56 protein-coding genes and 2 pseudogenes (2 of these 58 running past the window's edge) are annotated in these 54,648 nt (G+C 72.7%); 22 read left to right on the top strand and 36 right to left on the bottom strand.

Annotated elements, in window-relative coordinates; translation table 11 throughout:
• From ACH54P_RS04950 to ACH54P_RS04940, 3 genes are all read right to left on the bottom strand, one after another.
• Nucleotides 1–862, bottom strand: the 5' end (the start) of a protein-coding gene (locus tag ACH54P_RS04950; RefSeq protein ID WP_489917119.1) for a DEAD/DEAH box helicase. Its footprint begins 1,625 nt before the window's first position; only the first 862 of its 2,487 coding nucleotides appear in the window; it begins with the start codon at nt 860–862; its stop codon lies beyond the left edge, outside the window.
• A 68-nt stretch (nt 863–930) separates the two neighbouring features.
• The gene (locus tag ACH54P_RS04945; protein ID WP_489911130.1) at nt 931–1,713 is read right to left on the bottom strand and encodes an ABC transporter permease; all 783 of its coding nucleotides are present in this window, start codon (nt 1,711–1,713) and stop codon (nt 931–933) included.
• Nucleotides 1,710–2,639, bottom strand: a complete 930-nt coding sequence (locus tag ACH54P_RS04940) for an ATP-binding cassette domain-containing protein (protein WP_489911129.1) — start codon at nt 2,637–2,639, stop codon at nt 1,710–1,712. Before ACH54P_RS04940 ends, ACH54P_RS04945 begins: the two co-directional genes overlap by 4 nt.
• 79 nt (nt 2,640–2,718) lie before the next feature.
• Here ACH54P_RS04940 and ACH54P_RS04935 point away from each other — a divergent pair, with 79 nt between their 5' ends.
• Complete coding sequence (locus tag ACH54P_RS04935; protein WP_489911128.1) at nt 2,719–3,495, top strand: TetR/AcrR family transcriptional regulator C-terminal domain-containing protein; 777 nt, start codon at nt 2,719–2,721, stop codon at nt 3,493–3,495.
• On the opposite strand, the gene ACH54P_RS04930 is transcribed toward ACH54P_RS04935, so the two are convergent.
• The gene (locus ACH54P_RS04930; protein WP_489911127.1) at nt 3,478–4,650 is read right to left on the bottom strand and encodes a cytochrome P450 family protein; all 1,173 of its coding nucleotides are present in this window, start codon (nt 4,648–4,650) and stop codon (nt 3,478–3,480) included. The two genes, ACH54P_RS04935 and ACH54P_RS04930, sit on opposite strands and share 18 nt — an antisense overlap.
• Nucleotides 4,651–4,736: 86 nt before the next feature.
• Here ACH54P_RS04930 and ACH54P_RS04925 point away from each other — a divergent pair, with 86 nt between their 5' ends.
• From ACH54P_RS04925 to ACH54P_RS04905, 5 genes are read left to right on the top strand one after another with little or no spacing between them, the layout of a single operon-like run.
• Nucleotides 4,737–5,807, top strand: coding sequence for a TetR/AcrR family transcriptional regulator (locus tag ACH54P_RS04925; protein ID WP_489911126.1), 1,071 nt, complete (start codon nt 4,737–4,739; stop codon nt 5,805–5,807).
• A 22-nt stretch (nt 5,808–5,829) separates the two neighbouring features.
• A complete protein-coding gene (locus tag ACH54P_RS04920) occupies nt 5,830–7,101 on the top strand; it encodes an RNA polymerase sigma factor (RefSeq protein WP_489917117.1) in 1,272 nt (423 codons plus the stop codon).
• Nucleotides 7,098–7,901: an alpha/beta fold hydrolase gene (locus ACH54P_RS04915; RefSeq protein ID WP_489911125.1), complete on the top strand. Its 804-nt coding sequence runs from the start codon at nt 7,098–7,100 to the stop codon at nt 7,899–7,901. Before ACH54P_RS04920 ends, ACH54P_RS04915 begins: the two co-directional genes overlap by 4 nt.
• On the top strand, nt 7,902–8,237 hold the full coding sequence (locus tag ACH54P_RS04910; protein WP_489911124.1) for a YciI family protein: 336 nt from the start codon (nt 7,902–7,904) through the stop codon (nt 8,235–8,237).
• Nucleotides 8,237–8,722, top strand: coding sequence for a GyrI-like domain-containing protein (locus tag ACH54P_RS04905; protein WP_489911123.1), 486 nt, complete (start codon nt 8,237–8,239; stop codon nt 8,720–8,722). Before ACH54P_RS04910 ends, ACH54P_RS04905 begins: the two co-directional genes overlap by 1 nt.
• A gap of 11 nt (nt 8,723–8,733) precedes the next feature.
• Here ACH54P_RS04905 and ACH54P_RS04900 read toward each other — a convergent pair whose 3' ends face one another.
• Together ACH54P_RS04900 and ACH54P_RS04895 are read right to left on the bottom strand one after the other, a co-directional pair.
• Nucleotides 8,734–9,195 carry an anthrone oxygenase family protein gene (locus ACH54P_RS04900; RefSeq protein WP_489911122.1) on the bottom strand — a complete coding sequence of 154 codons (462 nt, stop codon included), beginning with the start codon at nt 9,193–9,195 and terminating at the stop codon, nt 8,734–8,736.
• Nucleotides 9,196–9,206: 11 nt separating this feature from the next.
• Entirely contained in the window at nt 9,207–10,028 is an 822-nt protein-coding gene (locus ACH54P_RS04895) for a Rossmann-fold NAD(P)-binding domain-containing protein (protein WP_489911121.1), read from the bottom strand.
• 81 nt (nt 10,029–10,109) lie between these two features.
• Here ACH54P_RS04895 and ACH54P_RS04890 point away from each other — a divergent pair, with 81 nt between their 5' ends.
• Nucleotides 10,110–11,042: an AraC family transcriptional regulator gene (locus ACH54P_RS04890; protein ID WP_489911120.1), complete on the top strand. Its 933-nt coding sequence runs from the start codon at nt 10,110–10,112 to the stop codon at nt 11,040–11,042.
• Here ACH54P_RS04890 and ACH54P_RS04885 read toward each other — a convergent pair.
• The 6 genes from ACH54P_RS04885 to ACH54P_RS04860 all read right to left on the bottom strand — a co-directional run bounded on the left by ACH54P_RS04885 (nt 11,014) and on the right by ACH54P_RS04860 (nt 15,077).
• Nucleotides 11,014–11,451 carry a YybH family protein gene (locus ACH54P_RS04885; protein ID WP_489911119.1) on the bottom strand — a complete coding sequence of 146 codons (438 nt, stop codon included), beginning with the start codon at nt 11,449–11,451 and terminating at the stop codon, nt 11,014–11,016. The genes ACH54P_RS04890 and ACH54P_RS04885 overlap by 29 nt on opposite strands.
• The gene (locus ACH54P_RS04880) at nt 11,448–11,876 is read right to left on the bottom strand and encodes an SRPBCC domain-containing protein (RefSeq protein ID WP_489911118.1); all 429 of its coding nucleotides are present in this window, start codon (nt 11,874–11,876) and stop codon (nt 11,448–11,450) included. The genes ACH54P_RS04885 and ACH54P_RS04880 overlap by 4 nt, the downstream gene beginning before the upstream one ends.
• A complete protein-coding gene (locus tag ACH54P_RS04875; RefSeq protein WP_489911117.1) occupies nt 11,873–12,214 on the bottom strand; it encodes an ArsR/SmtB family transcription factor in 342 nt (113 codons plus the stop codon). Before ACH54P_RS04875 ends, ACH54P_RS04880 begins: the two co-directional genes overlap by 4 nt.
• A 40-nt stretch (nt 12,215–12,254) precedes the next feature.
• On the bottom strand, nt 12,255–13,361 hold the full coding sequence (locus ACH54P_RS04870) for a hypothetical protein (protein WP_489911116.1): 1,107 nt from the start codon (nt 13,359–13,361) through the stop codon (nt 12,255–12,257).
• Nucleotides 13,362–13,539: 178 nt separating this feature from the next.
• Nucleotides 13,540–14,736 (bottom strand): RNA polymerase sigma factor, encoded by a 1,197-nt coding sequence (locus tag ACH54P_RS04865; RefSeq protein WP_489911115.1) that lies wholly within the window; start codon nt 14,734–14,736, stop codon nt 13,540–13,542.
• Entirely contained in the window at nt 14,733–15,077 is a 345-nt protein-coding gene (locus tag ACH54P_RS04860) for a YciI family protein (protein ID WP_489911114.1), read from the bottom strand. Before ACH54P_RS04860 ends, ACH54P_RS04865 begins: the two co-directional genes overlap by 4 nt.
• 109 nt (nt 15,078–15,186) lie before the next feature.
• On the opposite strand from ACH54P_RS04860, the gene ACH54P_RS04855 reads away from it, so the two are divergent.
• Both ACH54P_RS04855 and ACH54P_RS04850 read left to right on the top strand, forming a co-directional pair.
• Complete coding sequence (locus ACH54P_RS04855) at nt 15,187–15,981, top strand: alpha/beta fold hydrolase (protein WP_489911113.1); 795 nt, start codon at nt 15,187–15,189, stop codon at nt 15,979–15,981.
• A 9-nt stretch (nt 15,982–15,990) separates the two neighbouring features.
• The gene (locus ACH54P_RS04850) at nt 15,991–17,037 is read left to right on the top strand and encodes a site-specific integrase (RefSeq protein ID WP_489911112.1); all 1,047 of its coding nucleotides are present in this window, start codon (nt 15,991–15,993) and stop codon (nt 17,035–17,037) included.
• Nucleotide 17,038: 1 nt separating this feature from the next.
• Here ACH54P_RS04850 and ACH54P_RS04845 read toward each other — a convergent pair whose 3' ends face one another.
• Nucleotides 17,039–17,209 carry a hypothetical protein gene (locus tag ACH54P_RS04845; protein WP_489911111.1) on the bottom strand — a complete coding sequence of 57 codons (171 nt, stop codon included), beginning with the start codon at nt 17,207–17,209 and terminating at the stop codon, nt 17,039–17,041.
• A 25-nt stretch (nt 17,210–17,234) separates the two neighbouring features.
• Between ACH54P_RS04845 and ACH54P_RS04840 the strand changes: the two genes are divergently transcribed.
• Nucleotides 17,235–17,744, top strand: coding sequence for a CGNR zinc finger domain-containing protein (locus ACH54P_RS04840; RefSeq protein WP_489911110.1), 510 nt, complete (start codon nt 17,235–17,237; stop codon nt 17,742–17,744).
• An 80-nt stretch (nt 17,745–17,824) separates the two neighbouring features.
• Here the strand turns inward: ACH54P_RS04840 and ACH54P_RS04835 are convergent.
• The 3 genes and pseudogenes from ACH54P_RS04835 to ACH54P_RS04825 form a co-directional block, all read right to left on the bottom strand.
• Nucleotides 17,825–17,929: pseudogene (locus ACH54P_RS04835) on the bottom strand (IS5/IS1182 family transposase); the annotation flags it as partial.
• A gap of 30 nt (nt 17,930–17,959) precedes the next feature.
• Nucleotides 17,960–18,703, bottom strand: a complete 744-nt coding sequence (locus ACH54P_RS04830) for an SRPBCC family protein (protein ID WP_489911109.1) — start codon at nt 18,701–18,703, stop codon at nt 17,960–17,962.
• Nucleotides 18,700–19,386, bottom strand: a complete 687-nt coding sequence (locus ACH54P_RS04825; protein WP_489911108.1) for a class I SAM-dependent DNA methyltransferase — start codon at nt 19,384–19,386, stop codon at nt 18,700–18,702. The genes ACH54P_RS04830 and ACH54P_RS04825 overlap by 4 nt, the downstream gene beginning before the upstream one ends.
• A gap of 134 nt (nt 19,387–19,520) precedes the next feature.
• Between ACH54P_RS04825 and ACH54P_RS04820 the strand changes: the two genes are divergently transcribed.
• Nucleotides 19,521–20,297: an SGNH/GDSL hydrolase family protein gene (locus tag ACH54P_RS04820; protein ID WP_489911107.1), complete on the top strand. Its 777-nt coding sequence runs from the start codon at nt 19,521–19,523 to the stop codon at nt 20,295–20,297.
• Here ACH54P_RS04820 and ACH54P_RS04815 read toward each other — a convergent pair.
• The 6 genes from ACH54P_RS04815 to ACH54P_RS04790 all read right to left on the bottom strand — a co-directional run bounded on the left by ACH54P_RS04815 (nt 20,277) and on the right by ACH54P_RS04790 (nt 24,430).
• On the bottom strand, nt 20,277–20,891 hold the full coding sequence (locus ACH54P_RS04815) for a TetR/AcrR family transcriptional regulator (protein WP_489911106.1): 615 nt from the start codon (nt 20,889–20,891) through the stop codon (nt 20,277–20,279). The genes ACH54P_RS04820 and ACH54P_RS04815 overlap by 21 nt on opposite strands.
• 93 nt (nt 20,892–20,984) lie before the next feature.
• Nucleotides 20,985–21,449: an SRPBCC family protein gene (locus tag ACH54P_RS04810; protein WP_489911105.1), complete on the bottom strand. Its 465-nt coding sequence runs from the start codon at nt 21,447–21,449 to the stop codon at nt 20,985–20,987.
• Nucleotides 21,446–21,766: a metalloregulator ArsR/SmtB family transcription factor gene (locus tag ACH54P_RS04805; protein ID WP_489911104.1), complete on the bottom strand. Its 321-nt coding sequence runs from the start codon at nt 21,764–21,766 to the stop codon at nt 21,446–21,448. The genes ACH54P_RS04810 and ACH54P_RS04805 overlap by 4 nt, the downstream gene beginning before the upstream one ends.
• The gene (locus tag ACH54P_RS04800) at nt 21,766–22,152 is read right to left on the bottom strand and encodes a VOC family protein (protein ID WP_489911103.1); all 387 of its coding nucleotides are present in this window, start codon (nt 22,150–22,152) and stop codon (nt 21,766–21,768) included. The genes ACH54P_RS04805 and ACH54P_RS04800 overlap by 1 nt, the downstream gene beginning before the upstream one ends.
• Nucleotides 22,153–22,178: 26 nt before the next feature.
• Complete coding sequence (locus ACH54P_RS04795; protein WP_489911102.1) at nt 22,179–23,711, bottom strand: FAD-dependent monooxygenase; 1,533 nt, start codon at nt 23,709–23,711, stop codon at nt 22,179–22,181.
• Between the two features lie 95 nt (nt 23,712–23,806).
• Nucleotides 23,807–24,430 (bottom strand): TetR/AcrR family transcriptional regulator, encoded by a 624-nt coding sequence (locus ACH54P_RS04790; RefSeq protein ID WP_489911101.1) that lies wholly within the window; start codon nt 24,428–24,430, stop codon nt 23,807–23,809.
• 160 nt (nt 24,431–24,590) lie between these two features.
• Here ACH54P_RS04790 and ACH54P_RS04785 point away from each other — a divergent pair.
• The 4 genes and pseudogenes from ACH54P_RS04785 to ACH54P_RS04770 all read left to right on the top strand — a co-directional run bounded on the left by ACH54P_RS04785 (nt 24,591) and on the right by ACH54P_RS04770 (nt 28,164).
• A pseudogene (locus ACH54P_RS04785) lies at nt 24,591–25,089 on the top strand (pyridoxamine 5'-phosphate oxidase family protein).
• Between the two features lie 68 nt (nt 25,090–25,157).
• The gene (locus ACH54P_RS04780) at nt 25,158–25,562 is read left to right on the top strand and encodes a YciI family protein (protein WP_489911100.1); all 405 of its coding nucleotides are present in this window, start codon (nt 25,158–25,160) and stop codon (nt 25,560–25,562) included.
• A gap of 5 nt (nt 25,563–25,567) precedes the next feature.
• A complete protein-coding gene (locus tag ACH54P_RS04775; protein ID WP_489917115.1) occupies nt 25,568–26,713 on the top strand; it encodes an RNA polymerase sigma factor in 1,146 nt (381 codons plus the stop codon).
• 92 nt (nt 26,714–26,805) lie between these two features.
• Nucleotides 26,806–28,164: an MFS transporter gene (locus ACH54P_RS04770; RefSeq protein WP_489911099.1), complete on the top strand. Its 1,359-nt coding sequence runs from the start codon at nt 26,806–26,808 to the stop codon at nt 28,162–28,164.
• Between the two features lie 55 nt (nt 28,165–28,219).
• On the opposite strand, the gene ACH54P_RS04765 is transcribed toward ACH54P_RS04770, so the two are convergent.
• From ACH54P_RS04765 to ACH54P_RS04735, 7 genes are all read right to left on the bottom strand, one after another.
• Nucleotides 28,220–29,563, bottom strand: coding sequence for an SPFH domain-containing protein (locus ACH54P_RS04765; RefSeq protein ID WP_489917113.1), 1,344 nt, complete (start codon nt 29,561–29,563; stop codon nt 28,220–28,222).
• 91 nt (nt 29,564–29,654) lie between these two features.
• On the bottom strand, nt 29,655–30,143 hold the full coding sequence (locus ACH54P_RS04760; RefSeq protein ID WP_489911098.1) for an SPFH domain-containing protein: 489 nt from the start codon (nt 30,141–30,143) through the stop codon (nt 29,655–29,657).
• The gene (locus tag ACH54P_RS04755; protein WP_489911097.1) at nt 30,140–30,574 is read right to left on the bottom strand and encodes an NfeD family protein; all 435 of its coding nucleotides are present in this window, start codon (nt 30,572–30,574) and stop codon (nt 30,140–30,142) included. The genes ACH54P_RS04760 and ACH54P_RS04755 overlap by 4 nt, the downstream gene beginning before the upstream one ends.
• An 84-nt stretch (nt 30,575–30,658) precedes the next feature.
• On the bottom strand, nt 30,659–31,471 hold the full coding sequence (locus ACH54P_RS04750; RefSeq protein ID WP_489911096.1) for a DUF3097 domain-containing protein: 813 nt from the start codon (nt 31,469–31,471) through the stop codon (nt 30,659–30,661).
• Between the two features lie 51 nt (nt 31,472–31,522).
• Nucleotides 31,523–32,407 carry an aminoglycoside phosphotransferase family protein gene (locus ACH54P_RS04745; RefSeq protein ID WP_489911095.1) on the bottom strand — a complete coding sequence of 295 codons (885 nt, stop codon included), beginning with the start codon at nt 32,405–32,407 and terminating at the stop codon, nt 31,523–31,525.
• A complete protein-coding gene (locus tag ACH54P_RS04740) occupies nt 32,392–33,207 on the bottom strand; it encodes an SCO1664 family protein (protein WP_489911094.1) in 816 nt (271 codons plus the stop codon). Before ACH54P_RS04740 ends, ACH54P_RS04745 begins: the two co-directional genes overlap by 16 nt.
• A 2-nt stretch (nt 33,208–33,209) precedes the next feature.
• Nucleotides 33,210–33,785 carry a DUF3090 domain-containing protein gene (locus ACH54P_RS04735; RefSeq protein ID WP_489911093.1) on the bottom strand — a complete coding sequence of 192 codons (576 nt, stop codon included), beginning with the start codon at nt 33,783–33,785 and terminating at the stop codon, nt 33,210–33,212.
• A 76-nt stretch (nt 33,786–33,861) separates the two neighbouring features.
• On the opposite strand from ACH54P_RS04735, the gene ACH54P_RS04730 reads away from it, so the two are divergent.
• Genes ACH54P_RS04730 through ACH54P_RS04720 form a run of 3 tightly spaced genes read left to right on the top strand, consistent with a single transcriptional unit; the run spans nt 33,862 to nt 37,078 of the window.
• Complete coding sequence (locus tag ACH54P_RS04730; protein WP_489911092.1) at nt 33,862–35,781, top strand: alpha/beta hydrolase family protein; 1,920 nt, start codon at nt 33,862–33,864, stop codon at nt 35,779–35,781.
• Nucleotides 35,778–36,677, top strand: coding sequence for a S66 peptidase family protein (locus ACH54P_RS04725; RefSeq protein ID WP_489911091.1), 900 nt, complete (start codon nt 35,778–35,780; stop codon nt 36,675–36,677). The genes ACH54P_RS04730 and ACH54P_RS04725 overlap by 4 nt, the downstream gene beginning before the upstream one ends.
• Entirely contained in the window at nt 36,674–37,078 is a 405-nt protein-coding gene (locus tag ACH54P_RS04720; RefSeq protein ID WP_489911090.1) for a TIGR03668 family PPOX class F420-dependent oxidoreductase, read from the top strand. The genes ACH54P_RS04725 and ACH54P_RS04720 overlap by 4 nt, the downstream gene beginning before the upstream one ends.
• A gap of 112 nt (nt 37,079–37,190) precedes the next feature.
• On the opposite strand, the gene mptB is transcribed toward ACH54P_RS04720, so the two are convergent.
• The 5 genes from mptB to ACH54P_RS04695 all read right to left on the bottom strand — a co-directional run bounded on the left by mptB (nt 37,191) and on the right by ACH54P_RS04695 (nt 44,210).
• Nucleotides 37,191–38,726, bottom strand: a complete 1,536-nt coding sequence (gene mptB, locus ACH54P_RS04715) for a polyprenol phosphomannose-dependent alpha 1,6 mannosyltransferase MptB (RefSeq protein ID WP_489911089.1) — start codon at nt 38,724–38,726, stop codon at nt 37,191–37,193.
• Between the two features lie 81 nt (nt 38,727–38,807).
• Nucleotides 38,808–40,460 (bottom strand): nickel ABC transporter ATP-binding protein NikE, encoded by a 1,653-nt coding sequence (gene nikE, locus ACH54P_RS04710; protein WP_489911088.1) that lies wholly within the window; start codon nt 40,458–40,460, stop codon nt 38,808–38,810.
• Complete coding sequence (locus ACH54P_RS04705; protein WP_489911087.1) at nt 40,457–41,353, bottom strand: ABC transporter permease; 897 nt, start codon at nt 41,351–41,353, stop codon at nt 40,457–40,459. The genes nikE and ACH54P_RS04705 overlap by 4 nt, the downstream gene beginning before the upstream one ends.
• A complete protein-coding gene (locus tag ACH54P_RS04700) occupies nt 41,350–42,375 on the bottom strand; it encodes an ABC transporter permease (RefSeq protein ID WP_489911086.1) in 1,026 nt (341 codons plus the stop codon). Before ACH54P_RS04700 ends, ACH54P_RS04705 begins: the two co-directional genes overlap by 4 nt.
• A gap of 2 nt (nt 42,376–42,377) precedes the next feature.
• A complete protein-coding gene (locus ACH54P_RS04695) occupies nt 42,378–44,210 on the bottom strand; it encodes an ABC transporter substrate-binding protein (protein WP_489911085.1) in 1,833 nt (610 codons plus the stop codon).
• A 167-nt stretch (nt 44,211–44,377) separates the two neighbouring features.
• On the opposite strand from ACH54P_RS04695, the gene ACH54P_RS04690 reads away from it, so the two are divergent.
• Both ACH54P_RS04690 and ACH54P_RS04685 read left to right on the top strand, forming a co-directional pair.
• Nucleotides 44,378–45,205, top strand: a complete 828-nt coding sequence (locus ACH54P_RS04690) for a M55 family metallopeptidase (protein ID WP_489911084.1) — start codon at nt 44,378–44,380, stop codon at nt 45,203–45,205.
• Nucleotides 45,198–46,496, top strand: a complete 1,299-nt coding sequence (locus ACH54P_RS04685) for a M20/M25/M40 family metallo-hydrolase (RefSeq protein ID WP_489911083.1) — start codon at nt 45,198–45,200, stop codon at nt 46,494–46,496. The genes ACH54P_RS04690 and ACH54P_RS04685 overlap by 8 nt, the downstream gene beginning before the upstream one ends.
• A 40-nt stretch (nt 46,497–46,536) precedes the next feature.
• Here ACH54P_RS04685 and ACH54P_RS04680 read toward each other — a convergent pair whose 3' ends face one another.
• Both ACH54P_RS04680 and ACH54P_RS04675 read right to left on the bottom strand, forming a co-directional pair.
• Nucleotides 46,537–47,169, bottom strand: a complete 633-nt coding sequence (locus ACH54P_RS04680) for a class I SAM-dependent methyltransferase (protein ID WP_489911082.1) — start codon at nt 47,167–47,169, stop codon at nt 46,537–46,539.
• 42 nt (nt 47,170–47,211) lie between these two features.
• Nucleotides 47,212–48,843, bottom strand: a complete 1,632-nt coding sequence (locus ACH54P_RS04675; protein ID WP_489911081.1) for a tannase/feruloyl esterase family alpha/beta hydrolase — start codon at nt 48,841–48,843, stop codon at nt 47,212–47,214.
• Between the two features lie 146 nt (nt 48,844–48,989).
• Here ACH54P_RS04675 and ACH54P_RS04670 point away from each other — a divergent pair, with 146 nt between their 5' ends.
• Nucleotides 48,990–53,321 (top strand): GH92 family glycosyl hydrolase, encoded by a 4,332-nt coding sequence (locus ACH54P_RS04670; protein ID WP_489911080.1) that lies wholly within the window; start codon nt 48,990–48,992, stop codon nt 53,319–53,321.
• A 172-nt stretch (nt 53,322–53,493) separates the two neighbouring features.
• Nucleotides 53,494–54,648, top strand: partial view of a GH92 family glycosyl hydrolase gene (locus ACH54P_RS04665; RefSeq protein WP_489911079.1) — the start only. It continues 1,971 nt past the right edge of the window; 1,155 of the gene's 3,126 nt are visible here — the first part of the coding sequence; it begins with the start codon at nt 53,494–53,496; its stop codon lies off the right edge, out of view.

Genomic DNA, 54,648 nt, shown 5'->3' with positions numbered 1-54,648 from the left:
CGTCCAGCTCCGCCTCGGTCAGCACTTCGCCGCCCAGGGCGAGCTGCCAGTCGAACGCCAGTGCCCGCCCGCCGCCGAAGAACGACGGCAGGTCGCCGGGGGTGTCCCCGGCGCGCACGACGGCCCGCGCGCTCAGCGACCCCGCCAGCTCGGCCGGCCAGTGCACGTCGATCCCGGCCGCCGCCAGCCGCGGAGCCGCGGCCGCGACCAGCTCGGTGACGTCGTCCTCGCCCAGTACCAGCTCGTCCGGCACCGCCGAGGTGAGCAGCGGCCCCAGCGCCGGCCACACCTGCGCGCCCCGCCGCAGGGCCAGGACGACGTCGATGCGGGCCCGCGGCCCGAACCGGCCGGTGGCCCACAGGTCCGCCGCGTCGGCGACCTGCCCCGGGTCGGCGAGGCTGTGCACCTGCACCACGGCGTGGAAGCGGCCGGCGTCGAACCCGTCCGGCGCCTCCACGCGCAGCGACACCCGGATCCCGGAGTCCAGGCCCGCGGCCAGCTCGTCGGCCCAGTCGCGCAGGGACTCCGCGCGCTGCGGCGCGACCGCGGCGAACAACCGCGTCCCGGCCGCCTTCGCCGCGGCTGGGGTCCGCGGCATGGTGTCGGCGACGGCGTCGAGGAACGCCCGCAGCAGGGGACCCGGCGCGCGTTCGTCCACCGGCATCGCCGCCGCGAGGTCCCGCAGCCAGGCGGCCTCGCCCGGCTCGAGGGGCCCGACGCGCCAGGCGTCGTGCCCGGCCTCGGTGACGCCGGGCAGCAGCCGTCCCGCCGCGACCAGCCGCAGCGCGGCCTTCGCCGCGGTCGCCCAGAACGCCGCGGCGGGATCGGTGGTGGCGAGCAGTTCGGCGAGCCCGTCCGCCATGGACAGTGCCCGGCCGTCCACGACCAGGCGTCCCGCCCGTGGTGGTTCGCCCGGTTCGAAGTCGACGTTCAGTTCCCCAGCCTCCCGTATCGGCGCACGGACAACGGCACGAACACCGCGAGCAGCACCAGCGGCCAGACGACCGCCATCACCACCGGGTGCGCGCTCACCCAGGACCCCCCGGCCGCTCCCGGATTGCCGAACAGCACCCGCGCCGCCGTCACCGTGGAGGACAACGGGTTCCACTCCGCCACGGTTCCCAGCCACGCCGGCATCGTCGACGTCGCCACGAACGCGCTCGAGAGGAACCCGAACGGGAACTCCAGCGTCTGCGCCAGCGTCACCATCGACGGATCGCTGGTCAGCAGGCCCAGGTAGATCCCGGCCCACACCAGCGCCGTCCGCAGCAGGAGCAGCAGCCCGAACGCCGCGAGGGTCCCGGCGAGGCTGCCGTGCGGCCGCCAGCCGACGGCGAAGCCGCAGCCCAGCAGCACCACCAGCGCGAGCACCGCGTTCACCAGGTCCGCGGCCACCCGCCCGGTGAGCACCGCCGACGGCGCCATCGGCAGCGACCGGAACCGGTCGGTGACGCCCTTCGCCGCGTCGTCGAGCACCGCGATCATCGTCCCGGACAGCCCGAACGCCATCGTCATCGCGAACATCCCCGGCATCAGGAACTCGCGGTAGGAACCGCCGCCCGGCACGGTCATCCCGCCGCCGAGCAGGTAGGCGAAGATCAGCACCATCAGGATCGGGAAGGCCACCACCGTGGCCAGCCGGGCCGGGCGCCGCGCCAGCTGCGCCAGGTAGCGCCGGGTCAGCGTCCAGCCGTCTTCGAGGGCCCACCTCATCGCGCCACCTTTCCCGTCAGCTCGAGGAACACTTCGTCCAGCGTCGGGTGCCGCAGCGCGACGTCGGCCACCGTCAGGTCCGCCGCGGCCAGTTCCCGGACGACGTCGGTCAGCATCGACGCCTCGGCCGGGGCACTCACCCGCAGCTCGTCGGTGACGGGTTCGGCGCCGGTGACCCGGGCCAGCAACGCGCTCGCCGCGCCGACGACGTCCGGGTCGGTCAGCACCAGTTCGATCCGGGTCGCGCCGAGCGAGCCCTTCAGCTCGCCCGGCGTGCCTTCGGCGATGACGCGGCCGTGTTCCACCAGCGAGATCCGGTCGGCCAGCCGGTCGGCCTCCTCCAGGTACTGCGTCGTGAGCAGCACGGTGGTGCCGTCGGCGACCAGGGCCCGCACCGCCGTCCAGACCTCGGCGCGGCTGCGCGGGTCCAGCCCGGTGGTCGGTTCGTCGAGGAACAGCACCCGCGGCGCGGCCAGCAGGGACGCGGCCAGGTCCAGCCGGCGGCGCATCCCGCCCGAGTACGCCGACACCGGTTTCGACCCCGTGTCCGCGAGCCCGAACCGCGCCAGCAGGTTGTCGGCCCGGCGGGTGGCCTCGCGCCGGCCCAGGTGGTGCAGCCGGCCGAAGAGCACCAGGTTCTGCCGCCCGGACAGCAGTTCGTCGACCGCGGCCTGCTGCCCGACCAGCCCGATCGCCGAGCGCACCCGCGCCGGTTCGCCCGCCACGTCGAACCCGGCGACGCGCGCGGTACCGCTGTCGTGGCGCAGCAGCGTGGACAGCACGCGGACCGCCGTCGTCTTGCCCGCCCCGTTGGGCCCCAGCAGGCCGTGCAGCGTGCCCGCCGGGACGGAGAGATCGAAGCCGTCGAGGGCGTACGCGTCGCCGTAGCGCTTGCGAAGCCCCTCGGCGTGGATCTGCGGAGTCATCCTCCCCCTTAACTCTGTACTGTGTACGAAGTAGAGGGTAACACAACTCTGTACGGTGTACGAAATTCGGGTGGGCAGAATGAGCGGCGTGAGCACGGAGGAGAACGGCGGCGGCGACCCGCGACGGGCGATCGAACTGCTCTGGGGCGTCCCGGGACCTCCGCGGCGCGGCCCGAAACCCAAGCTGACCACGGCCGATGTCGTCCGCACCGCCGTGGCACTGGCCGACGCCGACACCATCGACGCCGTCACCGTCCGCCGCGTCGCCGAGCAGCTCGGCGTCTCCCCCATGTCGCTCTACACCTACGTGCCGGGCCGGGCCGAGCTGCTGGACCTGATGATCGACCACGCCCACGGCGAACTGCCCGTCCCCGACCCGGACCTCGGCTGGCGCGACGCGCTGACGGCGATCGCCGAAGGCCAGTGGGCGCTCTTCCACCGCCACCCCTGGCTGCTGCAGGTCACCACCAGCCGCTCGGCGCTGGGCCCGCACAGCTTCGCCAAGTACGAGCACGAGCTGCGCGCGGTGGAGGGCATCGGGCTCGACGACGTCGAGATGGACGCCGCCGTCACGCTCGTTGCCGGCCTCGTCCGGACCACCGCGCGCAGCTCGCTCGACGCCGCCCGCCTGGTCCGCACGAGCGGCCTGACCGACGCGCAGTGGTGGGAGCGCGCCGCACCGGTGCTGGCCGGCATCCCGGCCGCCGCCGCGGAGCACTACCCCCTGGCCTCGCGGGTCGGCCAGGCCGCCGGCGAAGCGCACAACGCCGCCGAAGACCCGGCCTACACCTTCCGCTTCGGCCTCGCCCGCGTCCTCGACGGCATCGAAGCCCTGGTCTCAGAGCGTCAGCAGTAGCTCCGCCGGACGCCAGGTCCCGCCGTCGGGTGCGCGCGGCACGTCGTCGACGGCCAGCGCCAGCTCCGGGAAGCGGGCGAACAACCCCGACAGCGCCACCTCCGTCTGGACCCGGGCGATCGACGCGCCCAGGCAGAAGTGCGGGCCGTGTGAAAAGCCCAGCTGCGGCGGCCCCGAGCGGGTGACGTCGAGGCGGTCGGCGCCGGCGAACACCCGCGGGTCGCGGTCGGCGGCCACCATCGCCGCCGTCACCCGCTCGCCCTGGTGGATGACCACGCCGTCGATCTCGACGTCCTCGCGCGCGAACCGTGGCGTGGTCAGCAGCTGCGGGCTGCACCAGCGCATCAGCTCCTCGACCGCGCCCGGCCACCGCGCCGGGTCCGCCCGCAGGGCCGCGAGCTGGTCCGGGTGCCGGAGCAGGGCTTCGACGGCGTTGGCGATGAGGTTCACCGGCGTCTGCCCGCCCAGCACCAGGTGCCAGACCAGGGTGACCAGCTCGGTGTCGGAGAGCCGGTCACCGTCCTGCGCCCGCACGAGGTCGCCGATGAGGTCGTCACCCGGCTCGGCCCGGCTGCGCGCCACCGCGTCCTTCGCGCCGTCGATGATCGCCGGGATCGCCGCGGCGAAGTCCGGGCCCATCCCCCCGGCGACCGCGGCGCCGTACTCGCGCCAGCGGAGCCGGTCGCCGTCCGGGATGCCCACCAGCTCGCAGATCACGTCCATCGGCAGCGGCCGCGCGAAGTGCGGCACCAGGTCGACGACGCCGTCCTCGGCGTGCGCGGGCAGATCGTCGAGGAGCCGCTCGGTGATCGCCGCCAGCCTCGGCCGCAGCTGCGCGGCCCGCTTCGGCGTGAACGCCGGTGCGACCAGCCGCCGCAGCCGCAGGTGCTCGGGCCCGTCCCGCTCGGCCATCGTCCGCATGTACTCCAGGCAGTGTTCGGGGATGCCCGGCGGCCGCTGGAAGCTGCCGGAGTTCACCTCGAACCGGGGGTCGCTCAGCATCGCCCGCGCCTCGGCGTAGCGGGTGAGGGCCCAGAACGGGCCGAAGCCGGGGATCACCAGCTTGGCCACCGCCCCCTCTTCCCGCGCCCGGTCGTAGGCGGTGAACGGGTCGGTGAGGACCTTGCGGTCGGTCAGATCGATCTCGGGGATCATCCACCACTCCAGATGTTCACATCAGATGTTCTTATCATCTCAGTGGTCACGGTATCTTGATCCGCGACGCCGCGGCAAGGAGGACGATGGTCAGGCTCAGCAGGGCGGAGACCCAGGAACGCAACCGCGCGAAGGTGCTCGCCGCCGCCCGGGACGAGTTCGCCCGCCGCGGCTTCCGCGAAGCCAAGGTCGACGTGATCGCCGAACGCGCCGAGCTCACCCGCGGCGCGGTCTACTCCAACTTCCCCGGCAAACGCGCCCTGTACTTCGCTGTCCTGGCCGACCTCGCCGAACGCGCGCCCCGGCCCGCCACCCCGCCCGCGGACCCGAGCGCGGCCGACGTCCTGGCCGCGTTCGCCCGTGCCTGGGTCGCCCGGCTCCCCCTGGCCACCGACGACGACAGCGACGACGCCCGCCTCGCCCGCGACCTGCTCCCGGAGATCCTCGCCGACGAGCACACCCGCCGGCCGTTCGCGCAGCTCATGCGCGTGAACGCGATCCTGCTCGGGCTCGCCCTCGAACGCCGCCGCCCGGGACGGCGCCTCGTCCGCGTCGCCGAAGCCGCCCTGACCACGCTGCACGGCGCCGGCCAGCTCGCCGCCGCCGCGCCCGGCTTCGGCGAGCCCTTCCACATCGTCACCGCCTGCGCCGCCCTGCTCGACCTGGACCTCGGCGACGACTGGCCGTCGACGCCGCCGATCGTGACCCGAGCCCGCGCGGCCGGCGAACCGTGGCACCCGCCGACCGGGACCGACCTGCTGACCGGCGAGACCATCCGGCCCGGCGACGGCGTCGTCACCGTCCTCGGCCTGCACCGCGCCGCCGCCTTCGAAGAAGCCGTCCGCGCCGGCGCCGACGTCACCGCCGTGCTCGTCACGAGCGACCCCGGCGAGCTCGCCCCGCTGGCCCGGCTCGCCGTCGCCGACCTGCGCGGCTGCCTCGACCAGGCGATCGCCCCCGACCCGCGGCCCCGGCTGCGGATCCTTTGCGACGCCACGGGTGAGTTCGCCGCGGCCGCCGGTGTCACCGCGGTCAGTGACGCCACCGAAACGGCCGTCCGCGTCGAAGGCGGCCGGATCGTCGCGCGCGCGGAGGGGTTCGGGGCCTGCCACGCCGCGGCTGTCGATTCCGTGCCCGGCCGTTCGTCGGGTGGGTGAACCGGCGGGAGGAGAAGCGGTGGTGGACGTCGAGACCGCGGTCGCGGAGGCGTTCCGCGAAGAGTGGGGCCAGGTCGTGGCCACGCTCATCCGGATCACCGGCGACTGGGACCTCGCCGAGGAGTGCGCCCAGGACGCGTTCGCCCTCGCGCTGCGCACCTGGCCCCGCGACGGCGTCCCACGCCGGCCCGGCGCCTGGCTCACCACCGCCGCCCGCCACCGCGCCACCGACCGGATCCGCCGCGAAACGACCGGCGCCGCGAAGCTCCGGGAGGCCGGCCTCATGCACGTCCCCGACGATCCCCAGTACGACGACAGCGGCGTCAGCGACGACCGGCTGCGGCTCATCTTCACCTGCTGCCACCCGGCGCTGGCCACCGAAGCCCAGGTCGCGCTCGCCCTGCGCACCCTCGCCGGGCTCACCACCGCCGAAATCGCCCACGCCTTCCTCGTGCCGGAAGCGACCATGTCCCAGCGGCTCGTGCGGGTGAAGCGCAAGATCCGCCACGCCCGCATCCCCTACCGCGTCCCACCCGCGCACCTGCTGCCCGAACGCACCGCCGCCGTGCTCGGCGTGCTGTACCTGACGTTCAACGAGGGCTACTCCGCCAGCGCCGGGCCCGACCTGCTCCGCCCCGACCTCGCCGCCGAAGCCGTCCGGCTCGCCCGCGTCCTCGCCCAGCTGATGCCCGACGAACCCGAGGTCCTCGGCCTGCTCGCGCTGATGCTGCTCCAGCACGCCCGCCGCGCCACCCGGACCGGCCCCCACGGCGAACTCGTCCCCCTCGAAGAGCAGGACCGCACCCGGTGGGACGCGGGCGAGATCGCCGAAGGCACGACGTTGCTGGAGACGGCGCTGCGCCGCCGTCACCCCGGGCCGTACCAGATCCAGGCCGCCATCGCCGCCTGCCACGCCACCGCCGCCCGGGCGGGCGACACCGACTGGGCCCAGATCGCCGGCCTCTACCGCGAACTGCGCAAGTACGTCCCCAGCGCGGTCGTCGAGCTCAACCGGGCCGTCGCGGTCGGCATGGCCGACGGCCCGCTCGCCGGCCTCGCCCTCCTCGACGAACTGACCCTGGACGGCTACCACCTGGTGCCCGCCACCCGCGCCGACTTCCTCCGCCGCCTCGGCCGCCACGCCGAAGCCGCCCGGTGGTACGCCGAAGCCCGCGACCTCGCCGGCACCGACGCCGAGCGCGCCTACCTCACCCGAAGAATTTCGGAGGTGGTGTCTGTTCCGGCCGTCCCCGTCCGTCGGGAAGGCGAACCCCGAACCGAGGAGACACCATGAGCACCCACACCCTCGCCGTGCCCGGCGCCACCCTCACCTACGACGTCACCGGCACCGGACCCGTCCTGCTGCTGATCCCCGGCGGCGCCGCCGACTCCACGATGTTCCACCCGATCCGGCCGATCCTCGCCGAGGACCACACCGTCGTCACCTACGACCCCCGGGGCATCTCCCGCAGCCCCCTCGACGGCGAACCCGGCGACGACGCCCTCCGCGAGCACGCCGACGACGTCCAGCGCGTGCTCGCCGCCATCGGCGACGGACCCGCCGACGTCTTCGCCAACAGCGGCGGCGCCATCACCATGCTCGAACACGTCGTGCGCCACCCCGGCCGGGTCCGCACCGTCGTGCTGCACGAACCGCCGGTCACCCGGTACCTCGGCCCGGCCGTCCTCGACGGCCCCGACATCCCGGCGATCTACCGCGAGCACGGCATCGGCGCCGCCATCGCCGCGTTCATGGAAATGGCCGGCTTCGACATCGCCCCGCCGACCGACCCGACGCCCGAAGAACTCGCCCACATGAAGGTCATGGAAGGCAACTTCGCCTACTTCTTCGGCCACCTGATGGCGGCCATCGGCGCCTACGACCCGGACCTCGACGCGCTGCGGGCGGTGCCGGCGCGGCTGGTCGTCGGCGTCGGCGAGAAGGCCGCCGGCCTGCCCGCCCACGAAGCCGGCCTGGGGCTCGCCGCCGCGCTGGGCCTGACCGCCGAACCGTTCCCGGGCGACCACGGCGGGTTCGCCGCCGAGCCGGTCGCCTTCGCCGCGCGCCTGCGCGAAGTGCTGGAAGGACGCTGAATGCGGTACCTGCTCATGATCTGCGGCGACGAAACCGCCGAGGAGCACCAGAACGACGGCTGCGGCGGCTGGGGCGAAGACCTGGCACGCCGCGGCAAGATCCTCGGCGGCGGGGGCCTCCGCCCGCCGTCGGAGGCGACGACGATCCGCGTCCGCGACGGCGAAGTGCTGCTCACCGACGGGCCGTTCGCCGAAGCCAAGGAACAGATCGGCGGCTACGTCGTCCTCGACTGCGACGACCTCGACGAAGCCCTCGAGGTCGCGGCCAAGCACCCCGCCGCGACCTACGGCAGCATCGAGGTCCGGCCGATCCTCGGGCCGGAGGACTTCGCCTGATGCCGTCCATCGTGGACCGGCCGGCCCAGCGGTACGTCGCCGAGCGCGCCACCCTCGCCGTCCCGGAGTTCCCGCGGATCGCCGACCGCCTGCCGCCGCTCATCGGCACCCTCGCCGCCTCCGGCGTGGCCCTCGCCGGAGCGCCGTTCTTCCGCTACCGCGTCCTCCACCCCGGGATGCGGTTCACCGTCGAGGCCGGCGTCCCCATCGAGGGCGGGTTCGCCCCGGCCGAACCGGCCTTCACCGGCGAGCTCCCAGCCGGGAAGTACGTCCTCGACACCTACGTCGGCGTCCCCGCCGGCCTGGCCGCCGCGACCGAGGCGGTCCTGGCCTGGGGCGCCGCCGAAGGCATCACGTGGGACCGCCACGACGGGCCCGAAGGCGAGGAATGGGGCTGCCGCCTCGAAGTCCTGCGCAGCAACCCCCGTGAAGAGCCGGACCCCGCGCAGTGGGTCACCGACCTGCTCTTCCGCATCGCCGGCTGACGCCGCGGTGCTCACCCACGCCGGGTGAGCACCGCGGCGACCAGGCAGCCGAAGCCCGCGGTGCTCACCAGCGCGCGCAGGACGTTCCAGCGCACCCACGCCGTCTCGAACCGCGCCCGCACCGCGGCGAAGTCGTGGCCGCCGTTCTCCAGTGCGTTGTTCAGCGGGATGTTCAGCACCCCGGTGATCACCAGCATCGCCACCAGGAACACGAACCCGGCGATGACCCACGGCAGGGACTTCGACCCCAGGTGCAGGAACACCGCCACGCCCGCCAGCAGGGGCGCGCCCAGGAACGTCAGCATGAACACCGGGTTGACGATCGCGACGTTGATCCCGCGCATCGCCTCCACGAACGTCCGGTCGTCCCCGCGCGCCAGCCCCGGCATCACCGAGCAGGCGTAGGCGTAGAACAACCCGGCGATCAGCCCGGCCGCGACCAGCGCGGCCACCAGCACCACATCCGAAACCATCGACTTCTCCTTCACCGTGCCCAGACCCCGGTCGCCGCGGCATCCCGCGCGAACTCGGCGAAATCCGTCGCCGGACGGCCCAGCACCCGCTCGACGTCGTGCGTCACCGCTTCGTTGCGGCCGTCGAGGACCCTCGCGAACAGCTCGGTCAGCGCGCCCGCCTCCGCCTCCGGCACGCCGTAGCCGACGGCCGCGGCGGCGTACTCCCCGGCGGAAACCGGAACATAGCGGACATCCCGCCCGGCCGCGGCCGAAATCTCCGCCGCGGCGCCGGCGAAACTCACGGCCCGCGGCCCGGTCAGCTCGTAGAGCCGGCCGGTGTGGCCGGGCTCGGTCAGCACCTTCACCGCGACGTCGGCGACGTCACGGACGTCGACGAACGGCTCGGTCACCGAGCCCGCCGGCAACGCGATCTCCCCGCCGCGCACCGCGTCCAGGAGGAAATGCTCGCTGAAGTTCTGCGCGAACCAGCTGCACCGCAGGATGGTCCAGCCGGTCCCGGCCCCCTGCACGATCCGCTCGCACGCTTCGGCCTCCTCCTCGCCGCGGCCGGAGAGCAGCACCAGGTGCCGCACACCCCGGCGCACGGCCAGCTCGGCGAACGCGCGGATGTCGCCGGCCGCCTCCGGCACCACCAGGTCGGGGTAGTAGGTCAGGTAGACCGCGTCGACGCCGGCCAGCACCGGCTCCCACGTCCCGCGATCGCTCCAGTCGAACGGCGGCACCCCGCGCCGCGACGTGATCCGCACCGGCAGGCCGCGCTCCCGCAGCCGGTCCGCCACCCGGCGCCCGGTCTTGCCGGTGCCGCCCACCACCAGGAATGTCGTTGTCATGGTCCTGAGTCAAGCGCACCGCCGTGAGACTCTCCATAGTTCACAGGCTCGTTTGCATGTTCCATCGTCTACAGTGCAGGCATGGACCCGCTCGCCGCGCTCCTCGACGGCCCCCGCGCCCACGGCGCGTTCCTGCTGCGCTCGGTGCTGACCCCGCCGTGGTCGCTGCGGATCGAGGACCGGGCGCCGCTGACCGTCGTGTCGGTGGTGCGCGGCGAAGCGTGGATCGTGCCCGACAACGGCGAAGCCGTCCTGATGGGCGAAGGCGACGTCGCGATCGCCCGCGGCCCGGACCCCTACCTGGTCGCCGACCACCCCGGGACGCCGCCGCAGGCGCTGATCCTGCCCGGCCAGGAGTGCCGCACCCCCGACGGCGGGCACCTCACCGAGCTCGCCCACGTCGGCGTCCGCACCTGGGGCCACGGCACCGACGGCCCGGTCGTGCTGCTCACCGGCACCTACGGCATGGAAGGCGAGCTGAGCAAGCGGCTCCTCGCGGCGCTGCCCACGCTGATCGTGCTGCGCGCGGCCGACTGGCCCACCCCGCTCGCCGGCCTGCTCGCCGCCGAAATCGGCCGGGACGTGCCCGGGCAGGAAGCCGTCCTCGACCGGCTGCTCGACCTGCTGCTGATCGCCGCGCTGCGGGCCTGGTTCGACCGGCCGGACACCAGCGCGCCCGCCTGGTACCGCGCCCACGACGACCCGGTGGTCGGGCAGGCGCTGCGGCTGCTGCAGCACCAGCCCGCCGAGCCGTGGACGGTCGCCAAGCTCGCCGCCGACACGGGCGTCTCCCGCGCCGCGCTGGCCCGGCGGTTCGCGGCCACCGTCGGCGAGACGCCGATGGCCTACCTCACCGGCTGGCGGCTCGCGCTCGCCGCGGACCTGCTGCGCCAGCGCCCGGACGCCACGATCGGCTCGGTCGCCCACCAGGTCGGCTACGGCAGCGCCTTCGCCCTCAGCACGGCCTTCAAGCGCGAATTCGGCGTCAGCCCGCAGCGGTACCGGTCGGCTTGAGGGCCGTCAGCGCCTGACCGGTGGCGCCGTCGAACGGCACCGAACTGTGCTCGTGGACGATCTTCCAACCGTCCTCGCCCCTGCGGAACCCGACGGTCGAGCGCACCCACATGTCCACCTCGGCGCCGTCGGTCATCGTGCCGCGAACCCGGAACAGGTAGTGCGCGAACCCGACATCGCCGTCGGCGACCACCTCGAGATCGTCGATCCGCAGGTCGATCGTCGAGCGGTAGGCGCCGAACCACTGCCGCAGCCGTTCTCGTTCGACGTCCCGGCCCCGGTCGCGCAGCGGGCCGAGCGCGTCGAACAGCGTGACGTCTTCGGCGTACTGGGCCACCAGCGTCTCGACGTCCTTCGCCGCCACGGCCCCGACCCGGGATTCGACGAGGGCGGCGAGTGCGGCGGTCATCGCAGCGCCTCGCCCAGCCGGTCCAGCCAGTCGCTGGTGCCCTGCTCACGCCACGCCGGCTCCTCCGCGCCGTCGAGGAAGGTGCCCTGCTCGGTGAGGACCAGGCGGGTGCCCTCGGCGTCGGCGGCGAGTTCGACGGTCGTCACCGAGACCGTCGCGAGCGTGTCGCCGCCGGTCAGCGTGGTGGCGTAGACGATCCGCTCGGCCGGCACGATGTCGTGGTAGGTCGAGGCGGCGGCGAGCGGCTTCCCGTCCGGGGTGCGGCCGCGGGTCACCTCGCGGCCGCCGACGCGGAAGTCCAGTTCGTGCGATTCCCCGCCGAACCAGCGCGCCTTCGCCGCCGGGTCCGCCCAGGCGGCGAACACGCGCTCCGGCGGTACGGGGTAGCTGCGTTCGAGCGTGAAGGTGGCGTGCGTGACGGTCATGACGGGCTCCCTTCCGAGGTCCCCGGCTCGGCGAGGAAGTCGCCGAGCCGGTCGAGCCTGCTCTCCCACGTCGTGCGCTGCCGGCCCAGCCAGTGCTCGCCGGCGCGCAGGACCTCCGGTTCGATCCGGCACGTCCGGACGCGCCCGACCTTCTCCGAGCGCACGATCCCGGCCGTTTCCAGGACCTGCAGGTGCTGCACCACCGCGGCGAGCGACATGGTCAGCGGCTCGGCCAGCTCACTGACCGACGCCGGACCGCGCACGAGCCGCTCCACCAGCGCCCGCCGGGTCCCATCACCCAGGGCGCGGAACACCAGGTCCAGCTCATGGTTAAGCATGTACTTAAGTTATGCCTGGTGGCCCGCAATAGTCAAGTAGCTACTTAAGCATTGCCTGGACGTCCTCCGGAAGGTCCGGGACCTCGCGCACGGCGGAGACGAGCTTCGCCAGCTCGCGCTCCGCGGTGTCCGCGCGGGTCAGGCACGCACGCAGTTCGGCGCCGAGGTTCGTGGTGGTCTCGTGCATCGACCGGACGGTTTGCTCGTGCTCGGCCAGCCGCTGATCGAACCCGGCGCGCAGGCGCTCGGCGTCCACCCGCGCCTGCTCGAAGGCGGCCTGCTGCGCGGCTTGGTGGGCAGCGACGGCCTGGGTGAGTTCTTCGCGCGCGGCGTCGAGGCGCCCAGCGGCCGCTTCGGCGCGGGCTTCGGCCGCCGCCAGCCGTTCGGCGGCCGTTTCGGCACGGGCTTCGGCCGCGGCCAGCCGTTCGGTGATCGCCTCGGCGCGGGCCTCGGCCGCCCGGCTGCGCCCGCGTTCTTCGTCGAGAGCCGCACGGGCGGCACCCAGTTCCGCGGTCAGGGTGGCGATCGCCGCGGCTCGCTCGCCGGCCAGCGCGGCGGCGGCCTCGCCCCGCTCGCCGACGCGGGCCAGCTCGTCGCGGACGGCGGCCAGCTGCCCTTCGGCGCGTTGCTGCTCCTGCACCGCGGCCCGGCGGGCGGCCCGCTCGGCATCCCGCTCCCGGACGGCCGCTGCCTTCTCCTTCTCCGCGGCGGCCGCGTCCCGGACGGCCTCATCGGCGGTCTCGCGCGCCTGGGCCGCTTCGGCTTCGGCGAGGCCACGCTGACGGCGGTGGTCGTCGGCTTCGGCCAGGGCCGCGTCCCGTTCGGCGAGCGCGGTGGCGGTGGTCGCCTCGAGCTGGTGGCGCAGCGTGGTGAGCGTCTCGACGAGCCCGCGGGCCGGTTCGAGCACCCGGTCGACCTGCCCGGCGAGCGCTGTGACGGCGGTGTCATCGAGCTCGGTGTCGCTCTCCCGCAGCGACTCGGCGTCCGCCAGGACGGCCTCGGCGTCCCGGCAGCTGAGGTTCCGCCGCCCCCAGGTCTTCCCGTCCTGACAGAACCGCGCCCGGCTCCCGCGCCCCACCGCGGGCGGCAGCGGCGCCCCGCAGCGCCGGTACTCGCAGATTCGGGCCTGACCAGCATCGTCCGACATGCCGGAGACTCTATCAAAGCTTCTGATTAGAACTAGAAGCATCTGTTCAAAATCAGAAGATTAGCCGGACCACGCCTGGGTTGGGATAAGGTCACATATCCAAACTCAGGACACAGCAGATGACCGAAGTGGGGAAGAGGGGCAAATGGGGGGCCTGAAAAACTGGGCCGCCCAATCGTCAACTCCGGGTTGACGATTGGGCTCGCTTCCGTTCCAGCAATGCCCTCTCGGCCGAGTTGGCCGTCAACGCGATCGCCGTCGTGTAGGCCTCGACCGCTTCCCCGGTGCGGCCGAGACGATCCAGCAGATCCGCCCGGATCGCGTGGTACAGCCCGAACCGGGCCAGCTCGAGGTCCTCGACCAACGCCAACGCCGCCGCGGGACCGTCGACCTCGGCCACGGCGACCGCCCGGTTCAGGGCCACCACCGGCGTCGGCGTCACGGCCAGGAGCTGGTCGTAGAGCGCCTTGACCTGGGACCAGTCCGTGGGCGCGTCGGTGTGGACGGCCTGGATCGCCGCCTGGATCTGGTACGGGCCCGGCTGGTCGCGGCGCAGGCAGCGGCGGACGATCTCGTGGCCCTCGGCGATCAGGTCCGCGTCCCACCGGGAACGGTCCTGGTCGGCCAGCAGCACCAGCTCGCCGTCGGCGGTGGTGCGGGTGGGGCGGCGGGCGTCGATGAGCAGCATCAACGCCAGCAGACCCCACACCTCGGGCTCGTCGGGCATCAGCCCGGCCAGGACGCGGGTGAGCCGGATCGCCTCGCGGCACAGGTCTTCCCGGACCAGTTCCTCCCCCGCGCTGGCCGTGTAGCCCTCGTTGAAGATCAGGTACAGCACGCCGAGCACCGCCGCCAGCCGCGCGGGCAGGTCGGCGTCCTGCGGGACGCGGTAGGGGATGCCGGCGTCGCGGATCTTGTTCTTCGCGCGGACGATCCGCTGGGCCATGGCCGGCTCGGCGACCAGGAACGCCGACGCGATCTCCGTCGTCGTCAGGCCGCCGAGCAGCCGCAGGGTCAGCGCGACCTGGGTGGGGCGGGCCAGCGCGGGGTGGCAGCAGGTGAAGATCAGCCGGAGCCGTTCGTCGGGCACGGCGCCCTCCTCGACGGGCTCGGATTCGGAGTGCAGGAGGGCGGCCTGGGCGTGCTTGTCCTCCCGGGCGGCTTCGCGGCGGAGTCGGTCGATGGCGCGGTTGCGGGCCGTGGTGATGATCCAGCCCGCCGGGCTCGGCGGGAGCCCGGCGGCCGGCCACCGCCGGACGGCTTCGGCGAACGCGTCCTGGACGGCTTCCTCGGCGATGTCGATGTTGCCGAAGACCCGGACGAGCACCGACACCGCGCGGCCGTACTCCGCGGCGAAGACGCCCTCGACGTTCATCCGCTGAACGGCCGCACTTCGACGGGCAGCGGGGCGACGGCGTCGGCGAGGCGGCCGCCCCAGGCGAGGGCCGCGTCGAGGTCGGGTGCGGTGATGATCGTGAACCCGCCGAGGTGTTCCTTGCCCTCGGTGTAGGGGCCGTCGGTGACGAGGGTGCCGCCGTTGTCGGCCCGCAGCACGGTGGCGGTCGACGGCGGGTGCAGGCCGCCGGCGAACACCCACGCCCCGGCGGCCTTCAGGTCGGCGTTCAAGGCGTCGAGCTTCTTGACGATGCCGTCGAGCACGTCGGGCGGCGGGGTCGGGCCGTCGGGCTGGTAGATGCTGAGCAGGTACTGCTTCACCGTGTCCTCCTCGGGTCGGTGCCGTCACCGCTCACACGAACGGCTCCCGAGCGGATCGACAGCGTCCCGGGACGAATTTTCCGTGGACAGGGCCGGAAGGATCAAGGGCATGAGGATCCACGCGTCCGACCACGAGACCACCGTGACCGTCCGCGGCACCCGCGGGCCCGCCGTGCTGCTCGTCCATTCCCTCGGCCTGGACCGCCGGATGTGGGACCCGGTGCTGGACCGGCTCGCCGAAGGGCGCCGGGTGTTCGCCTACGACGTCCGCGGCCACGGATCAGTGGCAACCCAGGCACCCCTGCCGTTCACGATGGCGGCCACCGCCGCCGACCTCGTCGCCGTGCTGGACGCGCTGGAGCTGGACACCGCCCACGTCGCCGGGTTGTCGCTGGGCGGGGCGATCGCGCAGAGTGCCGCCGTGGCCGCGCCGGACCGGTTCGCGTCCCTCACCTTGATGGCCGCGCCGGACCGGCCGGTCCCCGAGGCGTTCGAGGAGCGCGCGCGGATCGCCGAGACCGGTGGCATGACCCCGCTGGTCGAACCGACCCTGGCCCGCTGGTTCACCCCGGCCGCCCTGGCCGCGGACACCGGCGGCGTCCGCTACGCCCGCGACTGCCTCACCTCCTTCGACCCCGTGACGTGGGCGTCGATCTGGCGCGGCTACGGCGGCCTCGACGTCTACGAGCGGCTTCGCGGCTTCACCGCTCCCGCGCTGGCGCTCGCCGGTGACGCGGACGCGTCGATCACGGTCGAGGGCATGGCCGCCATCGCCGCCCGGATCGGCGGCGGCGCGAAGTTCGAGGTCGTGGCCGGCGCCCCGCACATCCAGACGCTGGAACGCCCCGAAGCGGTGGCCGCCGCCCTGGCCGGGTTCCTGCCCGCGGAGATCGACATCCCGTAACCTCGGCGGGTGCGTGGCGACCTGGAACCGGTGACCGAAGCGGCCCTGGCCGCCGCGAGCCCGCAGGACCGGCTCGCGCTGCTCGACGAGGCCGCGGCCCGGCACGTCGACGGGCAGCGGCCGCCGAACACGCTCAAGGCCTACGCCCAGGACTGGCAGGTGTGGCAGGACTACACCGCCGAAGCCGGGATCCCGCCGCTCTCGGCGTCGATCGGCGCGCTGACCGGGTTCGTCGTGTGGCTCGAACGCGGGCGCACGCTGCGGCCCGACGAGCGCGCGGTGCCCGAAGTGCCGGAACGGGCCGCCCCGGCGGCGCCCTCGACGATCGAACGGCGGCTCACCGGAGCGCTCGCCGGGCTGCGGCACCACAAGGTCGTCGTCGACCCCGAAGCGAGCCGCGCCGCCTGGCGCGCGTTGAAGGGGTACCGGCAGCGGCTCGCCCGGGAGGGGATCCAGCGCGGCCGCGGCAAGGCCACCATGGTCACCCTCGCCGACCTGCGGGCGATGTCCCGCGCGTGTCCCGACACGCTCGCCGGCGCCCGCGACCGGGCGATGCTGCTGATCGGGTTCCCCATCGCGGCGCGCTGCTCGGATCTGGCGAACCTGCTGGTCACCGACGTCGAACCGGTCGACGACCGGGGGCTGGCGGTGACCGTGCGGCACGGCAAGAGCACCGGCGACATGGTCGTCCCGCGGCGCGAGAGCCCCGACACCGACCCGGTGCGGGCCTGGCACGCGTGGCGGTCCGGGGCGGGGATCACCGAGGGGCCGGCGTTCCGGCGGGTCGACCGGCACGGCAACGTCGGCGAACCCGCGCTGAGCACCACCGGCGTCAACCAGATCCTCACCCGCGCCGGGGTGCGGGCGGCGCTGCCGTACCCGGTGACCGGGCACTCCCTGCGGTCCGGGTTCGCCACGGAGGCGCGCCGGGCCGGGGCCGACGACCTCGCGATCGCCGACCAGGGCCGCTGGGTGCGGGGCAGCCGCGCGCTCTACGAGTACATCCGCCGGGTCGACCAGTGGAACGACAACGCGGCCGGCGTGCTGGACCTCTGATTCACGGGGTCAGCCGGGCCCGGGTGGCGCCGACGACTTCGCCGTCGAGGCGGGCGAGCCAGCTGCCGCAGACGCAGCGCACGTAGTCGAGGCGGTGGGAGACGGGCTGCGCCGCGGTCGCCGGGAGTTCGGCGAGCGGCCAGCCGCAGCGGGGGCCACGGTTCCGGTCCATGCCCCGATCGTGGTGTAATGACTTAGTGCACTTCAACCCTTACGGCGGCCCGGCCGCGCTCGTGGCCGCCGACCTGGTGAACGCGGGGTCCGCGAGCGAGCTCCTCGACGGGATGGTCCGCAACGGCATGGCCATCGCGACCCTCACCGCCGAGGAGGCGGCGCGGATCGGCACGTGGGCGAGCCGGTTGCGCCCGGTGTTCGCCGCCGATCCCGCGTCGCGCCCGGAGCTGGTCAACGACCTGCTCGCCGAGGCCGCGTGCCGGCCGTACATCACCACCCACGACGGCAAACCCCCGCACCTGCACTACTCCGCCGAAGACGCCGGGCCGGTCGGCCGGGTCCGCGCCTACACCGCGGGCGGGCTCGCCCACCTCGTCTGCGAGGCCCCGGACCGCCTCGGCATCTGCAGCCGCGAAGGCTGCGAAACGGCGTACGTCGACACCTCACGCAACGGCCGCCGCCGGTTCTGCTCGACGCGGTGCGCCACCCGCGTCCACGTCGCCGACCACCGGGCCCGGCAGGTCAGCGCCTAGTCGCTGTCCTGTAAGTCATCGAAGCCAGCGGACGATGGCGGCGATAGCGAGTTCAGCCCCAGTAACGGCACCAACTGAGGATTGTCGCCCGCCTGGCCCGGCGTGAGCAGGAACCGCATCGGCAGACCACGCCCGTCGACCGCGAGATGGATCTTCGTGCCCAGCCCGCCCCGGGACCGGCCGAGTCCCAAGATCAACGACTTACAGGACACGCCCTAGGCGAACACCTCGGCCAGGAACGTCCGCCAGTCCTGCTCCTCGGCCTCGGGGTCGACGTCGCCGAAGTGGTGGCGTCCCACGCCGATCCGCCAGCCGAAGGCGTTGCGGCCGTAGAACCGGTAGAGGGCGTCCGCGGTCCGGATGCCGAGGAAGCCGGGGGCCGCGTAGTCGACGACACCGCCGGCGCCGCGCACGGTCACGCGGTCGCCGACGTCCTGCGTCACGCCGAGTGCTTCGACCAGTTTGGTGAAGCCGTCGGCCTGCGCCGAGGATTCGGGTGCTTCGGTCATCGCGTAGGTGGCGGCGCGGCCGGCGAAGTGGGCGAGGTACTCGCCGAGGGAGTGGTAGTAGAAGGCCGTGTGCCGGCGGCAGGCGTCGTAGTTGGTGTCCCAGTCCTCGAGGAAGACGCCGCGGTGGACGAACGTCAGGTGGGTGGCGTCGCCGCGGCGCTCGAAGGTGTAGTCGAGGTCGTTGAACCAGCCGTCCTTCTCGCAGCGCGTCGCGAAGTGCTCGCCCGGCTGCCACGCGGTCACCTCTCCGCCGTAGAAGGTCAGCCCGGACTCGCGCCCGCCGACCCACGGCTCGTACCGGATGGGCCACGACCAGCTCCCGGCGTCGACGGTGACGGCGCGCCAGCAGTCCTCCGGCGCGGCGGCCAGCGTCCCCTCGAACCCGACTTCGAATTCCTTCGCCATGGCGTTCAGCTCCCTGGTGCGTCCCGGCTTCTGCAAGGACGTCATCCGGGCAATGGCGGATTCGACACCGGCCGCGGAGATTTTCCGGCCCGCCAGGCGAGCACCGTCGGGGTGGGCCGGCCGCCTTCGGCGAACCGCTCGAACGTCAAGCCCGCGTCGAGGACGGCGTGGAACAGCGCGGGCAACGGCAGGTGAGTGGCCCCGACCTTGTCCCGCAGGCCCTGGTCGGTCCACGACGCCGTCGTCCAGCCGGGCTCGCGGTAGCCGGGCCGGATCACCACCGCCCGGTCGTCCGAGCGGTCGGCGAACCCGCCGCAGAAACACGGGTGCACGCCGACGTGCACGAACACCCCGCCGGGCGCGAGGACGCGCGCCGCCTCGCGGAGCACCGCCGGGTACGCGGGCATGTCCGTGTGCACCATGATCGCCACGACGGCGGGCACCGAGCCGCCGGCGATCGGGAGCGCCCCGGCGTCGCCCTGCGCGACCGGCAGCCGCCGCCCGGCGTGCCGCAGCATCCCGGCGGAGACGTCGACGCCGAGCGGGGTCCGGCCCAGCTCCCGGAGCACCCCGGCGTGGACGCCCGTTCCGCAGCCCAGCTCGAGGCACGGCCCGGAGCCGGGGCCGAGGAGGTCCCGCAGCGTGGGTCCGATGGCCAGCGGGTCCTCGCGCTGCCCGGCGAGGAAGGTCGTTTCGTACCAGTCGGCGATCGCGTCGTAGGCCGTCATGCTTCCCGTCTACCGGCCGGGCACGGGAGCGGGCCAGGGATTCCGCGTGCGGCGGAACCGAGCGGCCGGCGGGCCGAGCCGAACCGGTGGCGGCCGGGTCCGGGGTGACCGGCGTCGCTGCCTAGACTGGACACATGAGCAAGCGCTTAGTGGCCCTGGGGGACTCCTTCACCGAAGGCGTCGGGGACGACGATCCCGCCGCCCCGAACGGGGTGCGCGGCTGGGCCGACCGCACCGCCGAACAGCTCGCCGCCCGCGAGCCGGGCTTTCGCTACGCCAACCTCGCGATCCGGGGCAAGCTGCTGGGTCAGGTGCTGGCCGAGCAGCTCGAGCCGGCGCTGGCCATGGAACCCGACCTCGTCACCCTCTACGCCGGCGGGAACGACCTGATGCGGCCCAAGGTCGACATCGACGGGCTCATGGACCGCTACGAAGCCGGGGTCGAGCGGATCCGGGCGACCGGCGCCCGCCTGGTGTTGTTCACCGGGGTCGACGGCGTCGAGGACGCGCTGTTCCGCAGGATCCGCGGCCGGGTGGCGATCTACAACGAGCACGTCCGCGGCATCGCGGCCCGGCACGGCGCGCTGCTGGTCGACCTGTGGGCGATGCGGCAGCTGCGTGACCGGCGGCTCTGGGCGCCGGACCGGCTGCACCTCAACGCGCTCGGCCACACCGAGGTCGCGATCGCGGTGCTGCACGTCCTCGGCGTCGACCACCCGCTGACGGCCGGCGAGCTCGGCCCCCGTGCCGTGCTGAGCCCGGCGCAGCGCCGCAGCCAGAACCTGCGGTGGGCGCAGGAGCACGCGCTGCCGTGGGTGCGTCGCCGGCTGCGCGGCGAGTCGTCCGGGGACACGCTGACCGCGAAGCGCCCGACGCTGGAGCCGGTCGGCTCAGCCCCGCTCCCCCGCTGATGCGCCGGGGCGGAGGCCGTCGAAGAGGATTTCCACGGCCCGGTCGCGCAGGCGCGCGTCCGGGCCGGCGTACTCGGCCGCCCGCGCGACCCCGATGATCACCGTGATCAGCTCGCCGACGACGAGGTCCTTCCGGACGGCCCCCGCCCCCTGCGCGCGGGACAGCAGCACGCCGAGGGACTGGATCAGCCGGGCGCCGATGTCGGACTTCGTGGTCGGCAAGCTGACGCCGGCCGCGGTCAGCGCTTCGAAGTAGGCGTTCTTCGCGCTGGACATCTCGATCCAGCTGGTGAGGAACGCGAAGAACGCGCCACCCGGGTCGTCGGAGTCCGCGGTGACGACGGCTTCGGCCTCGTCGACGAACCGGCGCAGCCGGGCGACGAGCACCGCTTCGAGCAAGGCTTCCTTCGTCGGGAAGTGCCGGAACACGGTGCCGATGCCGACGCCGGCGGCGCGGGCGACCTCCTCGGTCGGCGCCCCGGTGCCCTTCGCGGCGAACACGCTCTCGGCCGCCTCCAGCACGCGCGCCCGGTTGCGCCGGGCGTCGGCGCGCAGGGGCTTCGACGCGTGGGGATCAGCGGCGGCGGGGGTCACCACCCGATCGTACTGTGCTGATCGTGACCGATCCGGCCGGCAGCCACGGCGGAACGGGTGCCGGTGAGCGGGTCGGCTCCGGACCGTGTCCGCCTACTTTCGGCCGGATTGGTCACCGGCCGGGTCCGGCAGCGAGTCCAGCAGCCGGGCCAGCGCCCGCGGCACGTGGGAACGCCAGCCGCCACCCATGATCCGCCGGGAGACGCGCTGGAACTCGTCGTCGGGGTCGAAGCCTTCGTGGCTGAGGAAGAGCCGGGTGCCGGTACCCTCCGGTGCCAGCCGCCAGGTGACCGTCCACTGCGGACCCCAGCGGATGCTGAGCTTGCGCTCGGGCTCGACCTCGAGGACCTCGCACGCGACCGGGCCGCCGGCGAACCCGGCCGCCGGCACCGGCTCGGCCAGCAGCTCGAACCGGTGCCCCACCACGGGTTTGATGTCGTTGGGCATGTTGATCCAGCGTTCGAGCAGGTCCGGCTCGGTGAGCGCGCGCCACACCTTGCGGGCCGGGTGGGCGAGGAACTGGTCGACGTGGATCGCGGCCGGGTCGTCGTCGGTCACAGGTCCTCTTCCTCGTCCAGCAGGTCACGCAGGTTGGCGAGCTTGCTGCGCCAGAACCGCTCGTACGGCGTGAGCCAGTCCGCGACCTCTTCGAGCGGGGCCGCGTCCAGGCGGTAGACGCGGTGGCGGCCCTGGCGCTGCTCGCTGACCAGCCCGGCCTGCCGGAGCACCCGAAGGTGTTCCGAAAGGCTGGGCCGGGCCATCGCGAACCGCTCGGCGATCGCGCCGGCGGCCATCGGGCCGTCCAGCAGCAGCCGCAGGACCTCGCGCCGGGCCGGGCTGGCCAGCGCGGCGAACACGTCGTCGTGGACCGGCATCAGCGCGGGACGTTGCCGAAGCCCGACGGCTCGAGCAGGCCGAGCGTGTGGCCGTCGAGGTCCTTGAACGACGTCGCGCGGCCCCACGGCCGGTCCTGCGGCTCGGCGACCTCGACCCCGGCCGCCCGCAGCGCGGTGATGTCGGCGTCGAGGTCGGTCGTCTGCAGCTGGAAGTGCCGTGGTCCCGGCTCGATGCCGGTGACCTGCTGGTCGGTCAGCACCACCCCGGTCTGCGCACCCTTCGGCGCGACCATCACGAACCGGCCGCCCTCGGGCGTGCGACGGTCGACGAGGGCTTCGAAGCCGAGCTTGCCGACGTAGAAGTCCCGCGCGCGGGCGTGGTCGGCGACGGGCAGGGTCAGGAACTGCACGTGGGTGATCGTCATGCCCGCGACAATACGTAGGAGATCTCCTACGCGTCAAGGGGGTTGCCGAACCACCGTTCGAGGGCGGACCGCAGGGCCTTCCGGTCGGCGTCGTCGGGCTCCGCCGAGCCGGTCGCCCAGGCGACGTAGCAGTCCGGCCGCAGCAGCATCGCGGTCGCGGGCGCCTCCCCCGCGGGCCGGGCGGTGACGACGTCGACGCGGTCGGTCCAGCCGCGCAGTTCGCCGCCGAGCGAGCCGCCTTCGGTCAGGTCCAGCAGCAGCGGCCGGCCGGTGCGGGTCAGCTCGGCCAGCCGGACGCCGTCGCCGAACTCGACGTCCGGGGCCCACCGGCCGTCGAGCGGGTGGTCGGTGGCCGCCTCGTAGCGGATGTCGGCGCCGGACATGAGGTTCGCGATGTGCCGCACGGTGCCCGGCAGCCGGAGCAGCTCACCGAACAGCTCGCGCAGCGCGGTGACCTCGCCGCCGGGCGCGATGAGCGCGGACTGGGCCTGGGTGTGCATGACGACCCGTTCGGCCGCCGGACGGCGCTCGGCCTCGTAGGTGTCGAGCAGTCCCGGCGGCGCCCAGCCGTGGATCTCGGCGGCGAGCTTCCAGCCGAGCCCGATCGCGTCCTGCATGCCGAGGTTGAGCCCGGGGCCGCCCATCGCGGAGTGGACGTGGGCCGCGTCGCCGACCAGCAGCACGCGGCCGTCGCGGAAGCGGTCGGCCAGCCGGGTGTTGCGCCCGTGGAGCCGCCTCGCCAGGTGCGGGCCGTCGCCTTCGGGCGGGCCCAGCGGGACGTCGGCACCGAGGACGCGGCGGATGCTCGCGCGCAGCTCGTCCAGGGTCATGGCCGTGTCGTCGCCGGTGTCGTCCGCCACCCACTCGACGGTCGTCACGGATGTGCCGGCCGCCAGCGGCGCGTAGACGAAGAGCCCGGTTTCGGTCCGGTAGTGCGAGAGCGGCGGGATGACGCCGTGACCCGGCACCCGCAACCCGCCGGTCACGGGGTCGAGGAGTTCGGGCGGGACGGTGGCGTGGGCCGAGCGCGAGACGCTGCGGTCGTCCGTGACGCCGGGGAAGCCGATGCCGGCGAGCTTCCGGGTGGCGCTGCGGCCGCCGTCCGCGCCGACGAGGTACCGGGTTTCGAGGGTGTAGGCGCCGTCCGGTCCGGTGATCTCGACGGTGACGCGGTCGGCGTCCTGGCCGAGGCCGGTGAGCTGATGCCCGCGGCGGATCTCGACACCCAGTTCGGTGGCGCGGCCGGAGAGCATCGCCGCGATTTTCCGTTGCGGGACGGGCAGCAGGTGGAACGGCGTGTCGGGCGCGAGCGTGAGGTCGAGCGGCATGGCACCGAAGACGAAGCGGGGCGCGGGCGGGCCGAGCGGCCCGGCGAGCCGCTCGTAGAGGCCGCGGCGGTCCAGCATCCGGACGACCTGGCCGACCATGCCGTTGGCGCGGTGCTCGGTGCTGGGTTCGGGCAGCCGTTCGAGGACGAGGGGCCGGATTCCGGCGAGGCTGAGCTCGCAGGCGAGCATCAGGCCGTTGGGGCCGGCTCCGGCGATGACGACGTCGTGCATGGCGGGACTCCTTGGGTACGAAGGAAAGGGCAGGAGGAAAAGGGCAGGACGAATCCGCCCGGCGGGTGCCGGGCGCCCTCAGTGGTCCGGGAAGGTCAGTGCGGTGCGGGCAGGCCCGCGGCGAGCCGGCCGAAGACGTCGCGCAGGAGCTCGGCCATCGACTCCGGCGGTTCGGTGCTCAGCCACTGCTGGATGACGACGTTGAACGCGGCGACCACGGTGGCCGCCACCAGCCGGGGGTAGAGGTCCTTCCCGGCGTCGGTGCCGGTGCGGTCGGCGATCACCGCGGCGTACTCGGCTTCGGCCGCGGCGCCGGCTTTCGCGAACTCGCTCTGCAGCGCGGGCTCGGCGACCATCAGCCGGATCCCGCTGAGCCACTGCTCGTCGGGGACGAGCTTTTCGGGCGCGCGCTCGCCGAGGGCGAACCCGGCCAGGGCCGCCTCCGTGATGGCGATCCAGATCGGTTCGCCGGCGGGGCGCAGCCGCAGCTGCTCGGCGATCGTGCGGGCCCGCTCGAGGTGGCGGGCCGCGATCGCCTCGCCCTTGGTGGCGAAGTAGTTGCTGAAGGTGCGGGTGGACACCCCGGCTTCGGCGGCGATGTCCTCGATACGGACGTTGTCCAGCCCGCGTTCCACCACCAGCCGGATGGTCGCCCAGCTCAGCGCGATGCGGGTTTCCCGCTTCTTGCGTTCCCGCAGCCCGCCCTCGCCGGTGTCCATGAACCCACCATACAGAAACTTGCAGACTCTGCAAACTTGCAGAGTCTGCAAGTTTGGCGAGTCCGGAAATTTCTTCGCCGCCGGTGTCGAGAATGTCGGCGCGGCTCCGTCCCAGGACCACGAGCGGCCCTCCCGGCCGCCCCGAACCGGAGGAACCACCGTGCACGCGAACGAGATCACCGAGGTCCTCAACCGCCCGCACAGCCAGGAGCTGCTGGCCCGCGACGTGACCCGCCTGGCCTACGTCGCCAAGGACGGCACGCCCCGCGCCGGTCCCCATCGCGTTCACCTGGAACGGCTCCGAGATCGTCATGTGCACCTCGAAGAACGCCCCCAAGCTCCCGTCCCTGCGCGAGAACCCGATGGTCGCCCTGACGATCGACACCGAGGTGCACCCGCCCAAGATCCTGCTGATCCGCGGCCGGGCCGAGCTGGACGTCGTCGACGGCATCCCGGACGAGTACCTGCAGATGAACGGCAGCTACCAGATGACGCCCGAGCAGCGGGTCGAGTGGGAGGCGGAGGTTCGCTCGCTCTACGACGGCATGGTCCGGATCGTCGTGACCCCGACGTGGGCGAAGCTGATCGACTTCGAGACGACCCTGCCGAGCGCGGTCGAGGAACTGGCCCGGCAGCGGGAAGAGAGCCGGCGCGCCTGAGCGCCCACGCCGTCCACCGAACACCCACCCCGGCCAGAATGGGCCGGGAAACCCCGAGGGAGCACCCGATGGCCAAGTACCTGCTGCTCAAGCACTACCGCGGCGCGCCGGCGCCGGAAAACAACGTCCCGATGGACCAGTGGACGCCGGAGGAGGTCACCGCCCACGTCCAGTACATGGCCGACTTCGGCACGCGGCTGGAGGCCACCGGCGAGTTCGTCGAGCACCAGGCGCTCTCCCCCGGCGGCACGTTCGTGCGGGCCGGCGGCGAAGGACAGCCGGTCACCGACGGCCCGTTCGCGGAGACCAAGGACCTGATCGCCGGCTGGACGGTGATCGACGTCGAGAGCTACGAGCGGGCCCTCGAGCTGGCCGCCGAGCTGTCCGCGGCGCCGGGTGCGGGCGGGCGGCCGGTCAACGAGTGGCTCGAGCTGCGCCCGTTCTACGCCCCGCCGCAGACCATCACGGAGTGACCCGAGTGGACGAAGCCCTGGTGAGAACCCTCACCCCCACGGTGATCGGCATCCTCGTCCACCGCGGCGCCGACTTCGCGGCGGCCGAGGACGCCGTGCAGGACGCACTGGTCGAGGCCCTGCGCGGGTGGCAGGCGGACCCGCCCCGCGACCCGCAGGGCTGGCTGGTCACCGTGGCGTGGCGCAAGTTCCTCGACGCCACGCGCGCCGAGACCTCGCGGCGGCACCGCGAGGAACGCGTCGAGAGCGAGCCCGGGCCCGGGGAGGGCGTCGCGGTGGACGACACGCTCCAGCTGTACTTCCTGTGCGCCCACCCGTCCCTGAGCCCGGCCTCGGCCGTCGCGCTCACGCTGCGCGCGGTCGGCGGGTTGACCACGCGGCAGATCGCGCAGGCCTACCTGGTGCCGGAGGCGACCATGGCCCAGCGGATCAGCCGGGCCAAGCGGACCGTCTCCGGAGTGCGGTTCACCCGGAGCGGGGACATCGCCACCGTGCTGCGGGTGCTCTACCTCGTCTTCAACGAGGGCTACTCCGGTGACGTCGACCTCGCGGCCGAGGCGATCCGGCTCACCCGGCAGCTGGCGGCGCGGATCCACCACGAGGAGGTCGCGGGGCTGCTCGCGCTGATGCTGCTCCACCACGCGCGGCGCCCCGCGCGGACCGGCCCGGACGGCAGGCTCGTGCCGCTCGCCGAGCAGGACCGCGGCCGGTGGGACACCCGCCTGATCACCGAAGGCGTCGCCGTGCTCCAGGCGGCACTCGCCCGGGACCGCCTGGGCGAGTTCCAGGCCCAGGCCGCCATCGCCGCGCTGCACGCCGACGCGCGCACGGCCGAGGAGACCGACTGGGTGCAGATCGTCGAGTGGTACGACGAGCTCGTCCGGCTCACCGGCAGCCCGGTGGCGCGCCTCAACCGGGCGGTCGCGGTGGGCCAGGCCGACGGCCCGCGCGCCGGCCTGGCCGCCTTGGCGGAGCTGGACCCGGCCCTGCCCCGGTACACCGCCGCCGCCGCGTATCTCCAGGAGCGCGATGGCGACCTGGCCACCGCGGCCCGGCTCTACGCCGAAGCCGCCCACGCCGCCCCGAACCTCCCGGAGCGCGAACACCTGATCCGGCAGGCAGCCCGGCTCAACGCCCGGCTGCGCGGCTGACCGCGACCGGACGAGATACCGGCCATCGATCGCCGAATTCGTCGACGCGCGTCACACTGTTGTGTGACATCGGTCACCGGAGGTGTTGCGAGATGGTTCTGGGAGACAACGGCGTCACGCACAAGGTGGAGCCGGACAGCAGGTCAGGACGAGTCCAGGTACGACGGGCGGCGCTGGCGAGCGCCGTCGGGACGACCATCGAGTGGTACGACTTCTTCCTCTACAACACCGCGGCGGCCCTGGTCTTCCCCCACCTGTTCTTCCCCGCGTCGAGCGCGTACGCGGGTGCGATGCAGTCGTTCGCGACCTACGCGGTCGGGTTCGCCGCCCGCCCGGTCGGGGCCGCGATCTTCGGGCACTGGGGTGACCGGATCGGCCGGAAGGCGACGCTGATCGTCACCCTGCTGTTGATGGGCATCTCCTCCGGCATCGTCGGGGTGCTGCCCGGGACGTCGGCGATCGGCATCGCCGCCCCGCTGCTGCTGGTGCTGCTGCGGCTGATCCAGGGCATCGCGATCGGCGGCGAGTGGAGCGGCTCGGTGCTGCTCGCGATGGAGTGGGGCAACCAGCGCAAACGGGGCCTGCTGGGCAGTTTCGCGCAGATCGGCGTCCCGGTCGGGCTGGTGCTCGGCACCGGCGGCATGACGCTGCTGTCGGCGACCCTCTCCCCGGACGCCTTCAACTCCTGGGGCTGGCGGATCCCGTTCCTGGCCAGCCTCCTGCTCGTCGCGGTCGGCCTGGTGATCCGGCTGAAGATCCTCGAGACGCCGATGTTCGCCAAGCTCGTCGAGAACCGGCAGACCGCGCGGACGCCGGTGCTCGACGCGATCCGCCACCACTGGCGGGAAATCCTGCTCTCGGCCGGTGTCCGCTTCAGCGAGCAGATGCCGTTCTACCTGTTCACCAGCTACGTGCTGATCTACGTCGTCGCGCGGCACGAGTTCAGCAAGACGTTCGTGCTCAACGCGGTCCTCGTCGGTGCGGCGTGCGAGCTGGCGATGATCCCGTTCTTCTCGATGCTGTCGGACCGCTTCGGCCGCAAGCGGGTCTACCTGTGCGGGTCGGTGCTCACCGCGGTGATCGCGTTCCCGTACTTCACGGTGCTGTCCCACGGCGGCCACGCGCTCGTGTTCGTCGCGGTCGTGGTGTCGTTCGTCCCGCACGCGCTGCAGTACGGGCCGCAGGCCGCGCTGATCGGCGAGAGCTTCCCGACGCACCTGCGCTACGGCGGCGCCGGGCTCGGCTACCAGCTGGCGTCGGTGTTCGCGGGCGGGCCGGCGCCGCTGCTGGCGACCTGGCTGCTGCACACGACCGGGACGCCGTACGCGATCTCGACCTACATCGTCGTGTCGGCGGTGGTGACGGTGCTGTGCGTGATCTTCCTGAAGGACCGGTCGAAGGCGGACATCGACGACGCGAGCGTCTACCTGCGGGCGACCCGCACGGGCTGAAACGCCGTGAAGGCCTCCCACCAGGCGGTGGGAGGCCTTCACGGATCGGACGGGGTCAGCGGCGCGGGCCGCCCTGGGGGCCGCCGAACGGGGGCTGCTGCGGGAACGGCCCGCTGCCCGGGTTCTGCTGCGGGCCGCCGAACTGGCCCGGCGGCGGCGCCTGCGGCGGCGGACCCTGGTACTGGCCGCCCTGGGGCGGGCCGGCCGGGGCCTGCGGCTGCGGGAGCGGCTGGCCGCTCTGCGGGGTCGAAGGCTGCTGCGGCGCCGGGGTGACCTCGGTGCCGCGGTCTTCGTCCGCTTCCGGTTCCGGCTGCTGCTGGGCCGGACGCGGGATCGCCGGCCGCGCGGCCGGCGACGACGGGGTCCCGATCGCCGGGACCTCCTTGCGCGCCACGGCTTCCGCGGCCGCGACCGCCTCGGCGACCTTCGGGTCGCTCTTGGTCTCGAACCAGCTGGCGACCTCTTCGTCCTCGAGGTCGGGCTTGGCCGGGACGTCCTCCTGCGGCGGCTCGTACCGGAACACGCCGTCGTCGCCGGGGGCGCCGAGCGCGCGGGCGAAGCCTTCGAGGGCCTTGCCGTAGTCGCTGGGGATCATCCAGACCTTGTTCGCGTCGCCCTGCGCCATCTGCGGCAGCGTCTGCAGGTACTGGTAGGCCAGCACCTCCGGGGTCGGGCGGCCGGCCTTGATCGCGGCGAACACCTTCTCGATCGCCTTCGCCTGGCCCTGCGCCTGCAGGTACCGCGCGGCGCGTTCACCCTGCGCCCGCAGGATGCGGGACTGCCGCTCGGCTTCGGCGGCGAGGATGGTGGCCTGGCGGGCACCTTCGGCGGAGAGGATCTGGCTCTGCTTCTGGCCTTCCGCGGTCTTGATCGCGGACTCCCGCTGGCCTTCGGCGGTGAGGATCATGGCGCGCTTCTCCCGGTCCGCGCGCATCTGCTTCTCCATCGAGTCCTGGATGGAGGGCGGCGGGTCGATCGCCTTGAGCTCGACGCGGCCGACGCGGATGCCCCAGCGGCCGGTCGCCTCGTCGAGCACGCCGCGCAGCTGGGTGTTGATCGAGTCGCGGGAGGTCAGGGTCTGCTCGAGGCTCATGCCACCGACCACGTTGCGGAGCGTGGTGGTGGTGAGCTGCTCGACACCGACGATGTAGTTGGAGATCTCGTACACCGCGGCGCGCGAGTCGGTGACCTGGAAGTACACGACCGTGTCGATCGACACGGTCAGGTTGTCCTCGGTGATGACCGGCTGCGGCGGGAACGAGACGACCTGCTCGCGCAGGTCGATCCGGGCGCGCACCTTGTCGAGGAACGGCACCAGGAAGGTCAGGCCCGGCGACGCCACCGTGCGGAACCGGCCCAGCCGTTCGATCACGGCCGACTGCGCCTGCGGCACGACCATGATCGCCTTGGCTACCGTGATGATCACGAACAGGGCCAGTAACACGACCACGACGATCGCTACTGTGGTGGTCAAGAGATCTTCCCCTTACCTAGTACCATTCTTGCGCATTGGACGGCGTTCCGGGCGCCGCGGGCGGGCTCACCGTGAGCGTCAGCTCCTTCGTGGTGATGCCCCAGCGGCGGGTCGTGTCGTGCAGGACTGTCCACACTGTACGGTGCAGGTCCCCGGGTGCGGTGACGGCGCGCTCGGCGGTCGTCAAGCCCGCTTCCTGCCGCAGCGCCGTGCGGGTCAGCTGTTCGATCGCCAGCCCCGGATCCTTGATTTCGTAGGTCGCCGGGCGTGGGTCGACGACGGCGAACGTGACCTCGAAGCCGATGAGGACTTCCTGCCCGTCGCCGGCCTCGACGACGCGGGGCGGGGCGGACAGGACCTGCTCCCCCAGGTCGAACCGGGCGCGGACCCGGTCGGCGAACGGGAGCACGAAGTGGCGGCCGGCGCCGAGCACGGTGCGGAACCGCCCGGCGCGTTCGATCACCGCGGCCGCGCCTTCGGGCACGATGACGAACCCCAGGCTCACGGCTCCGCCGACACGACGGCGGTGGCGCCGGAGATCTCGACGACCGTGACCGAGGTCCCGGGCTGGATCGGCGGGTGGTGTTCCGACAGGCTGCGGGCCGACCAGACGTCGCCGGCCAGTTTCACCTGGCCCGCCTCGAAGTCCACTGTGGACACGACGACGGCGCGGGCGCCGATCAGGGCGTCGATGCCGGTGCGGTGGCCGGTGCCGGCGAGGAAGCGGCGCTTCAGCGCGGGCCGGACGAGCACGAGCATGCCGACGGAGGCGACGGCGAACACGGCGACGTCCACGAAGAGGTTTCCGGTGAGCACGTCGGCACCGGCGCCGAACAGCGCGCCGACCCCCAGCATGATCAGCACGAAGTCGCCGGAGACGACTTCGGCGATCATCAGGGCGATGCCGACGATCAACCAGACCAGTGCCCATGACATGGCTTCATGCTCTCAGATCGTGCCGGTTCGCACCGGGACGGTGATGGGACGTGACCCACGCGTGACCTTGGACAAATCGGACATTCAACCCTCTTCCGTCGGCTCGGTGACGAAGTCGATGAGCCGCTCCACGGCCCCGATGAGCGGGGTCTCGAGGTCGCGGAAACTGCTCACCCCGCTCAGGACACGTTGCCAGCCTTCGAAAGGTTGCCCCCAGCCGAGCGCGTCGCAGATCCCCTGCTTCCACTCGGTGCCGCGGGGGATCTTCGGCCAGGCCCGGATGCCGACCGCGGCGGGGCGGACCGCCTCCCAGACGTCGATGTAGGGGTGCCCGGTGACCAGCACGTTCTCGTCGTGGACGGCCTCGACGAGCCGGGACTCCTTGCTGCCGGGGACGAGGTGGTCGACGAGCACACCCAGTCGACGCGCGGGGCCGGTGCCGAACTCGGCGATCCGGTCGGCGAGCACGTCGACGCCGTCGAGCGCCTCGACGACGACGCCTTCGACGCGCAGGTCGTGGCCCCAGACGCGTTCGACGAGCTCGGCGTCGTGCTTGCCCTCGACCCAGATCCGCGAGTCGCGGGCGACACGGGCCTGCAGGCCCTGCACCTTCACCGACCCGGACGCCGAGACCTGCTTGACCGGCGCCTTCACCGTCTTGACCGGCACCAGCGTGACGGGCTTGCCTTCGAGCAGGAACCCGGCGGGGGCGAGCGGGAAGACGCGGTGGCGGCCCTTGGCGTCCTCGAGCACGACGTTCCCGTACTCGATCTTCACCACCGCGCCGCAGTAGCCGCTCGCCGGGTCCTCGACCACGAGCCCGGGTTCGGCGGGGACTTCCGGCACCTTCTTGCGGCGCGGGCCGGCGAGCACGTCGTCATAGGAGTGGGAGCGCACGACCAGGGAACTTAGTGGGCGTGCGCACCCGGACGGGTCATGCCACGCCGGTCAGCGCGCCAACTCGAGGACGGCGTCGGTGAACGGTGTGGGTCCACCTCGGCGCAGGGGCGCGAGTGCGACCAGCGGGGCCATGGCGACGCACCAGGCGCGGACGCGTTCGGCGTCGAAATCCGCGACGTGCGGGGCGAGCGCGGCGATGCCGTCGTCGATCGTGCCGCCACGGGCCACGGGGATGAACATCCAGTCGACGGCGTCGAGCGCCGGGTCGCCGAGGCCGGGGCGCGGGTCGATGGCCACGGCGCCGCGACCGGGTCCGGCGTCGAGGACGTTGGCCGGGTGCAGGTCGCCGTGGATGAGCGTGACCGGTCCGCTGGTGGCCAGCGCCATGGCCCGCTCGCGGCCCCGCCGCAGGACGTCGGCGCTCAGGTGGTCGGCGGCCGGCGACTCGCGGCGGCGGCGTTCGGAGAGGGTGAAGATGAACTCGATGCCCTCGGCCAGCCGCCGGAACCCCGCGATCGGGGGCACGGAGTGCAGCTGGTCGAGCATTTCGCCGAGCTCGGCCCACGGGACGTCGCCGTCCAGCGGGGTGCCGGGGACGAGTCCTTCGAGGAGGATGGCGTGGGCGTCGAGGTCGGCGTCGAGGACCTGGACGACGCGGGAGCAGCCGGCCCAGGCGCGCAGGCCGGTGAACTCGAGCCGGGCGACCTCGGGGTCCGGGGTCAGCTTGAGGACCCGCAGGTCACCGGCGGGGCCGGTGCACAGCAACGTGCGGCCGGTGTTGCCGGGCCGGGCTTCGCGGACCTCGAGGCCCCACTTCGCGGTGAGGCGGGCGACGAGGTCCGGGAGGGCGTCGCACCAGGGTCCGGCCAGGTCCGCGCCGAAACGGTCGACCAGCCGCGCGCGGGCGGCGTCGTCGATTAGAACAGCGGCCACGGGATGGCACGCCAGTCGTCGCCGGGTTCGGGGAAGATGCCTTCGGCCAGCAGCAGGTCGGTGCGTTCGGCCAGGGCCCGGATCTCGACCTTCGTGATGTGTTCCGACAGCGTCTTGCCGAGGCCGCCGTCGATCTCCGAGCGCAGCTTCCGCAGCTTCTCGACGGTGTCCGGCGGGACCGGTTCGCCGATCCAGCCCCACAGGACGGTGCGCAGCTTGGGGTCGGTGTGCAGGCAGATGCCGTGGTCGACGCCGTAGACGTGGCCGTCGACGCCGGCGAGGAGGTGCCCGCCCTTGCGGTCGGTGTTGTTGACGACGATGTCGAGGACGGCGAGGTCGCGCAGCCCGGGGTGGTCGGCGTGGGCCAGCACCGCGGGGTCGCCGAGCCGGTCGTGGGCGTGCAGCACGACCCGCCAGCCGTCGGGGACCTCTTCGGGGGCGCGGACGTCGACGAGGTCGTCTTCGGTGGTCTCGACCCACAGCTGGACCATGCCGGGGCCGAACGGGCCGTCGCGCAGGACGGTCGGCGGGATCGAGCCGATGCCGGCGGCGTCGGCGATGATCGCGGTGGCGACCTCACGCCCGGCGAGGGTGCCGTCGGGGAAGTCCCACAGCGGCCGCTCCCCCGACACGGGCTTGTAGACGACCCGGCCGGTGACGCCGTCGAGCTCGATCGCGCAGAAGAGCGTGACGTTGGAGGCGTCGACGAGCCGTCCTTCGACGTCGATGCGGCCGTGGGTGACCAGTTCGCGGGCCGCCGGGTCCTCGGGGCGTGGCGGGTCCGCGGGAGTTCTCGCCATGGTCAGTCTTCGCCCGCGTCGGTGTCGCGCCGGTAGCCGTTCTGCCGGGGGCAGATGTGCCCGGTCGGGTCGAGCGGCTCCCCGCACAGCGGGCACGGTTTGCGGCCGGCGTTGACGACGCGGTCGGCCCGCTCGGCGAAGGCGCGGGCGGCGGCGGGGCTGAGGAAGACGCGGACGGCGTCCGGGCCCTCTTCGGTGTCGTCGAGCACGACCGTCTCGTCGACCTCGCCCTCGGTGATGGCGAGGAGCTCGATGACGACCGCGCTGCTGTCGGCGTCCCAGCCGAGGCCCATGGTGCCGACGCGGAACTCCTCCTCGACCGGGACCGTGAGCGGGTCGAGGTCGACGAGGTCGTCGGGGGCGTCGTCGGGGACATCGGCGCCGAACCGGCTGGCGACCTCCTCGAGCAGGGAGCTGAGGCGTTCGGCGAGGACGACGACCTGCTGTTTTTCGATGGTGACGCTGATCGTGCGCACGTCCTCGGACGCCTGGAGGTAGAACGTGCGATCGCCGGGCTCGCCGACGGTGCCGGCGACGAACCGATCCGGCTGGCGGAAGACGTGGATTACGCGAGACATAGCACTGTCGACCCTAGGCCACCGCCGCATGATCGGCATCCGCCGCCCCACCTTCGCGGGCCGCTAGCCTCGGGGGGTGTCTCGGATCTCCCCGTACGGAACCTGGTCCTCGCCCATCACCGCCGCCGAAGTGGCCGCCGCCGGTGGCGGCCCGCAGTGGCTCGACGTCGTCGGGGACGAGGTGTGGTGGGCCGAGGCGCGGCCCGGTGAGCAGGGCCGGGTCGCCCTGGTCCGGGCGGTGCCGGGGGGTACCGAGGACGTGCTGCCGCCGCCGTGGAACGTCCGCAACCGGCTGCACGAATACGGCGGCCGGCCGTGGGCGGTGGCCGGTGGTGCCGTGGTGTTCACGCACTGGGCCGATCAGCGGGTGTACGCGCTGAGCGAAACCGGCGTGGTGCCGCTCACGCCGTCCCCGGAAGAGCCCCAGGGAGTCCGGTACGGCGACCTGCGCGCCGGGCGGCCGGGCGAGGTGTTCGCGGTTCGCGAACGCAGTGTCGGCCCGCGCCCGACCGACGTCGAACGGGAACTCGTCGCGATCGCCGTGGACGGCGGCGGCGAGCGGGTCCTCGCCGCGAGCCACCGGTTCCTGACCGTGCCGAAGCTGTCGCCGGACGGGCGGCACGCGGCGTGGTTCGGCTGGGACCACCCGCTGATGCCGTGGGACGGCACCGAGCTGTGCGTCGCGCCCGTCGCTTCGGACGGGTCGTTCGGGCCGCACCGGGTGCTGGCCGGCGGCACGGACGTCTCGGTGTGCCAGGTCGAGTGGGAGACGCCGTCGGCGCTGCTGGCCCTGCTCGACCCGGACGGCTGGTGGAACCTGCACCGGATCGGCCTGGACGGGGCGGTGGTGAACCTCGCGCCGGTGGAGCGGGAGCTGGGCGGGCCGCTGTGGAAGACGGGGTCGCGGTGGTTCGTGCCGCTCGGCGGCGGGCGGCACGCGGTGCTGGCGTCGGGGCGGCTGGCCGTGCTCGACGAGGCGGACGGCTCGGTGACGCCGGTGGCCGGGGAGCTGACGGCGTGGTCGAGCACCGGGTTCGCGGCCCTCGGCGACGAGGTTGTCGGCGTGGCGGCCGGCCCGGCGCGGGAGTCCGCCGTCGTGCGCGTTTCGCCCGACGGCGCGGTGACGGACCTGACGCCGCAGCCGGAGCTGCCCTCGGCGTTCCTGCCGGTGCCGCAGGAGCGGGTGTTCAACACGGCCGACGGCGAGACGGTGCCGGTGGTGCTGTACCTGCCGGTGAACCCGGAGTTCGCCGCACCCGGGGGAGAGCGCCCGCCGCTGCTCGTGCACGTCCACGGCGGCCCGACCGGGCAGGACTTCCCGGTGCTGGACCTGGAGATCGCGTACTTCACCAGCCGCGGCCTCGCCGTGGCGGCGGTGAACTACGGCGGGTCGACGGGTTTCGGGCGGGCCTACCGGGAGCGGCTGCGGGAGCAGTGGGGCGTGGTGGACGTCGCGGACTGCGTCGCGGTGGCCGAGGCGCTGGTGGCGGCCGGCCTGGCCGACGGCGACCGGCTGGCGATCCGCGGCGGCAGCGCCGGGGGGTTCACCGCGGCGGCGTCGCTGACGACGACGAAGACGTACCGGGCGGGCACGGTGATGTTCCCCGTGCTGGACCTGGCCGGGTGGACCGGCACCGAGGGCGACACGCACGACTTCGAGTCGCGGTACCTGGACGGGCTGATCGGCCCGCTGCCGGAGGCGCGGCAGCGGTACGTCGAACGTTCACCGCTCGCGAACGCCGGGGCGCTGGCCGGGCCGGTGCTGTTCCAGCAGGGCCTGGAGGACCGGATCTGCCCGCCGGAGCAGGCGGACCGGTTCGTGGCCGGGCTGGCCGGGCGCGGGATCCCGTACGCCTACCAGCGCTTCGCCGGGGAGCAGCACGGGTTCCGGCAGGCCGCGACGATCGTGGCGGCGCTGGAGGCGGAGCTGTCGTTCTACGGCCAGGTGCTGGGCTTCGAGACGCCGGGTGTGGCGCGGCTGGAGCTGTCGCGGTGAGGCCGCCGCGCCTGCGGGCGGGCGACACGATCGCGGTGGTGGCGCCGGCCGGGCCGGTGCCGGCGGATCTGCTGGAGAAGGCGGTGCCGGTGCTGCGCGGCTGGGGCGTCGAGGTGCGGATCGGGCCGTGCGTGCGGGCCGCGCCGGGGTCGCCGCCGTACCTGTCCGGTTCGGACGCCGCGCGGGCGGCGGAGTTCACCGAGGCGTGGCTGGATCCGGGTGTGCGGTGCGTGCTGGCGGCGCGGGGCGGCTACGGGGTGCAGCGGATGCTGGACCTGGTGGACTGGGCGGCGTTGCGGGAGGCGGGGCCGAAGGTGCTGGCCGGGTCGTCGGACGTGACGGCGTTGCACCGGGCGGTGGATGTCCACTTGGGACTGTCCAGTTTGTTCTCCCCGATGCCGGCGAGCGTGCTGTTCGACGACTTCGCGGTCGAGCACCTGCGGCGGGCGTTGTTCGACCCCGAGCGGAACCTGGTGATCCGGGGCGGTGCCCCGCTGGTTCCGGGCCGGGCGTCCGGGCGGCTGACCGGCGGCAACCTGTCGCTGCTGGCGGCGGGGATCGGGACGCCGGAGCAGGGTTCGGCGCGAGACGCGGTGGTGCTGCTGGAGGACGTGACGGAGAGCGTGTACCGGCTGGACCGGATGCTGACGCAGCTGCTGCGCAGCGGCTGGTTCGCCGGGGTCCGCGGCGTCGTGCTGGGCTCGTGGGCGGCGTGCGGGGACCCGGCCGACGTCCGGGCGCTGCTGCTGGAGCGGCTGGCGCCGCTGGGGGTGCCGGTGCTGGCGGAGTTCGGGTTCGGGCACGTGGCGTCGTCGCCGACGGTGCCGCTGGGCGTGCCGGTGGCCTTGGACGCGGACCTGGGGACGCTGACGTTCGACGCCCCGGCGCTGACATGACCCCGGAAGAGGCCCGTGACCGGTTCGCCGCGGCGAGGGTCGCGCGGCTGGCGACGGTGTCGGCGGCCGGGCTGCCGCACCTGGTGCCGGTGACGTTCGCGGTGCGCGGCGACACGGTGGTGTTCGCGGTGGACCACAAGCCGAAGTCGTCCGTGGCCTTGCGGCGGCTGCGCAACATCGCGGAGAACCCGGCGGTGTGCTTCCTGGCCGACGGCTACGACGAGGACTGGTCCCGGCTGTGGTGGGCGCGCGCGGACGGGATCGCGCGGGTGGAGCCGCCGGGCGCCGCGCCGGTGGCGTGGCTGGTGGCGAAGTACGAGCAGTACGCGCAGCGGCCGCCGGAGCACGCGGTGGTGGTCACGCAGGTCCACACCTGGCGCGGCTGGTCCGGGTCGGCCTGAATTCGCTACCCCGCGTCGGGCCGGAGTGGCATCGTCCGGCCATGGCCTATGAGGAGCGGGAGCACGCTGGGCGCTACTACGCCGTGCAGTTCTTGGACGCGGTGCGGGCTGGCTAGTCGCGGAGGAACTTCTCCGGGCGGCGCCAGGCGTCGATGATCCCCAGCGGGTCCGGCCGCAGCAGGGACGCCGCCGAGTACAGGCTCGCCACCACCACCCCGGCGATGAACCACCAGTCGTAGAGGGCCTGCTCCCCCGTCGGGTAGTACACCAGCGTCACGAACACCGAGACCGCCACCACGACGGCCAGGTGCCGGGGCTGCCACTTGAACGCCGACAGGAGCACGAAACCCCAGGTCAGGTACCACGGCAGGGTCGGCGGCATGAGGATCGCCACCGCGAGGAGGGAGATGCCCGCCCGGTAGACGGCTTCGGTGCCGCCGCCGCGGCCGAGCCACCACTGGCGGATGCCGAAGCCGATCAGCACCAGCATGCCCGCCGCGCGGGCGACCGTCACGAACGGGGACACCTGGACGTCGACGATCAGGTGGACCAGGTTGTAGAACACCTCGCCGATGCCGGTGGGGATGTTCAGCCAGTTCGCGATGAGCTGCGGGGCCTTGAGCCCGGACCACCAGCCGAGGTTGAGGGAGCCGAGCGAGATCCAGGTGCCGGCGACGAACACCGGGAGGAACAGGCCCACCGAGGCCGCGCCGGCGCGCAGGAAGTTGCGGACCTTCGACTCGCCGGTCAGGTGGTTGGCCCAGATCCACACCAGGAACGGCAGGGCGATCGCCGCGGTCGGCTTGATCAGCATGCCGATCGTGACGAGGACGACCGCGACGACGTGCTTGCGTTCCAGCGCCGCGAGGACGCCGATGGTGAGGAACGCGAGCATCATCAGGTCGTTGTGCGGGCCGCCGAAGAGGTGGATGACCATCATCGGGCTGGCCACGGCGAGCCACAGCGCGACCGGGAGCTTGCCGCCGAGGTGCTTGACCAGCCGCGGCAGCGCCCACAGCGTCCCGGCCAGGCCCACGAGCAGCACGACGCGCATGAGGATGACGCCGAGGATCATGTTGTCGCCGGTGGTGGCGACGACGCCCTTGGAGATCAGCAGGAACAGCGGCCCGTACGGGGCGGGGGTGGTCTGCCAGAGCGGGTGGACGTTCTGCACGACGTTCGGCAGCACGTCGAGCTCGGCGGGGCCGTTGGCGTACGGGTCGAGGCCGTACAGCAGCTGGGCGCCCTGGCCGAGGTAGGAGAAGACGTCGCGGGTGAACAGCGGCGGCGAGACGATGAGCGGGGCCATCCAGCAGCCGGCGGCGATCAGGACGGGCCTGCTGCCGACGCGGCCGAGCAGCACGTAGCGGCCGAGCCGCACCCAGGCCCAGACGACGAGGCCGAAGCCGGTGTAGAGGACGGCGTTGGCGAGCATGCGCCCGTGGCCGTAGCGGACCCAGGACAGCGGGCCGTGGCCGAGCACCGGGTCGGAGATCAGGGTGCCGCCGGCGCCGAGCGCGGCGATCATGAGCAGGGTCGTGCCGACCGTGCCCATCGCGATCGTGCGGTACGGGAACCGCGAGGGCGTGAGAAGCAGCCCGGCCAGTCCGGCCGAGGGCGTCTGTGCGGGGTCGGTGGTGGTCGCCATTTCCGTTCGGAGATTACACACTGCGCTCGCGCGGGGTTCCCGCAGTGCCGGGTTTCCGGCTGGGCACGGCCGCCGCCGGGGTCAGGTCCCGACGGTCCGGCGCTGGGCGGTGCCGCCGGGCAGGGCGGCCAGCAGGGACTTCGTGTATTCGTGGCGCGGGTCGAGCAGGACCTGTTCGACGGTCCCGGTTTCGACGAGTTCGCCGCGGTACATCACGGCGACGCGGTCGGCGATGTTCCAGGCGAGGCCCAGGTCGTGGGTGATCACCAGGGCGGCGAGGCCGAGTTCGCGGCGCAGCCGCAGCAGCAGCCCGAGGATCTCCCCGCGGACCGACGCGTCGAGCGACGCCACCGGCTCGTCGGCCACCACCATCGACGGTTCGAGCGCCAGTGCCCCGGCGATGACGACGCGCTGGCGCTGCCCGCCGGAGAGCTGGTGCGGGAGCCGGTCGGCGTACTTCTCGGCGGGCCGCAGTTCCGCGGCCTCCAGCGCCCGGTGGACGACGGCGCGCTCGTCGGCCAGCTTGTGGATCCGGGGGCCTTCGGCGACCGCCTCGTACACGGTGTGGGCGGGGTTCAGCGCACTCGTCGGGTCCTGGAGGACGAGCTGCACCTGACGGCGGTACGCCTTGAGGCCCGCTCCCCCGGCCGGGACCGGTTTCCCGGCGTAGCGGACCACGCCGGAGTCGGGTTTCTGCAGGCCGAGCAGGGTGCGGGCGAGGGTGGTCTTGCCGGAGCCGGACTGGCCGACCAGTGCGACGATCTCGTCGCGCGACACGGTGAGGTCGACGCCGGCGACGGCGTCGATGCGCTTGCCGGTGCGGTCGCGGAACGACACGCGCAGGTTCTCCGCGGCCAGCAGCGGCTCGCCGCCCGCCACCCGGTCCGGGGGTTCGGGCGGCAGCGGGGTGCTGGTGGCGGGGGCGAAGCGGGACACCGGGTCGCCGACGGTGGGGAACGCGGCGGCGAGGGCGCGGGTGTGCTCGTGCTTCGGCGCGCCCATGACCTCGGCGCTGGGGCCTTCCTCGACGATCTGCCCGTCGTACATCACCGCGATGCGCTCGCAGGTGGCGGCGAGCACGGACAGGTCGTGGCTGATCATGATCAGGCCGATGTCCTGCTCGGCGACCAGCCGGGACAGCAGCGCGAGGACCTGGGCCTGGACGATGACGTCGAGGGCGGTGGTGGGCTCGTCGGCGATGATCAGGCGGGGTGAGCAGGCCAGCGCCATGGCGATCATGACGCGCTGCTTCTGCCCGCCGGAGAGCTCGTGGGGGTAGGCGCCGGCCCGGCTCGGGGGCAGGTCGACCTGGGTGAGCAGTTCGGCGACGCGGGCGTCGACCTCGGCGTCGGTGGGTTCCTTGCCGCCGGGCGGGTGGAGCCGGAGGGGTTCGGCGATCTGGTCGCCGATCTTGCGGACCGGGTTGAGGGCGTGCATGGCGCCCTGGAACACCACGGACGCCTCGGCCCAGCGGACGGTGCGCAGGCGTCCCCACTTCATGGCGGTGACGTCTTCGCCGTCGAGGAGGATCTCGCCGGTGATCTCGGCGGTGCGCGGGAGCAGCCGCAGCACGCTCATCGCGACGGTGGACTTGCCGGACCCGGACTCGCCGGCGACGCCGAGAGTGCCGCCGGGGTCGAGGGTGAGGTCGACGCCGCGGACGGCGGGGACGTCGTTGTCGCCGACGCGGTAGGTGACGTTGAGGTCCTTGAGCTGCAGCAGCGGGGTGGTCACTTCTTCAACCTCGGGTTGAACACGGTCTCCAGGCCCCGGCCGACCAGGGTGAAGAAGAGGACGACGAGGACGATGGCGATGCCCGGCGGGAGGACGTTCCACCAGGCGCCGCGGCTGATGGCGCCGTTGTTGAGCGCGTTTTCCAGCACCAGGCCCCAGGTGACGGAGTTGGGGTCGCCGACGCCGAGGAACGACAGGGTCGCGTCGGCGATGACGGCGTTGCCGACGACGAGGGTGGTGTTGGCCAGCACGAGCGGCATGACGCCGGGGAGGACGTGCTTGCCGATGACGTGCAGGTGACCGCCGCCGAGGGCGTGGGCGCGCTCGATGTAGGGCCGGCTCTCGATGGTCAGCGTCTGCGCCCGGACGAGCCGGGCGGTGCTGGGCCAGGCGGTGAGGCCGATGGCGACGATGATCGTGCCGACGCCCTTCGGCAGCACCGCCGAGAGCGCGATCGCGAGGATCAGCGAGGGCAGGACCAGGAAGAAGTCGGTGAACCGCAGCAGCGTCGCCGACACCCAGCCGCCGAAGTGGGCGGCGGCGATGCCGATGAGGGTGCCGATGACGACCGACAGCAGCGCGGCGGAGAACCCGACGAGCAGGGAGACGCGGCTGCCCCAGATCGTCATGAGCAGCACCGACCGGCCGAAGTTGTCGGTGCCGAGCCAGAAGTCGGCGGTGGGCGGGGACAGCGGCTGCCCGGTGGCCTTGGTGACGTCGAGGCCGCTCTGGTCGCTGATCAGGGGCAGGAGCAGGGCGACGACGACGGTGGCGCCGAGCAGGACCAGCCCGATCAGCGCGGCGCGCTGTCCGGCGAACTCCTGCCAGGTCCGGGCGAGCGAGGCGCGGCGGCGGTGCCAGGCGATCTGCCGGGGTGTCTCGGCGGTGGTCATGAGGTACGCACCCTCGGGTCGAGCACGCGGTAGAGCAGCTCCGCGAGCAGGTTCATCAGCACCACGGCGCTCGCCAGCACGGTGAACACGCCCTGCAGCACCGGCAGGTCGGGCCCGTGCAGGGCGTCGTAGGTCAGCTGGCCGAGGCCGGGCCAGCTGAACACGGCCTCGACGGTGACCGCGCCGGCGACGACCTGGCCGAACTGCATGAACACCAGCGTCGTGGTCGGCAGCAGGGCGTTGGGGACGGCGTGGCGGCGGCGCACGAGGTCGTCGCGCAGGCCCTTGGCGCGGGCGGTGGTGAGGTAGTCGGCGTTCATCTCCCCCAGCAGCGACGACCGCATGATGAGCATGTACTGGGCGTAGAACACCGCCAGCAGCGTCAGGCACGGCAGCACCAGGTGGTGCAGGACGTCGATCGTCTGGGAGAGGACGTCGGGCGCGGCGTCCGGGGAGTGCATGCCGCGGCTGGGGAAGAGGCCGCCGGTGACCACGAGCAGCATCAGCCCGAGCCAGAACTGCGGGACCGACCAGAGGGTCAGGGCGATCCCGGTCTGGGCGCGGTCGAAGAAGCTGTCGCGGCGCCAGGCGGCGCGGATGCCGAGCCACAGGCCGAGGAGGACGGCGAGCAGGGTGGCGCTGCCGACGAGCAGGATGGTCGGCCAGAGCCGTTCGCCGATCATGTCGGCGACCGGGCGGCCGTTGTTGAGCAGCCGGGACTCGCCGAGGTCGCCGTGCAGCAGGTCCCAGAAGTACTGGCCGAACTGGACGAAGACGGGCTTGTCGACGCCCATCTTCTCGCGCAGCTCGGCGATCTGCTGGGGGCTGGTGACGCGGTCGCGGGTCATGGCCGCGACGGGGTCGCCGGGCAGCATGCGGAAGAGGAAGAAGAACAGGACGATCACCAGCACCACGCTGATGATCGCTTCGAGGACCTTCTTGAGCACGAACCGGGCGGTGCCGGTCCCGCCGCGGTGCTCGTCGGGGTCGACGAGCACCGCGGCTTGTTCGGGGGCGGTCATGGTTATTCGCGGTCCTCCGCCGACTTGCCGCGACGGCCGATCAGGATGCCGCCGCCGACGAGGATCACGACGACGATGGCGCCGACGACGATCCACACGACGGTGCCGCTGTCGCCGGAGCCGGCCGCGGTCTCGGTGCCGGCCGGGGTGGCGCCGTAGACGCCCCAGTAGCCGGTCTGTTCGAGGATGGCGCCCTGGGGCTGCGGCTGGGTGGTGAAGCCGGAGAACTTGTCGGAGCGGTAGGCCTCGAGCGCGTTCTGGTAGTCGAGCACGATCGTCGGGATCTGGCTGTAGAGCCGGGCCTGGGCCTGCTTGACGTAGTCCGCGCGCTTCGCGTTGTCGGTCTCGGTGAGCTGCTTCTTGTAGAGCTCGTCGTACTGGGCGTCGCAGAAGAACGTGTCGGTGCTGCCGCCCTTGGCGTCGGCGCTGGGCCGCGCGGCGCAGGTGTGCAGCGACAGCGCGTAGTCCGGGTCCGGGCTGGTGCCGTAGCCGCCGATGGCGAGGTCGTACTTGCCGGTGGCGGTGCGGTCGGACAGCTCGTCGTCGGAGACGAGGTCCTGCTTGACGGTGATGCCGATGTCCTTGAGCCAGCCGGCGACGTACTGGGCGACGCCCTGGTCGTAGCTGCGGTTGGCGTGCCCGGTCAGGCGCAGTTCCAGCTTGGCGCCGCCGGGGGCGGTGCGGACGCCGTCGGCGCCCTTCTTGTAACCGGCCTGCTCGAGGGTGGTGTTGGCGGCGGCGAGGTCGAACTTGACGCGCTCGGCGTCGCTCGGGTCCCAGTGGTAGTCGCGGTAGATGGGCGGCACGACGCCGCCGCCGACCTGGCCGAGGCCCTTGAGCACCTTGTCCACGATGGTCTTGGTGTCGACGGCCTGCGCGATGGCCTTGCGGACGGCGAAGTCCTTGAGCACCGGGTTGCCGTCACCGATGGGGTTGTTGGCGTTGTCGGCGACGCCGAAGTTGATCGACAGCTCGTCGTAGCGGCGGCCGGGGGCGGCGTTGGTGGTGATGCCCTGCTGGCCCTGCAGCGCGGCGAACTGGTTGGGGTTGAGCCGGTTGATGACGTCGACTTCGCCCTGCTTGAGCGCGTTGACCGCGGCCTCGGTGTCCTTGAACTGCAGCAGCTGCAGTTCGTCGACCTTGGGGGCGCCGCGCCAGTAGTCCTTGTTGGCCTTGAGCTTGACGTACTCGTTCGGCTTGTACTCGGTGACCTGGTACGGGCCGTCCGCGACGCCGGCGATGGCCAGTTCGTCGGTCTTGGGGTCCTTGAGGTCCTTGACCGGTTCCCAGATGTGCTGCGGCACGATCGGGACGTCGAGCAGGTTCATGTTGACCTGCACGGTCTTGGTCTTGATGACGAGGGTGGTGTCGTCCGGGGCGGTGACCGTCTCGAAGTTGCCCACGTAGTTGCCGTTGGCGGTGCGGGCGTTCTCGTCGGTGAGCATGCGGTTGAAGGTGAACGCCGCGTCCTTGGCGGTCACCGGCCGGCCGTCGCTCCACTTGACGCCGGTGCGGATCTTGAACGTCCAGGTGAGCTTGTCCGGCGACGGGGTCCACGTCTCGGCGAGCGCGGGCGAGGCTTCGGCCTTCTCCGCGTCCGGGACGGTGAGGAACTCGTAGGTGAACCGGCCGATCTGGGTGGAGGCCGAGAGGATCGCGGTGAACGGGTTGAGGTGGTCGATGCCGGTCGTCAGCGCGACCCGCAGCACCTTGCCCTGCTGGGCCTGGGCGGGCACGGCGAGCGGGATCGCCGCCAGGGTCGCCGCCGCGACGACCGCGCCCACGCGGCCGAACCGCCCGACTCTGCGTTGGAAATGCACCAAAAACCACCCCATCGTTCGCTGTGAGCCTCCCCAAGGACGAGAAGTAACCACATATCGGGACAACCGCGCAATATGTTCCCGCCTCGGCAGGTGTCCGATCGTTATCGATCGGATTTGGTGACGCCGCGTGATCGGGGATCCGCGCTCGGCGCGGCGCCGGCCTGGCTAGAGTGCCCGGCATGCGGATCCTGATCTCGGCGGACATGGAGGGCGCCACCGGCGTCACCTGGACCGACGACGTCGTGCCCGGTTCCCCGCAGTGGGACCGCTTCCGGCGGCTGTTCACCGGCGACGTCAACGCCGTGCTGGCGGGGCTGTTCGAAGCCGGGGCGAGTGATGTGCTGGTCAACGAGGCGCATTCGTCGCAGCGGAACCTGCTGCTGGAGGAGCTCGACCCGCGGGCGCGGATGCTGACCGGGCGGCACAAGCCGCTGTCGATGATGCAGGGCGTGGATTCCGGTGTGGACGGTGTGGTGTTCCTCGGCTACCACGCCGGCGCGGGGTTCGACGGCGTGCTTTCCCACACGTACCTGGAGAACCAGATCACCGGGGTGTGGCTGGACGACGTCCCGGCGAGCGAGGGCCGGTTGAACGCGGCGATGGCCGCGGAGTACGGCGTCCCTGTCCTGCTCGTTTCGGGTGACGACAAAACGTGTGACGACGCCCGCGACTACGCACCGGAGGCGGAGCTCGTCCAGGTGAAGGAGTGCGTGAGCCGGTACGCGGCGATCTGCCTGCCGCCGTCGCGCACGGCGGAGCTGCTGACCGGCGCGGCGGGCGACGCGATGGCGCAGGCCGGGCGCGAGGAGCGCCGGGTCGGGGCGCACCGCATCGAGGTGGAGTTCGACGCGAGCCACCTGGCGCAGGCGACGGCGGTGATCCCGACGGTGGAGCAGATCGGGACGCGGCGGGTCGGGTTCGACGCGGTGAACATGACCGAAGCGATGAAGGCGTTCAAGGTCGTCACGGCGATCGCGGCGGGGGCGGTGCAGGGCATCTATGGCTGACGTCGTCGAGCTGTGCGCGGACCTGATCCGGTTCGACACGACCAACCGCGGCGGGGGTGACGCCTCCCCCGAGCGGCCGGCGGCGGAGTACGTCGCCGCGTTCCTGGACGGCCTCGGGATCCCGTCGAAGATCCTCGAGGCCGCGCCGGGCCGGGCCAGCGTGATCGCCCGCGTGCCCGGGACCGACCCGTCGCTGCCCGCGTTGCTGGTGCAGGGCCACCTCGACGTCGTCCCGGCGGACGCCGCGGACTGGTCGGTGCCGCCGTTCGCCGGTGAGGTGCGCGACGGGTACCTGTGGGGCCGCGGCGCGACCGACATGAAGGACTTCGTCGCGATGGTGCTCGCCGCGCTGGCGGGCGGGGTGCGGCCGCGGCGGGAGCTGGTGCTGGCGTTCGTCGCCGACGAGGAGGACCGCGGCGACTGGGGCGCGCACTGGCTGGTGGCCCGGCACCCCTCGTTGTTCGAGGGTTGTGTGGCGGCGATCAGCGAGTCGGGTGGCTACACCTACCACGTGCCCGCCGCGGACGGCCGTGACGTGCACCTGTACCCGGTCGGGACGGCCGAGCGCGGGACGGCGCACCTGCGCCTGACCGCCCGCGGCCGCGCCGGGCACGGGTCGCGGCCGAACGACGAGAACGCCGTCACCCGGCTGGTGGGCGCGCTGCACCGGATCGCGGCGCACCGCTGGCCGGTGTCGCTGACGCCGGCGGTGCGGGCGTTCCTGGAGCGGACCGGCGCGGCCCTGGGTGTCCCGGTGGATCTGTCCTCTTCGGATTCCGTGGACGCGGCGGTGGCGGCGTTGGGTCCGGCGGGTTCGCTGGTGGTGCCGACGGTCCGCAACAGCACGACCCCGACGATGCTGGACGCGGGCTACAAGGTGAACGTGATCCCCTCGACGGCGACGGCCCAGGTCGACGTGCGGGTGCTGCCGGGGACCGAGGAGGAGTTGTTCGCCGCGCTGGACGAGCTGCTCGGCGAGGGCGTGACGCGGGAGTTCGTGGCGCACCAGCCACCGGTGCAGGCGCCGGTGGACTCGACGTGGTTCTCCTCGATGGCCTCGGCGTTGCGGGCGGAGGATCCGGAGGCGGTGGTGGTGCCGTACTGCCTCGGGGGCGGGACGGACGCCAAGGCGTTCGCGCAGCTGGGGATCGACTGCTACGGGTTCGCGCCGCTGTGGCTGCCGAAGGGGTTCCCGTACCGCGCGATGGCGCACGGCGTGGACGAGCGGGTCCCGGTGGAGGGCCTGCACTTCGGGACCCGGGTGCTGTCGCGGTTCCTCGCGGAGTGCTGAGCGGGGCCACCGGGCCCAGCCGCCCGTGCGCCTCGGCTCGTCAGCGGGTGAACTCGGCCCAGTAGCGGGCCCCGTCGCGGATGGTTTCCAGGCTCACCAGCTTCACGCCGTCCTGGGCGACGGACTCGATCTCCGCGCGGCTGAACGGCCACGGCGGCCCCGGTTCCGGGGCCACGTTCTCCTCCGCCACCTCCGACACCAGCATGGTGCCGCCCGGGGCGAGGAAACCGGCCAGGGCGGTGATCGCCGCGGCGCGGAAGTCGCGGGGCATCGCCTGGATGTTGATGATCTCCACGACCAGGTCGAACGCGTGGTGCCACTCCCCCGGCGGCTTCAGCAGGTCCGCGACCACGTACTCCACTGTGGACTGCGGGAACCGGGCGCGGGCGGCCTCGACCGCGGACGGGGCGACGTCGAAGCCGGTCACGGCCCAGCCCGCCGACGCCAGCAGCTCCGAGTCGTCGCCCAGGGCGCTGCCCACCACCAGGGCCCGGCGGCCGTCGCCGGGGGGCACCCAGTCGGCCAGGTCGGCGTTGGGCGCGCCGCGGGTCCACGGGACCTCGGCCTCGCCGCGGGCGGCGGCGGTGTAGAGCTCGTCGAACCAGCGGGTCGGGCTGCCCTCGGCGAGGGAAGCGCGGGAAAGCACTCGGTCGGCGGGTTCCGGCGTCGTCATGGGCGTGACCTTAGCGGCGGCGCCGGACCCGCGTGACCGGTTTTACCGCGCGACCGGGCCGGGAATCGCGTGCAGCCGCTCGCCGGCCCAGTGGACGACGTCCCGGACCGGCGAGGTGGGCGGCGCCGGGCGGAAGTTGGCCGCGTCGTCGACGCTGCCGGTGCCGTCGTAGACCGCCCGCTGCGGGTAGGCGAACACCGGCCGCGTCCGCGTGACGGTGCCGGCGGCGTCGCGGCCGGTCGCGGTCACCACGGTGGGCGTGGTGCCGCGTTCGACCCAGGCGACCAGCTGCTTGAGCGGGTCGAACTCGGTGAGCGTGGTGCCGCCGCCGCAGTGGTAGAGCGACGGGACCATGAACAGCCGGACCCAGTCCTGGCCGTGGCCGCGGGTGAGCCGCTGGTAGTAGTCGAGGGTGCCGGCCGGCGGGATGGCCTCGTCGGCCCAGCCGTGCCACAGGACGAGCTTGCCGCCGCGGCGCTGGAACGCCGAGAGGTCGAGGCTCATCGCGTTGTAGCGGACACCGACCGGGGTGAGCCGGTCGAACTCGCGCCGGGTGAAGGCGAAGGTGTCGACGGTCGAGGCCGGGGCGCCGATGGGGTAGCCGAGGTAGCGCAGGTAGTTGTCGGCGAGGCTGCGGGCGAAGGCGACGCCACCGGTCTCGGGCGTCGCGATGATCCAGCCGGCCCAGGACAGCTCGGAGCCGGGCTCCTGGCCGCCGGGGTAGAGCAGCGTCCCGTGGGCGTCGGTGGGCGGCGAGTACAGCTTTCGCACGACGGCGACCTGGGCCGGGGTGAGGCAGGACGGCGTGTCCGGGCCGGCGCAGGTGAGCGTGGCCGGGTCGAAGCGGCAGGCGCGCGGGTTGTCGAGCTGGCCGTCGGCGAGCCCGTCGAGGCGGTCGCAGGCGGCGAGCACGGCGTCGTGCAGCGCGGGCAGCTTGGCGGCGGTGAGGACCGGGCTGCCGTCGGCGGCGGCGTTCGCCCGCGCGAGCCACGTCTGGTACTCCCCGAGCAGCGGTCCCCAGTAGTTCGCGGGGGCGCCGGCGTCGATGCCGTCGAAGTCCGCCGGGTACCGCTGGGCCAGCAGGAGCCCTTCGCGGCCGCCGTCGGAGCAGCCGGTGAAGTAGGACCTGCGCGGCGGGGCGCCGTAGAACGCCTGGATGATCGCCTTCGAGGCGCGCGAGACGACGTGCGGCGCGCGGAACTCGAAGTCGTCGCGCGCGGCCTGGTTGTCCGCGCCCCAGCTGCCGTCGTCGACGACGGCCGGGGTGGTGCCGACGTGCCCGTCGTCGGTGGCGGCGACCGCGACGTCGCCACCGTGCGGCAGGCCGCAGTCGGCGAAGGCGGGCGGGTTGACCAGGCCGCAGAAGCCGCCGCAGCCGTACTGCAGGTAGCGGCCGGCGTAGGTCTTGGTGGGCAGCCGCAGCTCGAAGCGGACGGCGGGTTCGACGTAGCCCCGCACGCCGCAGTACTCGGGGTCGGTGCCGGTCGCGGCGACCACGGCCGCCGAGGTGACGTGCGTGGCGGCGCCCGGGAGCGCGAACCCGCGGACCAGGTCGCCGCAGGCGGTGATCGGCCGGACGGGGGACTCCGTCGCGGCGGCGGCCGCCGCCGGGGCGAATCCGGCGGTGGCGAGGCTGAGTGTGACGATGGCGGTGAAGATCCGGACTGTTCTCATCAGGTCGCGTTCCCCTCGGTTGTCCAGTTCTGGCCAGGTTTGCCAACCGGTCTTGACATCGATGTCACCCGCGCGTTTCGCTTCCTGGGCACCGCCGGGTCCCCGTCCGTCGGTCCCCCGTTCACCCTCCAGAGCTTGGAGCAATGATGCCCCGAAGCGCCAGACCGCCGGTCGCTTTCCTGGTGACCGCCGCCGTGGTCGCCGCCGGCCTGGTCGCCCTCCCCGCGACGACGGCGTCCGCCGCCGAAGAAGCCCTCCCCGCCGATTTCTCGTCCTCCTTCGAGCCCGGTGACGTCCAGCCGACCTGGACCGACACCGTCGACACCGACGCGGCGGGCAAGCCCCGCGCGTCCGGCATCAACGGCGCGAACGGCACCGCGATCCCCGGCGACATCCGCGGCAAGGTCACCGAGTCCAGCGCCAGCAGCGAGAACACCGGCGGCGGCGAAGTCGTCTCGAACCTCGTCGACGGCACGACCGACACGAAGTGGCTGTCCTGGGACCCCACGGCGTGGGCGCAGATCACGCTGTCGGAGCCGACCTCGATCACGCACTACGCGCTCTCCTCGGCGAACGACTTCGACAACCGCGACCCGAAGGACTGGACGCTGCAGGGCTCCACCGACGCCCTGACCTGGACCGATCTGGACAAGCAGACCGACCAGGCGTTCACCGAGCGGTTCCAGCAGAAGAACTACCAGCTCGCGGCCCCGACCGCGGCGTACAAGTTCTTCCGCCTGAACATCACCCGCAACAACGGCGGGCCGATCCTGCAGCTGTCGGAGCTGCTGCTGGCCAACGACGAGCCGGCGCCGCCGCCGCTGCCGAACATGCGCACCTTCACCGACTCCGGCCCGACCAGCGGGTACACGAACAAGAACCGCGTCGGCTTCACCGGGCTCAAGGCGTTCCGCTACTCGGGCAGCCAGACCGCCGAGGGCCACGGCTGGTCGTACAACAAGGTCTTCGACGTCGACGTCCCGGTCGTGGCCTCGACCGAGCTGTCGTACAAGGTGCAGCCGCAGTTCATCACCGGTGACCTGAAGTACCAGAGCACGAACGTCGCGATCGACCTGGTCTTCACCGACGGCACCCGGCTGCGCGACCTCGGCGCGACCGACCAGTACGGCTTCCCCCTGACGCCGGAAGGCCAGGGCAAGAGCAAGGTGCTCTACACCAACCAGTGGAACCTGGTGCGCTCGGCGATCGGCACGGTCGCCAAGGGCAAGACGATCGACCGGATCCTGGTCGGCTACGACAACCCCGACGGCCCGGGCTCCCTGCAGGGCTGGCTGGACGACGTGAAGATCTCGGCCACGCCGACCCCGCCGGCCAGCACCCGCCCGAGCGACAACGTGGTCACCACGCGCGGCACGATGGCCAACGGCACGTTCTCCCGGGGCAACAACTTCCCGGCCACGGCGGTGCCGCACGGCTTCAACTTCTGGACGCCGGTGACCGACGCGAACGCCGACAACGGCGACGTGCGGTGGATGTACAACTACCACAGCCAGAACAACGAGCAGAACCTGCCGGAGCTGCAGGCGTTCAGCGTCAGCCACGAGCCGAGCCCGTGGATGGGCGACCGGCAGACCTTCCAGGTGATGCCGTCCGCGGCCGCCGGGGTGCCGGACGCGAACCGCGACGCCCGGGCGCTGGCGTTCAAGCACGACAACGAGACCGCTCGCGCGCACTACTACGGCGTGCAGTTCGAGAACGGGATCAAGACCGAGATCGCGCCGACCGACCACGCGGCGATGTTCCGGTTCTCCTTCCCGGGCAGCGACTCGAGCCTGATCTTCGACAACTTCAAGAACCAGGGCGGGCTGACGCTCGACACCGCGAACGGCACGCTGTCGGGCTTCACCGACGTCAAGAGCGGTCTGTCGGCCGGGGCGGGGCGGATGTTCGTCTACGCCACGTTCGACAAGCCGGTCACCGCGGGCGGGAAGCTCACCGGGCAGGGCCGCGACAACGTCACCGGCTACCTGCGGTTCGCCGCGGGCGCCGACAAGACGGTGAACATGCGGATCGCGACGTCGCTGATCAGCGTCGAGCAGGCGAAGAAGAACCTGGCGCTCGAGGTCGCGCCGAACGCGACGTTCGACTCCGTCCGCGACGCCGCGCAGCGGGTCTGGGACGACCAGCTGAAGGTGATCGAGGTCGAGGGCGCGTCGAAGGACCAGATCACGACGCTCTACTCGAACCTGTACCGGCTGTTCCTCTACCCGAACGAGAGCCACGAGAACACCGGCACGGCCGAGAAGCCGGTCTACAAGTACGCGAGCTTCGTCTCGCCGAAGGTCGGGGCGGACACCCCGACGCAGACCGGGGCGAAGATCGTCGACGGCCAGACCTACGTCAACAACGGGTTCTGGGACACCTACCGCACCACCTGGCCGGCGTACTCGCTGCTCACGCCGGACATGGCCGGGAAGATGGTCGACGGGTTCGTGCAGCAGTACCGCGACGGCGGCTGGATCTCCCGGTGGTCCTCGCCGGGCTACGCCGACCTGATGACGGGCACCAGCGCCGACGTCGCGTTCGCCGACGCCTACCTCAAGGGCGTGAAGAACTTCGACGTCAAGTCGTTCTACGACGCGGCGTTGAAGGACGCGACGGTGACGCCGCCGAACAACGCCGTCGGCCGCAAGGGCGTGGACCAGGGGATGTTCCTCGGCTACGCGCCCAACAGCGCCGACCACGGGTTCTCGTGGTCGATCGAGGGTTACGTCAACGACTTCGGCATCGCGAACCTGTCGAAGAAGCTCTACGACGAGGCTCCCGCGAGCGATCCGCGCAAGCAGGAGTACCTGGCCAACTACGAGTACTTCACCAGCCGGGCCCAGCAGTACGTGAACCTGTTCGACCCGAGCGTCGGGTTCTTCCAGGGCCGCGACGCGGCGGGCAAGTTCAGCCGCTCGCCGCAGGAGTACGACCCGCGGGTGTGGGGCATCGACTACACCGAGACCGACGGCTGGGGCATGGCGTTCTCCGTGCCGCAGGACGGTCAGGGCCTGGCCAACCTCTACGGCGGCAAGGCGGGGCTGGCGAAGAAGCTGGACGCGTTCTTCGCCGACCAGGAGACCGCCGGCTTCCCGGGCACCTACGGGGGCGTGATCCACGAGATGCGGGAGGCGCGGGACGTGCGGATGGGCCAGCTCGGCCACTCCAACCAGGCCTCGCACCACACGCTCTACATGTACGACTACGCGGGCCAGCCGTCGAAGACGCAGGCGAAGGTCCGTGAGGCGCTCTCGCGGCTCTACACCGGCAGCGAGATCGGCCAGGGGTACGCGGGCGACGAGGACAACGGCGAGCAGTCGGCGTGGTGGACCTTCAGCGCGCTGGGGTTCTACCCGCTGCAGATGGGCAGCCCGAACTACGCGATCGGGTCGCCGCTGTTCAAGAAGGCCACGATCCACCTGGCCGGCGGCAAGGACCTGGTGATCAACGCGCCGAAGAACAGCGCGAAGAACGTCTACGTCCAGGGTGTGAAGGTCAACGGCAAGGCGTACTCCTCGACGTCGCTGTCGCAGGACCTGATCGCGCGCGGCGGGGTCATCGACTTCGACATGGGCCCGAACCCCTCGAACTGGGGCACCGGCCCGAACGACGCGCCGACGTCGATCACCAAGGGTGACGCGGTGCCGACGCCGCTGCACGACGAGACGGGCCCCGGCAAGGGCACGCTGTCCACTTCGGACGGCTCCGACGCCGCGGCGCTGCTCGACAACACCTCGCGCACCCAGGCCGCCGTCACCGGTGCCGTGCAGTACCAGCTGAACAACACCGACGAGGCCGTCACGCACTACACGCTGACGTCCCAGACCGGTGCGGGCGACCCGAAGAGCTGGGTGCTGAAGGGCTCCTACGACGGCAAGACCTGGGCGGTGGCCGACCGGCAGACGAACCAGGCGTTCAGCTGGCGGCAGCAGACCCGCGCGTTCAAGGTGGCCGACCCGGCGCACTACGCCTACTACAAGCTCGAGGTCACCGCGACCAGCACCGGCGCCCCGGCGCAGCTGGCCGAGCTCGAGCTGCTGGGTCAGCCGGACGCCGCCTGCACGCGCACGATCACGGGTGCTTCGGCGGGGCCGCTGTCGGTCACCTCGGGCACGGTGTGCCTGCAGGACGCGACGGTGTCCGGGCCGGTCACCGTGAGCGGCGGCGCCTCGCTGGTGGTGCGCGGCGGCTCGATCAACGGGCCGCTGGCGGCCACGGGCGCCGCCCAGGTGGTGCTCAACCGCACGAAGGTGGGTGGCCCGCTGGCGATCACCGGGGCGACCGGTCAGGTGTCGGTCGAGCTGACCGACGTCGCCGGGCCGGTCGCGCTGACCGGCAACCACGGGCCGGTGCTCACCTCGAGCACCGTCGGTGGCCCGCTGGCCTGCGCGCTCAACTCGCCGGCCCCGACCGACCACGACCTGGTGAACACGGTCCGTGGCCCGGTGGCCGGGCAGTGCGCGAAGATCTAGGTCCGTAGCAGGTCCGTGAAGGCCTCCTCGCCGGTTCTTGTGGCCGGTGAGGAGGCCTTCACGGCGTTTCGGCCCGGCCCGGCCCGGCCTGTCCGGGAGAAGAGGCGGGGAATCCCCGCTTCGGTGCCGTTCCGGACCGCGGGCTACGCCGTTCGGCCGATACGGTGGGCTCATGTCCGACGCCGTGTTCTTCTCCTCCTTCGAAACCGGTGAGCCGCAGCCGGCGGACCCCGACCTGATGGTCGACGGCGGCCCGGACCGCTCCCCCACGGCCAAGACCGGCGTCGGCTTCACCGGGGCCAAGGCCCTGCGCTACGGCCCGCGGCCCCGCAGCGTCCTGTTCGAACTCGACGCGCCCGTCACCGGGCGGACCGAGCTGTCCTATGTGGTCTTCCCGCGGTCCGACGGCGAGATCCCCGCCTACCACGCCACCCGGGTCAGCCTCGACGTCGAATTCGCCGACGGCACGTCGGCCGGGTTCGCCCCCGAGGACGACAAGACGCTCTGGGTGGACCAGTGGAACCTCGTCCGCCGTCCGCTGGGGGCGTTCGCCGGGCGGCGGATCAGCCGGATCGTGCTGCTCACCGCGGCACCGGACGGCGAGATCACCGGCTGGATCGACGACGTCCGCGTCGCCGAACGCCCCGACCCGCCCCGGGACCCGGTCGACTTCGTCCGCACCACCCGCGGCACGCACTCCAGCGACCAGTTCTCCCGCGGCAACAACTTCCCCGCCACCGCCGTGCCGCACGGGTTCAACTTCTGGACCCCGGTGACCGACGCCGGGGTCACCAACTGGATCTACTCCTACCACCGCCACAACGACGCGCAGAACCGCCCGGCGCTGCAGGCCCTCGCCCTGAGCCACCAGCCGAGCCCGTGGATGGGCGACCGGCACACCTTCCACGTCATGCCCGGCACCGGACCGGTCGAGCCCGACCGCCGCAAACGCGCGCTGGCCTTCTCCCACGACGACGAGACCGACTCGCCGCACCACTACGGCGTCCGCTTCGCCAACGGCATGACCGCCGACCTCGCACCGACGTCCCACGCGGCGATCATGCGCTTCACCTTCCCCGATAAGCACGGCTGGCTGCTGTTCGACAACGCCGCCAACCGCGGCCGCCTCCGCCTGAACGCCGACACCGGCGTGATCACCGGGTACACCCGGGTCCGCAGCCGCCTGTCCGCCGGCGCGCGCCGCATGTTCGTCTACGGCGTCACCGACGCCCCGGCCACGCGCGGGGCCAAGGTCCACCGCCCGCCGTGGCGGCGCGTCTCGGGCTACTTCGAGTTCGACGGTCCCGAGGCGACGCTGCGGATCGCG

The organism is Amycolatopsis sp. N2S4-7, from assembly GCF_058119595.1.
The sequence above is the reverse complement of the archived record's forward strand: the minus strand, read 5'-3'. Positions and strand labels throughout refer to the sequence as shown.

Coding starts and splice junctions, on each gene's coding strand:
- ACH54P_RS04925 (WP_489911126.1), top strand. CDS start 4,737: ATGGTCAGGCTCAGCAGGGCGGAGACCCAGGAACGCAACCGCGCGAAG.
- ACH54P_RS04780 (WP_489911100.1), top strand. CDS start 25,158: ATGGCCAAGTACCTGCTGCTCAAGCACTACCGCGGCGCGCCGGCGCCG.
- ACH54P_RS04865 (WP_489911115.1), bottom strand. CDS start 14,736: ATGAACGTCGAGGGCGTCTTCGCCGCGGAGTACGGCCGCGCGGTGTCG.
- ACH54P_RS04915 (WP_489911125.1), top strand. CDS start 7,098: ATGAGCACCCACACCCTCGCCGTGCCCGGCGCCACCCTCACCTACGAC.
- ACH54P_RS04680 (WP_489911082.1), bottom strand. CDS start 47,169: ATGACGACGCCGGAACCCGCCGACCGAGTGCTTTCCCGCGCTTCCCTC.
- ACH54P_RS04700 (WP_489911086.1), bottom strand. CDS start 42,375: ATGACCGCCCCCGAACAAGCCGCGGTGCTCGTCGACCCCGACGAGCAC.
- ACH54P_RS04675 (WP_489911081.1), bottom strand. CDS start 48,843: ATGAGAACAGTCCGGATCTTCACCGCCATCGTCACACTCAGCCTCGCC.
- ACH54P_RS04720 (WP_489911090.1), top strand. CDS start 36,674: ATGACCCCGGAAGAGGCCCGTGACCGGTTCGCCGCGGCGAGGGTCGCG.
- ACH54P_RS04735 (WP_489911093.1), bottom strand. CDS start 33,785: ATGTCTCGCGTAATCCACGTCTTCCGCCAGCCGGATCGGTTCGTCGCC.
- ACH54P_RS04690 (WP_489911084.1), top strand. CDS start 44,378: ATGCGGATCCTGATCTCGGCGGACATGGAGGGCGCCACCGGCGTCACC.
- ACH54P_RS04755 (WP_489911097.1), bottom strand. CDS start 30,574: ATGTCATGGGCACTGGTCTGGTTGATCGTCGGCATCGCCCTGATGATC.
- ACH54P_RS04875 (WP_489911117.1), bottom strand. CDS start 12,214: ATGCTTAACCATGAGCTGGACCTGGTGTTCCGCGCCCTGGGTGATGGG.
- ACH54P_RS04895 (WP_489911121.1), bottom strand. CDS start 10,028: ATGACAACGACATTCCTGGTGGTGGGCGGCACCGGCAAGACCGGGCGC.
- ACH54P_RS04830 (WP_489911109.1), bottom strand. CDS start 18,703: ATGACGTCCTTGCAGAAGCCGGGACGCACCAGGGAGCTGAACGCCATG.
- ACH54P_RS04820 (WP_489911107.1), top strand. CDS start 19,521: ATGAGCAAGCGCTTAGTGGCCCTGGGGGACTCCTTCACCGAAGGCGTC.
- ACH54P_RS04905 (WP_489911123.1), top strand. CDS start 8,237: ATGCCGTCCATCGTGGACCGGCCGGCCCAGCGGTACGTCGCCGAGCGC.
- ACH54P_RS04670 (WP_489911080.1), top strand. CDS start 48,990: ATGCCCCGAAGCGCCAGACCGCCGGTCGCTTTCCTGGTGACCGCCGCC.
- ACH54P_RS04805 (WP_489911104.1), bottom strand. CDS start 21,766: ATGCCGGTCCACGACGACGTGTTCGCCGCGCTGGCCAGCCCGGCCCGG.
- ACH54P_RS04910 (WP_489911124.1), top strand. CDS start 7,902: ATGCGGTACCTGCTCATGATCTGCGGCGACGAAACCGCCGAGGAGCAC.
- ACH54P_RS04740 (WP_489911094.1), bottom strand. CDS start 33,207: ATGGCGAGAACTCCCGCGGACCCGCCACGCCCCGAGGACCCGGCGGCC.
- ACH54P_RS04930 (WP_489911127.1), bottom strand. CDS start 4,650: ATGATCCCCGAGATCGATCTGACCGACCGCAAGGTCCTCACCGACCCG.
- ACH54P_RS04940 (WP_489911129.1), bottom strand. CDS start 2,639: ATGACTCCGCAGATCCACGCCGAGGGGCTTCGCAAGCGCTACGGCGAC.
- ACH54P_RS04935 (WP_489911128.1), top strand. CDS start 2,719: ATGAGCGGCGTGAGCACGGAGGAGAACGGCGGCGGCGACCCGCGACGG.
- ACH54P_RS04885 (WP_489911119.1), bottom strand. CDS start 11,451: ATGACCGCCGCACTCGCCGCCCTCGTCGAATCCCGGGTCGGGGCCGTG.
- ACH54P_RS04845 (WP_489911111.1), bottom strand. CDS start 17,209: ATGGACCGGAACCGTGGCCCCCGCTGCGGCTGGCCGCTCGCCGAACTC.
- mptB (WP_489911089.1), bottom strand. CDS start 38,726: ATGGCGACCACCACCGACCCCGCACAGACGCCCTCGGCCGGACTGGCC.
- ACH54P_RS04695 (WP_489911085.1), bottom strand. CDS start 44,210: ATGGGGTGGTTTTTGGTGCATTTCCAACGCAGAGTCGGGCGGTTCGGC.
- ACH54P_RS04790 (WP_489911101.1), bottom strand. CDS start 24,430: ATGGACACCGGCGAGGGCGGGCTGCGGGAACGCAAGAAGCGGGAAACC.
- ACH54P_RS04880 (WP_489911118.1), bottom strand. CDS start 11,876: ATGACCGTCACGCACGCCACCTTCACGCTCGAACGCAGCTACCCCGTA.
- ACH54P_RS04870 (WP_489911116.1), bottom strand. CDS start 13,361: ATGTCGGACGATGCTGGTCAGGCCCGAATCTGCGAGTACCGGCGCTGC.
- ACH54P_RS04770 (WP_489911099.1), top strand. CDS start 26,806: ATGGTTCTGGGAGACAACGGCGTCACGCACAAGGTGGAGCCGGACAGC.
- ACH54P_RS04945 (WP_489911130.1), bottom strand. CDS start 1,713: ATGAGGTGGGCCCTCGAAGACGGCTGGACGCTGACCCGGCGCTACCTG.
- ACH54P_RS04685 (WP_489911083.1), top strand. CDS start 45,198: ATGGCTGACGTCGTCGAGCTGTGCGCGGACCTGATCCGGTTCGACACG.
- ACH54P_RS04855 (WP_489911113.1), top strand. CDS start 15,187: ATGAGGATCCACGCGTCCGACCACGAGACCACCGTGACCGTCCGCGGC.
- ACH54P_RS04765 (WP_489917113.1), bottom strand. CDS start 29,563: ATGGTCGTGCCGCAGGCGCAGTCGGCCGTGATCGAACGGCTGGGCCGG.
- ACH54P_RS04900 (WP_489911122.1), bottom strand. CDS start 9,195: ATGGTTTCGGATGTGGTGCTGGTGGCCGCGCTGGTCGCGGCCGGGCTG.
- ACH54P_RS04825 (WP_489911108.1), bottom strand. CDS start 19,386: ATGACGGCCTACGACGCGATCGCCGACTGGTACGAAACGACCTTCCTC.
- ACH54P_RS04800 (WP_489911103.1), bottom strand. CDS start 22,152: ATGACGATCACCCACGTGCAGTTCCTGACCCTGCCCGTCGCCGACCAC.
- ACH54P_RS04795 (WP_489911102.1), bottom strand. CDS start 23,711: ATGCACGACGTCGTCATCGCCGGAGCCGGCCCCAACGGCCTGATGCTC.
- ACH54P_RS04890 (WP_489911120.1), top strand. CDS start 10,110: ATGGACCCGCTCGCCGCGCTCCTCGACGGCCCCCGCGCCCACGGCGCG.
- ACH54P_RS04705 (WP_489911087.1), bottom strand. CDS start 41,353: ATGACCACCGCCGAGACACCCCGGCAGATCGCCTGGCACCGCCGCCGC.